General features: G+C 44.4%; 35 protein-coding genes and 1 tRNA gene. 26 read left to right on the top strand and 10 right to left on the bottom strand.

Going from position 1 to position 42,986, the window contains the following annotated elements; genetic code table 11:
- Window positions 1-226: type II toxin-antitoxin system prevent-host-death family antitoxin (locus A3729_RS17545; protein WP_068634125.1), on the top strand; the 226-nt coding region annotated here is incomplete at its 5' end.
- A complete protein-coding gene (locus A3729_RS17540) occupies window positions 227-655 on the top strand; it encodes a hypothetical protein (RefSeq protein ID WP_068634124.1) in 429 nt (142 codons plus the stop codon).
- Between the two features lie 323 nt (window positions 656-978).
- Here A3729_RS17540 and A3729_RS17535 read toward each other — a convergent pair whose 3' ends face one another.
- The gene (locus tag A3729_RS17535) at window positions 979-4,206 is read right to left on the bottom strand and encodes a toxin-antitoxin system YwqK family antitoxin (protein ID WP_068634123.1); all 3,228 of its coding nucleotides are present in this window, start codon (window positions 4,204-4,206) and stop codon (window positions 979-981) included.
- A 344-nt stretch (window positions 4,207-4,550) separates the two neighbouring features.
- Here A3729_RS17535 and A3729_RS17530 point away from each other — a divergent pair, with 344 nt between their 5' ends.
- The 6 genes from A3729_RS17530 to A3729_RS31750 all read left to right on the top strand — a co-directional run bounded on the left by A3729_RS17530 (window position 4,551) and on the right by A3729_RS31750 (window position 7,861).
- Window positions 4,551-4,796 carry a type II toxin-antitoxin system Phd/YefM family antitoxin gene (locus A3729_RS17530; RefSeq protein ID WP_068450878.1) on the top strand — a complete coding sequence of 82 codons (246 nt, stop codon included), beginning with the start codon at window positions 4,551-4,553 and terminating at the stop codon, window positions 4,794-4,796.
- Window position 4,797: 1 nt separating this feature from the next.
- The gene (locus A3729_RS17525) at window positions 4,798-5,220 is read left to right on the top strand and encodes a type II toxin-antitoxin system VapC family toxin (RefSeq protein WP_068633530.1); all 423 of its coding nucleotides are present in this window, start codon (window positions 4,798-4,800) and stop codon (window positions 5,218-5,220) included.
- A 17-nt stretch (window positions 5,221-5,237) separates the two neighbouring features.
- A complete protein-coding gene (locus tag A3729_RS17520) occupies window positions 5,238-5,450 on the top strand; it encodes a hypothetical protein (RefSeq protein ID WP_068450885.1) in 213 nt (70 codons plus the stop codon).
- A 147-nt stretch (window positions 5,451-5,597) separates the two neighbouring features.
- Window positions 5,598-6,842 carry a site-specific integrase gene (locus tag A3729_RS17515; protein WP_068465882.1) on the top strand — a complete coding sequence of 415 codons (1,245 nt, stop codon included), beginning with the start codon at window positions 5,598-5,600 and terminating at the stop codon, window positions 6,840-6,842.
- A gap of 164 nt (window positions 6,843-7,006) precedes the next feature.
- Window positions 7,007-7,603 carry a hypothetical protein gene (locus tag A3729_RS17510; RefSeq protein ID WP_068510218.1) on the top strand — a complete coding sequence of 199 codons (597 nt, stop codon included), beginning with the start codon at window positions 7,007-7,009 and terminating at the stop codon, window positions 7,601-7,603.
- 87 nt (window positions 7,604-7,690) lie between these two features.
- Complete coding sequence (locus A3729_RS31750) at window positions 7,691-7,861, top strand: DUF6435 family protein (protein WP_156490163.1); 171 nt, start codon at window positions 7,691-7,693, stop codon at window positions 7,859-7,861.
- A 59-nt stretch (window positions 7,862-7,920) separates the two neighbouring features.
- Here the strand turns inward: A3729_RS31750 and hemH are convergent, their stop codons facing one another.
- Window positions 7,921-9,003 carry a ferrochelatase gene (hemH, locus tag A3729_RS17505; protein ID WP_068516530.1) on the bottom strand — a complete coding sequence of 361 codons (1,083 nt, stop codon included), beginning with the start codon at window positions 9,001-9,003 and terminating at the stop codon, window positions 7,921-7,923.
- Window positions 9,004-9,138: 135 nt separating this feature from the next.
- Complete coding sequence (locus A3729_RS17500) at window positions 9,139-10,908, bottom strand: acyl-CoA dehydrogenase C-terminal domain-containing protein (protein ID WP_068516527.1); 1,770 nt, start codon at window positions 10,906-10,908, stop codon at window positions 9,139-9,141.
- A gap of 210 nt (window positions 10,909-11,118) precedes the next feature.
- Between A3729_RS17500 and A3729_RS17495 the strand changes: the two genes are divergently transcribed.
- The 12 genes from A3729_RS17495 to A3729_RS17445 all read left to right on the top strand — a co-directional run bounded on the left by A3729_RS17495 (window position 11,119) and on the right by A3729_RS17445 (window position 25,508).
- The gene (locus A3729_RS17495) at window positions 11,119-12,006 is read left to right on the top strand and encodes a TIGR01777 family oxidoreductase (RefSeq protein WP_068516525.1); all 888 of its coding nucleotides are present in this window, start codon (window positions 11,119-11,121) and stop codon (window positions 12,004-12,006) included.
- Window positions 12,007-12,099: 93 nt separating this feature from the next.
- On the top strand, window positions 12,100-13,119 hold the full coding sequence (locus A3729_RS17490) for a DUF523 and DUF1722 domain-containing protein (protein ID WP_082865023.1): 1,020 nt from the start codon (window positions 12,100-12,102) through the stop codon (window positions 13,117-13,119).
- Between the two features lie 194 nt (window positions 13,120-13,313).
- Window positions 13,314-13,490, top strand: a complete 177-nt coding sequence (locus A3729_RS31745) for a hypothetical protein (RefSeq protein WP_156490164.1) — start codon at window positions 13,314-13,316, stop codon at window positions 13,488-13,490.
- A 36-nt stretch (window positions 13,491-13,526) separates the two neighbouring features.
- Window positions 13,527-14,465: a GGDEF domain-containing protein gene (locus A3729_RS17485; protein WP_068516523.1), complete on the top strand. Its 939-nt coding sequence runs from the start codon at window positions 13,527-13,529 to the stop codon at window positions 14,463-14,465.
- Window positions 14,466-14,680: 215 nt separating this feature from the next.
- Entirely contained in the window at window positions 14,681-17,125 is a 2,445-nt protein-coding gene (locus tag A3729_RS17480; RefSeq protein ID WP_068516520.1) for a hypothetical protein, read from the top strand.
- A gap of 106 nt (window positions 17,126-17,231) precedes the next feature.
- A complete protein-coding gene (locus tag A3729_RS17475) occupies window positions 17,232-18,950 on the top strand; it encodes a hypothetical protein (protein ID WP_156490165.1) in 1,719 nt (572 codons plus the stop codon).
- Between the two features lie 44 nt (window positions 18,951-18,994).
- A complete protein-coding gene (locus A3729_RS17470) occupies window positions 18,995-19,789 on the top strand; it encodes a hypothetical protein (RefSeq protein WP_068516515.1) in 795 nt (264 codons plus the stop codon).
- 2 nt (window positions 19,790-19,791) lie between these two features.
- Complete coding sequence (locus tag A3729_RS17465; RefSeq protein WP_068516514.1) at window positions 19,792-20,601, top strand: hypothetical protein; 810 nt, start codon at window positions 19,792-19,794, stop codon at window positions 20,599-20,601.
- 60 nt (window positions 20,602-20,661) lie between these two features.
- Window positions 20,662-21,882, top strand: coding sequence for an iron-containing alcohol dehydrogenase (locus tag A3729_RS17460; RefSeq protein WP_068516511.1), 1,221 nt, complete (start codon window positions 20,662-20,664; stop codon window positions 21,880-21,882).
- Between the two features lie 278 nt (window positions 21,883-22,160).
- On the top strand, window positions 22,161-23,333 hold the full coding sequence (locus A3729_RS17455; protein WP_156490166.1) for a hypothetical protein: 1,173 nt from the start codon (window positions 22,161-22,163) through the stop codon (window positions 23,331-23,333).
- Between the two features lie 95 nt (window positions 23,334-23,428).
- On the top strand, window positions 23,429-24,610 hold the full coding sequence (locus tag A3729_RS17450) for a hypothetical protein (protein ID WP_068516507.1): 1,182 nt from the start codon (window positions 23,429-23,431) through the stop codon (window positions 24,608-24,610).
- A 235-nt stretch (window positions 24,611-24,845) separates the two neighbouring features.
- A complete protein-coding gene (locus A3729_RS17445) occupies window positions 24,846-25,508 on the top strand; it encodes a cupin domain-containing protein (protein ID WP_068516504.1) in 663 nt (220 codons plus the stop codon).
- Between the two features lie 41 nt (window positions 25,509-25,549).
- Here A3729_RS17445 and fghA read toward each other — a convergent pair whose 3' ends face one another.
- From fghA to A3729_RS17430, 3 genes are all read right to left on the bottom strand, one after another.
- On the bottom strand, window positions 25,550-26,401 hold the full coding sequence (gene fghA / locus A3729_RS17440) for an S-formylglutathione hydrolase (RefSeq protein WP_068516502.1): 852 nt from the start codon (window positions 26,399-26,401) through the stop codon (window positions 25,550-25,552).
- A 37-nt stretch (window positions 26,402-26,438) separates the two neighbouring features.
- Window positions 26,439-27,548 (bottom strand): S-(hydroxymethyl)glutathione dehydrogenase/class III alcohol dehydrogenase, encoded by a 1,110-nt coding sequence (locus A3729_RS17435; protein WP_197475897.1) that lies wholly within the window; start codon window positions 27,546-27,548, stop codon window positions 26,439-26,441.
- Window positions 27,549-28,087: 539 nt separating this feature from the next.
- A tRNA-Met gene (locus A3729_RS17430) sits at window positions 28,088-28,164 on the bottom strand.
- Between the two features lie 271 nt (window positions 28,165-28,435).
- On the opposite strand from A3729_RS17430, the gene A3729_RS17425 reads away from it, so the two are divergent.
- Window positions 28,436-29,554: a sensor domain-containing diguanylate cyclase gene (locus A3729_RS17425; RefSeq protein WP_068516496.1), complete on the top strand. Its 1,119-nt coding sequence runs from the start codon at window positions 28,436-28,438 to the stop codon at window positions 29,552-29,554.
- A gap of 20 nt (window positions 29,555-29,574) precedes the next feature.
- Here A3729_RS17425 and A3729_RS17420 read toward each other — a convergent pair whose 3' ends face one another.
- Complete coding sequence (locus tag A3729_RS17420) at window positions 29,575-30,609, bottom strand: AraC family transcriptional regulator (RefSeq protein ID WP_068516490.1); 1,035 nt, start codon at window positions 30,607-30,609, stop codon at window positions 29,575-29,577.
- Window positions 30,610-30,803: 194 nt separating this feature from the next.
- On the opposite strand from A3729_RS17420, the gene A3729_RS17415 reads away from it, so the two are divergent.
- The 4 genes from A3729_RS17415 (at window position 30,804) to A3729_RS17400 (ending at window position 36,100) form a co-directional block, all read left to right on the top strand.
- Complete coding sequence (locus A3729_RS17415) at window positions 30,804-32,423, top strand: FAD-binding oxidoreductase (protein ID WP_068516487.1); 1,620 nt, start codon at window positions 30,804-30,806, stop codon at window positions 32,421-32,423.
- 98 nt (window positions 32,424-32,521) lie between these two features.
- On the top strand, window positions 32,522-34,204 hold the full coding sequence (locus tag A3729_RS17410) for a glycerol-3-phosphate dehydrogenase/oxidase (protein WP_197470275.1): 1,683 nt from the start codon (window positions 32,522-32,524) through the stop codon (window positions 34,202-34,204).
- A complete protein-coding gene (locus A3729_RS17405) occupies window positions 34,204-35,763 on the top strand; it encodes an FGGY-family carbohydrate kinase (protein WP_068516483.1) in 1,560 nt (519 codons plus the stop codon). The genes A3729_RS17410 and A3729_RS17405 overlap by 1 nt, the downstream gene beginning before the upstream one ends.
- A 130-nt stretch (window positions 35,764-35,893) precedes the next feature.
- On the top strand, window positions 35,894-36,100 hold the full coding sequence (locus A3729_RS17400) for a hypothetical protein (protein ID WP_068516480.1): 207 nt from the start codon (window positions 35,894-35,896) through the stop codon (window positions 36,098-36,100).
- Window positions 36,101-36,151: 51 nt separating this feature from the next.
- Here the strand turns inward: A3729_RS17400 and A3729_RS17395 are convergent, their stop codons facing one another.
- Together A3729_RS17395 and A3729_RS17390 are read right to left on the bottom strand one after the other, a co-directional pair.
- On the bottom strand, window positions 36,152-38,860 hold the full coding sequence (locus A3729_RS17395) for a nitrate reductase (protein ID WP_068516476.1): 2,709 nt from the start codon (window positions 38,858-38,860) through the stop codon (window positions 36,152-36,154).
- 10 nt (window positions 38,861-38,870) lie between these two features.
- Window positions 38,871-40,124, bottom strand: coding sequence for an NAD(P)/FAD-dependent oxidoreductase (locus tag A3729_RS17390; protein WP_068516472.1), 1,254 nt, complete (start codon window positions 40,122-40,124; stop codon window positions 38,871-38,873).
- 230 nt (window positions 40,125-40,354) lie between these two features.
- Between A3729_RS17390 and A3729_RS17385 the strand changes: the two genes are divergently transcribed.
- Complete coding sequence (locus tag A3729_RS17385; RefSeq protein WP_068516468.1) at window positions 40,355-41,452, top strand: hypothetical protein; 1,098 nt, start codon at window positions 40,355-40,357, stop codon at window positions 41,450-41,452.
- Window positions 41,453-41,882: 430 nt separating this feature from the next.
- Here the strand turns inward: A3729_RS17385 and A3729_RS17380 are convergent, their stop codons facing one another.
- Window positions 41,883-42,863, bottom strand: coding sequence for a response regulator (locus tag A3729_RS17380; RefSeq protein WP_068516467.1), 981 nt, complete (start codon window positions 42,861-42,863; stop codon window positions 41,883-41,885).
- Window positions 42,864-42,986 lie beyond the last annotated feature (123 nt).

Genomic DNA, 42,986 nt, shown 5'->3' with positions numbered 1-42,986 from the left:
AAAGGAGTTCGGCCGATATCGAACCATTGCTCACCGAGAAGCAGTTTTAATCACTAACCATGGACGAGAAGATTTAGTTCTTTTATCTGCTGAAGAGTATCATCGACTTCAAGAGCTCGAAGAAAGAGCATTTCATATTTCCACTCTGACAGAAAATGAGCTATCCGATCTATCTGAAGCGGCTATTCCATCTGAAGCAAAGCTCTTCAATGATGAAATGAAATAAATGGCTGCAAAAATACCCGAAATAGGCCATGTCATTAAATATTCCTATCTTTGGTGGAATGAGCACCGAAAAGGAAAAAGTGAAGGTATGAAAGAACGGCCTTGTAGCGTCTTACTAAATCGTAAAAGCGAGCAAGGTCAAACTATCTTATTTGTTCTCCCCATCACTCATACCCCTCCCGTTGATCCAGAGTCCGGTATAGAAATACCTGCTGCAACCAAAAAGCGTTTGGGCTTAGATGCAGAACGATCTTGGATTATTACGACCGAATACAATAAATTTACTTGGCCAGGGTACGACATTCGAAAGCTGGATAATGGACTTTATAGCTATGGTGTCTTACCTGAAAAGCTAATCAAAGAAATCATGAAATCAGTTCAAACTCATGCCCGCAACAGAAAAGCAAGCGCTGTCAGCCGGGATGATTAGAATATGATCAAAAAGTTGGCCGCTATCGCAGCTTAGAGTGTATTACCCCTTATTGTTATGGTGCGTAATTATTTATCGGTACTCAGCAAGAAAAGCTTAGTATCGGGTGAGCCAGCCCCATAAACAGCAAAACCGCACAAGGCGGTTTTAATGCGAGACGAAAGTTAGTAAGGCCTTGTCTCTGTATAGCGCCGCCCCCAGAAGCCGTGTTTAGAGTATGAAAGCGAGTGTGATATGTCAACGATTCACACAATTCACGTTTATCGGCTTTCATGAGTAAGCAGTCATTGTTCTATTAGAAGTCCTTCTATTTTCAGAAAATATTAAGTGTCCCCGCTACATCCATAAGTATATCCTTCTTGATTTGAGTAACTATAGCCAAGGTAATCAATTGCCTCTGATAAAGGATTATCCCATCCACAATGGTAATCAATAGTTACAACATCTTTGGAGCTACGCTCCGTGTGTTTTTCAATATAGCCATTGGGGTAGTAGAGGGTTAACCTTTTCAAGTACTTTTCCTCTGTCCAGTCCTGTATTCTTTTTACAGTGCCATCTATATAGAACAGTTTCTGTATGCCTATCCTGCTTCCTTCCTCCCAATACTGTTGCGCACTGATTTCTCCTGATTGGAAATAGCCAGTCTCTTGGCCGTGTAATTTTCCTTCAGAATAATGAAAGAGGCGTTCAAGATCACCTGAGTAGTAATACGATCTCGCTTCTCCTTCGAATTTTCCATCAACATTGGTTTTAAAATCTTCTATTTGGCCATTAGCATAATATTTAATGTCCGGGCCATTTTTAACTCCAGCAACCCAAGTGGTTTCTGTTAGTAAAGTACCGCTTTCTATATATCGATAAGAAACACCATGTAACTCACCATCTACATATGGTTCCGAGCTTTCTTTTACACCATTTGAATAATAATTTTCTTGTAAGCCATGCTTCACACCATCAACGAAGTGGATGACAGTTTTTATATTTCCATTTTCCCAGTAATGTATCTGCTCCCCATCTTTTTCTCCATTTTTGTAGATATGCTCGAATAACAGGTTTCCATCTTCATCATAACTGAATAGTTTTCCATGTAGGCGATCATCGAGATAGTTTGATACTTCCTGCGCATTGCCATTTTCATAGAAGATAACAAAAGCACCTTGTCGGAGCCCATTAACATAATTAGCTTGATCACTTATTTGGCCACTTTCAAAGTACCCAATGTCCGAACCTTCCTTTAGTCCATTTTCGTAAGTCATCTCTGCCAAAAGATTCCCTGACTTATAATAAACTCTCAACTCTCCATCATTTCTGGAATCGGCTAATAACTCTCGCGGCTCATCAGGGTGTCTTACTGATAAAGCAAGATTGCTATCGAAAATGAACCCATCGTGTGCAACCTCTGTAACACGATCAACTTCCGTCAAGTATTCATACACAACAGCAATTCCTTGATCGATACCATTTATGAAAGATACCTCTAGCAACTTTTCCCCCGTATCTGAATCAAATCTCGTAAGCGCGTATTCAGACTCTCCACTGCCATCGTGCAACAGATTATTGCTACAGTGTGCTTCCCACTCACTGTCGTCTAATTCGTTTATGTAAGTCGAGTATCCATCCTCATCGAAACCTAAGTTTCTACAGTTAAGCCAAATTGGAAATATTTGTAAGTACACGTTTTCAACATGTTCGGCTCTGCCAGAGTCAATGCTTCGAAACTGCAATTGATGTTCTTTCCTGCCTTTTAGGTCAAGCTCGAATGTGATTGCACTATCATTACTAGTTTTCGGTCTAAACGTCCCTAAAACTTCTTCGTTAACTGTTCCCAAATCTCGAACTTGGACCGAGTGGCAAGGTACTTGTTCATCATTTCGTTCAGGGTGCGATCTACACTCAACCTCAAATTCGATAGTTGTCGAGCTATCTTCGCTGCCTAAATAATTCCACACGGTGCAGGTATTATTGTCTCCAGGTGTACAACTTCCAATATATGCCTCACCATTCACAGGGAGATCCAATGCTTGAAGTTTTGAGGTAGATAGATACGAACCATCAAACCTACCTGCGACCAGTGGCATCACTTGATTTGATGGATTTATGCCAATTGTAGATTCTTGGTAGTTTTCGAAACCTACCATGAATTTTTCGCTATATCCTTCAAACTGATTTGTAAACAAAGCAATACTCGAAACCGCATCAGCTTTTTTATAAGCTGTGTACAGCAGGGCAATAACTGGGTTGTAGGCAGCCAAAGCTGCTTTGAATATTTTTGATTTAATTGTAATTAAAGCGCATTCAGGGGCATCCTCGACGAGAATGTTAAGCATTAAACTTGTAATAGAACTCGCTCTGTCTTTATAAGATTCACCACTCAGCTGATCAAATAAAGTTCCCACATTACTCAATCCGGTAAAGAACTCCAAATCAAATGCTTTCCTTGTACAGCTCATACTCAAGCCGGTTGAGAGGTATATCATGGGTGCAGAATAGCTATAGGCAATAGAAGTGGCTAAAGCAACAGACTGCACCGCCTTAGCCTGCCCGCTCAGTTCTTCGCCCTTATCTTTACCAGGGCCATAAAAGTAAAGTTTTTCTTTAAGGTCAGACCCGTTTGTTTCGTATTCATTCTTTATAAAAGAAGATTTAGTATCTTTATGATCTAAAATATTGGAAGGATATAAAACATGAAATATCACATTAGAAAGATTTATATCATCACTTTCATTAGAAAGGTCTACGTTCTGGCTCTGAATCAGATTCGGATCATTTTCCGATTCAATAACTATTAGATACCTTTCTCCATAATTGTTTAATTTAAGCTTGTGAGATTCCAAGGTTTCGTCATACCCTTGTTTCTCGATTGTTATTTTCTCATCAGTATTTTCGTAATCTTCCCCCAGTCTATAGTTAGAAACGTCACCGTGTTTTTCAAAGAAATCTATACTCTGAGAGCTAATATTTCGATCAAGAGATGAGCGGTAAAGATGTGCAGTGGTTACTGTGGTTGATCTCAAGTCTTGTACTACCTTAACCAACCAATCTGCGATAAGGTCAGAAATCTCTTCATCTTCTGATAAAGACCAATCAGGATTGTCATTGATGTATTTTTCTACTTTCTTGGCTTCAACAGAATCAAGGCTGGCTTCCAGAGCCCCCTTAAAATCATCAGGCAGTTCTGGCATTAACGAAAGCAGCGCCTCTAAAGTTGTTCTTCCATTTAACTCTAGGTTTGTGGAATCGTTAGTAATTACAGATAGATAAACAGCATTCCCATCATCATCTAACAAGGATGCAATAGATGAATCTTGAATGTCCTCAGGCATCCTAAAATTTTCAACTGACTCAATATCGGTTAGGTCTAATTCACCAAAAGCGGGAGAAACAACAGTAGGTGTAACAACAGTGCTTGATTCTATTTTTAGAGAGGGTGTAAACACATCGCCTTTAGATATATCCGCATTGCTTTCCTGACCGTCGCCTCCACCGCCACCACAAGCAGATAGGCTCAGAACACAAAGTAAAGTCAAGAGTAGTTTAATAAAGGATGGCATGCCTAGCTCCAATTATTTATTGTTATTTCCCTAGAGAGAGTCTGTTTGTTACGCCTATTCTAATATGAGCACTTTATGAACAGCAATTAATTATTCAGCAATGAAACTCTTTTGGTTGGTGTTGGCCAGGGCCTGACTCTCCTGTCGAAGTTATTTCGAATCAGGGACTAAAAGAGCCTATTCAAGCGGCTCCACAAGGTCTGCTATCCGAACAAAGCCAATGGAAGCAGGTGCTATATCATATCGCTAAATCCAACCCAAATGTAGCAACATAGAAACAATTGTAGACGATCACTAAACGCATGTAGTAACATTTATACATAAGATTGTTTTGGAGGTGAGCTATGTCTACATTAACCAGTCGAGAGTTTAATCAAGATACAGGCCGAGCCAAGAAAGAGGCGCTGTCTGGACCTGTGTATATTACCGATCGAGGGAAACCGTCTCACGTACTCTTATCTTATGAAGAGTACAAAGCTATGACGGAGAAGAAGGCGACGATTGGTGAGCTGCTTTCTATGGATGGGGTAGAGGATATCGAATTTACTCCGGGCCAAGTCACCGACAAAGCTGCAGCAGCAGAGTTTTAGTATGTATTTATTAGACACTAATGTTGTCTCTGAACTCAGAAAAGTAAAAAGCGGTAAAGCTGATAGCAATGTAGAGGAATGGTCAGCCCAAGTTGAAGCTGAATTGCTTTATGTTTCATCAATCGTCATTCATGAAATAGAGCTCGGGATTCTACGGGCTGAAAGATCTGATGCTGCGAAAGGTAAGATTCTCCGGAAATGGATGAGCGACCACGTTTTGCCAACTTTTGAGGGACGTATATTACCAGTCGATAAGGAAGTCGTTTTGGTTAGCGCCAAGTATCATGTACCAGACCCAAAGCCATATAGAGATACGTTTATTGCTGCAACAGCCGCTGTTCAAGATATGACAATCGTAACGCGCAACGTATCAGATTTTAATCTGGACAACCTCAAAATATTCAACCCTTGGGAACAGAGTTAAACCTGGCGAGTATTTTTATGGCTGAATTATCACAAGAGGTATTACAGGAGTTTTCTGATCGAGTAGCAGAAATATGCGAGCAAATGGAGCTCGAGCCTGACCAAATGCTCGAAGCTATCGGCAGCACGTTCATTGGCGCTGTTATGAGCTTTGGAAAAACAAGCTATCAAGTAGAAATATCCGGAGTCGCAAGTGCCGCTGTGGAAACCATGTTTGGGGCATCCGACTAACTTAAGGTCTTGGAATAGGCTAAAGAAAGCCATGTAGATTGACTCGAATGCCTGATGATATATCCGATATTTGTGAATATCGGATATATTGAATATCAGAAAATCAAGGCTATGCTTAATCTAAAGCTCTTTGATAACGATTAAGAAATGAAGGACCCTAAGCGAAACCCGCCATCACCAATCATTGATAACCTAGAGTTTATTGGCAATCCATTTAAAGTCGCGCCGCAGAGCCCAAACTGGATAAGCTTTTCTGACGCTCAGCAAGATCTAGAGTTGTCATTGAAGTTTCTTTATAGCTATAACGGCAGTACAGCCACATTCAATAGCTATCGAAGAGAGCTCGAACGACTTTTACAATGGTCCTGGCAAATCGAAAAGACTTCAATTCTTGAGCTACAGCGTGAGCACATAGAAGAATTCATTAATTTCTGTATCAACCCACCTGAAGCTTGGATAGGTATAAAGAATGTCGCCAGGTTTAAAAAGTCGCCTGACGGGAGGATACCTAATAAAGACTGGCGCCCGTTTGTTGTTAACGTGTCAAAAGAAGAGTTCAAGCGAGGAAAAGAAGCAAATATTGGGGAATACTTTCCTTCTCAAGCTGCGATAAAAGCAACGTTTACAGCGATATCCTCATTTTATGACTATCTTCTGCAAGAGGGCGAAGTTTCATCTAATCCGGTCGCCTTAATACGACAAAAAAGTAAATTCATTAGCCGTGATCAACAAGCTCCAATTGTTCGCAGAATTAGTAATATTCAATGGGATTACGTCCTTGAAACGGCTGAGTTGCTAGCAGATCAAGATCCGGAAGAGCATGAACGCACACTGTTTATCATGAATGCGTTGTTTGCGATGTATCTCCGAATTTCAGAGCTAGTTGCCGATGAGCGCTCGACACCACTAATGTGCGACTTTGAGCGAGATCGAGACGGAAATTGGTGGTTTAAAGTTACAGGCAAAGGAAACAAAAACCGAAGAATTACAGTTTGCGATGACATGCTGAAATCTCTCAAGCGATATAGAGAGCATTTAAACCTAAGCCCGTTGCCTAGCATTAATGACAAGTCACCAATCTTGCCTAAATACAAGGGTTCTGGTGGCATTACTAGTACGCGTCATGTTCGCTTGATCGTTCAAAATTGTTTCGATGCTGCTCACAATAGAATGCTAAAAGATGGGCTCGAGCAGGATGCGGATGACCTTAGAATTGCTACAGTTCACTGGTTGAGACATACGGGAATTTCGGAAGACGTCAAACATCGTCCTCGCGAGCATGTACGAGATGACGCTGGTCACGCCAGCATGGCCACTACAGACAGATATATAGAGTCAGATCTACGTGAAAGACATGAATCCGGGCGCAATAAGCGAGTTAGAGAAATTTAATAATAGGTCCGGATAAAAAGATCTGTAATATTTCCTAGTAAAACAGATAGTTACAGCTCTAAATGTAAAATCTGCTCCCTATATTGTTGAGGAGCCTACCTTAGGTAAAATTTTATAAGTAGTTAGTTTCCTATTAGTCATTAGTAGCAAGGGTATTTGGTAGTATGAACTCACCTCTAGAGGTCTTACGTGAGCAGCGCCAGGCAGCTATCGCGAAGCAAGACCCAAGCGCAAAATATTGTTCTTTCGCGACGCTAGAGGAACACTGCCCATCCCAAGTTAGAATGCGAACACTCGTTGTGCGAGAGATATCTACTGAGTCTTGCCTATTATTTGTAAACCGCTTAGCGCAGAAGAACTTATCAAACTTAGCAGCTAACAAAGCTGAAGCGCTATTTTTTTATCCTTCTCTTATGTGTCAGTTCAGAATGCGTGGGAGTTTATCGTTATTGTCTGCCTCTCAATTAGAACCCCATTGGCATCATAAACCTCACGCATCAAAGCTTTTAGATCACTACTATGCTCGTTACCAAAATCAGAGTTCTGAATTAAATGATCGAAAAACCTTGGAACAGGCTTTATTGGAGTTAAAGAAAATATATCCAAACTCTGATGAAGTGCCCTTTACAAAAGACGCTTTAGGTTTGCTTATTACTGCTGATTACTTAGAAATTTGGCAGGCTCATGATAGTGGTGTGCATGAACGGTCTCTATTCACCAAACATGGTTCTATATGGATAGAGCAGCTGTTGGTTCCCTGAATAATGGTCTTTTGCCGGATGATTGCAATCTATTTCCCTTATACAGACGTATTTAATAAGTACCCTCTATAAATAGGAAATAGCGCAATGATCAATCTATTTAAGCAACACACAATGAAACGCTTGATTAAGGAATATGAAAGAAAGCTGACCTACGCTTTCGAGGCTCAAAGAATGGGTGATATGAGAGAGTATGCCAAGCGAACCCAGGATGCTGATTTGGTATATCAGCAAATAAAGGATCGGCAGCAGTCTTAAACTTGTGAACGCATCAGTGAAAAGACCTTCAGGCGCCATGCTAGAAGGTCTGTTTAGTATTACTGGTGTAAAGGACATCCTTTAAACCTGCGTTCACGTGCCTGATAATCCTGAGCCTTGACCTCCCATCCTTGAAGGTTGCTGTCGATTATCGATTCTAGTAAATCAATATGGCTCCTATCTGAGTTTAACGCAGGGATATACTGATAACTTTGTCCGCCGGCTTCTAGAAAATAATCTCGATTTTCCACGGCAATTTCCTCAAGCGTTTCTAAACAGTCTGATGAAAAACCAGGGCAAAATACTTGAACAGATGAGACGCCTTTATCGGGGAGTGATTTCAAGGTGTGGTCGGTATACGGTTTAAGCCACTCAGCTTTACCAAAACGCGACTGAAAGCTTGTGATAACTTTATCCGCATCAATATCCAGCGCTTCAGTTAATAGTCGAGAAGTGACTTGGCAATGACAGTAGTATGGGTCACCTAACTCTAAGTATCGTTTGGGGACACCATGAAAAGATAGCATGAGCTTGTCAGCCTGGCCGTTCTCAGACCAAAACTGTTTTATTTTATCGGCCATTGCTTTGATATACAGCGGATGGTCGTGATAAGAATTTATAAAGCGGAGTTCAGGCACCCAGCGACGCGCTGTTAGTTCTGTAGAGATCGCGTCAAAGGTGGAACCGGCAGTCGCACCTGAGTATTGAGGATACAAGGGAAGGATCACTAAGCGTCGAGCACCTTCTTCTAGCATTGAATTCATTACCTTGTCGATGGAAGGGTTGCCGTAACGCATCGCAAACTTGGTAACAAGCTTGTCACCCCATTTGGTTTCTAGCCTCTTGCTTAAGGCTTTTGCCTGCTCTTGTGTGTGCGAAAGCAATGGTGAACCATGCTCCGTCCAAACCGAGGCATAGGCTTTAGCCGACTTTTTTGGACGTATGCGTAAAATAATGCCGTGTAAAATTATCAGCCAGATAAGTCGCGGAATTTCTACAACTCGAGGGTCAGACAGAAACTGTCTGAGGTAAACTCGTAAAGCTTGTGGTGTTGGTCCGTCGGGAGTACCTAAGTTGGTAATTAACACACCTATTTTATCTTCTTGAGTGTGAGTGAAATCGTCTAGTCCTTTAAATTTCATAATACCTGTTCCTGTCAGTAATGCTTGTATCAACAAGATTGATTGTTTGTCGCGCTATGGCAAGGATACTTGTCTAGAAAACTGCATCATGCACTTAATTAATTGTGCATGATGCAGGAGTGTGGCTTGAGGTGACTAAAACTCTTCGACTGAAAAGTCCATGATGCTACTCTTTCCAGATTTTATGTCTGAAAGCAATGCCTCCATTTCTGGTGCGTATAAGCGGAAGAAGTGTTCAGCAGCTTTACGCTTGCCTTCTAGGAACGCTGCTGGGTATTGTTTGGCTGTTTCTGCTTGCTGCGTTTGAGCGGCCATTCTGGCCCATAATACAGCTAAGGTGGTTAGTGCAAATGTTCGTAGTAGCGTCGATGCCACCGCGCCTGCCTGTTCCGGATCTTGGCTTGCGTTCTGGCCTAACCAACTCAGTGCAGACTGCAAGGTAGATAGAAAACCTTCACAGTGCTTCAAGTGACTCTCGTTTGATACGATAGAAAGTAACGAACGCATCTCATTGAAGTAAGTTAGGGGGAGTTTCCCGCCTTTCATGGTTAGCTTACGGCCGACTAGGTCCATCGCTTGAATTCCGTTGGTGCCTTCATAGATGCGGGCAATACGGCCATCGCGGAGCAGTTGCTCAACAGGCCAATCCTGTGTGAAGCCAGAGCCACCCATAGATTGGAGGCCCGCATCGACGCAAGCATATCCTTCATCGGTCAGAAATGATTTGACGATGGGCGTGAGTAATTGAAACAAATCATCGGAGCGTTCCCGCACATTTGAATCGGCGTGGTGGTGACTTAGGTCAAAGTGAAGGCCGGCCAAGCTGGCCATTGCTCTAGACCCTTCTATCAAAACCTTTTGCTTTAAAAGCATGCGGCGCACGTCAGGGTGAACAATAATCGGGTCTGCCTTGCCTGACTTGTTTTGAGGCCCAGACAGGGAGCGACTTTGTAAGCGCTCCTTGGCGAACCCCAATGATACTTGGTAAGCCGTTTCTGCCAGCCCCAAACCTTGGATACCTACCATGATACGGGCAGCATTCATCATGGTGAACATGCACTTAAGACCTTGGTTTGCTTCTCCCACTAGCCAGCCTTTGGCATTTTCAAAGTTCATTACGCAAGTCGCTGATGCTTTGATTCCCATTTTGTGCTCAAGGCCTCCACAAAATGCTGGATTGCGCGACCCGTCTTCAAGCACTTTTGGGACGACAAATAATGAGATACCTTTGCTGCCTTCTGGGCTGCCAGGTATTTTAGCCAGCACTAAATGGATGATATTGTCGACAAGATCATGCTCTCCGCCGGTAATCCAGATTTTTGTTCCACTGATAGCGTAGCTGCCATCAGGGTTCTCTTCAGCTTTTGTGGTGATTAGGCCCAAGTCGGTTCCGCACTGAGGCTCGGTCAAGCACATGGTGCCAGTCCAAATGCCTTGTATAAGCTTTGGTAGGTAGGTTTGCTTTTGTGCTTCTGTACCGTGCTGCTGGAGTAAGTCTATCGCACCATGAGATAAACCTGGGTACATGCCAAACGATAGGTTCGTTGAACAGACCATTTCATCAACAACGTTTTTTAGTAAGTGTGGTAAGCCTTGCCCGCCAAACTCAGGCGCAGACGACAAACCACTCCATCCACCTTGTTGGTAGTGTTCGTAGGCTGCTTTGAAGCCATTTGGAGTTTTCACTGTTTTAGTGTCTGGATCGAATTGGCACTCTTCTCTGTCACCAGATGTATTGATAGGCAGTAACACGCCCTCGGCCAGTTTAGCAGCTTCTTCTATAACTGCTCTTTGCATTTCTTCTGTGGCTTCGGTGAACGCAGGACTTTCGGCTAGTTGGCCGGAGTTTAAGACATCAAACAAGACGAAATTAATATTATCCAATGGTGCTTTGTAATGACTCACAGTTAACCTCTTTATAAGTTCTTTGGTTCGACTCAGAGCCGAACAGTTTCGCGACAGCGAATAAATGATATTCAAGAAGGTTTACGTCGTTAAAAACAAATTGGATCAATATGAAAGAAAACTCTGAAGTGGATCCAAATTACAAACTATTGCGTAAGTGAGTTAATAAGAGATTGAAACCGGAACTGCCGGATCGTTGGGGAGATTAGTATGAAATTATTAGTAACGGGTGGAACGGGCTTGATAGGTCGCCGATTTATCGAACGGTATACTCACCACGACTATACCGTTTTGACCAGAGATTTTCGAAGTGCGCAGAAAAAACTACCTCAACACGTTTCCTTAATTGACAGTTTGGAAAACTTTACAAACCTAGATGGGTTTGACGGCGTTATAAATCTAGCCGGTGAGCCTATTATCGACCGTCGTTGGACAGCACAACAGAAACTCAGAATATGTGAAAGCCGATGGGCAATAACTCAGGCCTTGGTTGATCTCATTAACAAGGGAGATAACCCTCCAAATGTTTTTTTATCTGGATCGGCTGTCGGTATATACGGTGATCAGGGCGATACGAAGCTAGATGAGGCCTTTGGGCTTGGGCCCTCAGACTTTGCTTCAGAACTGTGCTTTCATTGGGAGCAGTTAGCGCAGATGGCAAACAAAAGAATTCGCTGCGCTACCTTGAGAACGGGTATTGTCTTAGACGGTTCGGGCGGCGCGCTATCAAAAATGATTTTGCCATTTAAGTTGTGCCTTGGAGGGCCGCTGGGAAACGGAAAGCAGTACATGCCCTGGATTCATAATGTTGACGTAACCAGAGCGCTTGAGTATTTATTAGTAAATCAGACGACGCGTGGCGCGGTCAATTTAGTCGCACCTGGTGCCGTAAGAAATAAAGAGTTTTCTATCGCGCTTGCTCGTACATTAAAGAGAATTGCAGTACTTCCTGTTCCGGCATTTATCTTGAAAACCATACTCGGTGAATCATCTATTTTATTGCTTGGAAGTCAGAATGTAGTCCCAAAGAAGCTTCTAGAAAGTGGCTTTCAATTTCAGTATCCTCAGTTAAAGCAAGCCTTGGATGAGATACTTTGACTTTAAATCATGTCATTATGATCTAGTTTTGTGCTTGTCGCGTATACCTTGTAGAACTGTTAAAAATGCATGGCATGTAAGAGGGTGATGGGTATGAAAAAGCATAATGTTATTGTCTCCGACAAGGCTGCTTCTAGCGACGCTATGAAAAGCCGAGGTGAGAAGTCAATTCAAGTAGGTTTGAGTGCCTGTTTGGCGGGTCATGAGGTGCGTTATAATGGCGGTCATACCCAATCTCGTTTATGCCTCAATGTACTTAGTAAGCACTTCGAATTTAAAACCTTCTGCCCAGAAGTTGCTGCTGGGTTTGGAACTCCCAGACCTACCATGAGGCTGACGGGCAACCCGGAATCGCCTCAATTAAATTTTAGCGACGACAATTCTAAAGACTTGACTGATCAGTTAGTGAGTGGTTTTGAGCACAAACTACCAGAAATGGGGAGTTTGGATGGTTATATCCTGATGAGAAACTCGCCTAGTTGCGGCATGGAAAGGGTGAAAGTCTATCAGCCTAATGGTCATGCTCATATGAAGCCAGGGATGGGCGTTTTTGCTCGTGCTTTAAGGGAAAAATATCCGCTAATGCCAATTGAAGAAGAAGGTCGTCTCAATGATGACGTCTTGTATGACAATTTTGTGATGCGCGTTTATGCGTATCATAACTTTCGTAAAGAAGTTTTGGATCAGCCTAGTGTTTTAAAACTAACCAAATTCCATGCGAGCTACAAATACTTATTGATGGCACATAATCAAAAGCAAGCGAAAGCGCTTGGCAGGTTGTTAGCGGGTGACAAGAGCTTAAGTATCGAAATGCTTGCAGGGCGTTATTTTGAGGGTTTTATGCAAACACTCTCTAAACCTGCCAATCGAAGAGGGCATACAAATGCCTTATTACATATTCTAGGGTACTTAAAAAGAAGCGTACCCTCAGTGTCACGCCAGCACATTGAGTCTTCTATTTTGAAGTACAAAGAAGGCATAACTCCTTTGGCAACGCCTTTAACCCTTCTGTCTCACTATTTGAGTCAGTTTGGCTCAGCTTATATAAATGAGCAGAGATACCTACAGCCTTACCCTGAAAACATTCACCCTATCCGTAAGTATTGTCACTAGTGTTTTTATAATGAAGAAATAGTCAATATAGCCTCTAAGTGATTTACCGTTTAGGGACTTGGCTAGTAATGCTTTATTGGCAAAACTTCCATGGAGTAACTATAGTTATCACTCAGGCTTATTTTGGTACAGCCTTAAATAATGCAGTTAACTGTGTTTGATATAATAAACTATAGTGAAAAGTTGGGCGACGATTGGGGAATACATCAGTTCAGGCGGCAAGAGGCTTTGGTTCATCCGAAGACTGGGTTGAAGAAAGTGCAGTTAATCTTTTGTATGCAAATGCAGTGGCGGCAACATTTGGGAGCTTAGCTGTTTTACTCCTTATTGCGTTTTCTGTGTCCGACTATATTGATTCGTTGATTCGTTGATTCGTTGATTCGTTGATTCTTGGCACTTGGGTTCTGATGGGCGTAGCTTTAGCCATTTTTAGAGCCTTAGCATTGGTTCTATTTAGGCTTAAGAGAGACAAGTTTGGTATACCTTTTTGGCAATACTCTTACCGCTTACTAAATTTATTGTCTGGAACTTTGATTGGCCTTGGCGCGGTCTGTTTCTTTCCCGTTCTTCCCGCTGAGTATCAAGTAATTATTCTGTCTGCAGTTGTAGGCTTGACCGCGGCAGCGCTAGCGACACATGCGGTTGATAACCCCGCATTTAACTTGTTTATGTTGCCTGCGTGTGGCTTGCCTGCGTTAGCATTTGTTTATTTTGATTACGAATCTCATTACGTCCTAAGTCTGTTATTAGCTTTCTTTATGCTTGTCATGATAAAGACGGGTCGTCAGACACGGGAAACGTTAATAGAAAATTTTAAGCTTACCTATACACTGCAATATCGAGCTAATCATGACCCCTTAGTAGGTCTTTTTAATAGGGGAGAGTTTGAAAGGCAGTACATGACCAGCACCCCCAATAGTCTTCACAGCATAGCGCTTATTTTTATTGATCTAGATAATTTCAAAAAACTAAATGATAGCTATGGTCATCAAAAAGGAGACCAAGCATTAACTGAATTTGCGGAAATAATTCGGGCTCAAACTCGCAAGGATGACGTTAGTGCGCGTCTTGGTGGAGATGAGTTCACAATATTATTGTTTGTTGATCAAATCGCTACGGCAAAAGCGATCGCGTTGAACATAATTGCTGACACGCAGAATATGGGTGTTAATGCTGAACTTGGTGACCTAAAAATCGGCTGTAGTGTCGGCTTAGCATTTACAAGTAATAATAACTTACCTTATTCGAAGCTGATGAGTGCAGCCGATAACGAGTGTTATAGAAGTAAACGCAATGGCAAAAATCAGTTAAGCGTTACTGATATAGATAAACCAACGCAGAGCTAGGTTAAGGGCCTTTCTGGAATCTACTTCTAGCTTGCAAGGTTTGTTAGATATTTCCTTATGTTACCGCAAAATATTAGAGTAATAGCTCTTTCCCTTTTGTCTAAATTTCCTGTAATGTGCCCTCGTTCCTATTACTACAGGCTAGGTTGTAAGTACTCATAAGTGGAAATAGCTTTTGCCTGTACTATGCTTTATGACAAAAAAGGATGAATGCTATGAGTAAAAAGTTCTGGGGTATTACAGCCTCTATTGTTGGTGCTGCGACGGTATTTCACTTCGCGACCTTACCACCAGCACCGCCGAGTGTGCCGCCTGTTCCAGAAAACATAGCTATTCCAGAGGTGCCCACCTTAACGCCTTACGACTTGCCAACGGGTAACGTTGAGGTTTCTGACGAACCCTATCGAGCGACTTTCCGAAGTGTCGGGATTCCAGACTTAATCGAAAACGATCTAACCACTGGTGTATACAAAGGTACCCCTTACTGGCTGGAAAGAGCTGAGTGGTTTAACGAGAACTATTACAATACTCTGGCAGCACGTAAAGTCTGGCCAGAAGGTAAATCGCCAGATACGCATGAGCGTGGTGACCCAGTAACATGGGCGATAGAGCCTATTGCTCAATATACTCCGCCTCCTTGTGATCAGCCTCAGCCAACCGGCTATGATGCTGAGGGTTGTCGTTATGTCAATGCACTGTTCAAAGATGTTGAAGCAGTTGACCCTGAAAAAGCTCAAGCAATGAGAGATCAAGCCCGTCGTGGCCGTGATGTTTGGTTTAAAGGTACCTTTGGTAATCAGGATGAGAACATCATTCACCAAGCACGACTAACCGGTAAAGAGGGTATGAACTACCCGTGGTTAGATACTCGCACTCGTCCTTATCGTTTCACCAAATGGGGCTTGATCAACGACCCGGATTGTAAGCAAGGTGATGCGTCTTCTAATTGGTATGATATCTGCCAAGACCCTCATTCATCGGGTGTGCTCGGATATCGTAAATACTATCAGGAGCCGATCAAGGATGAGTCTGGCAAAGTGGTTTACGATGCAAGAACTGCAGCCTACGAAGAAAATGAAATCAAAGAAAACAAACGCTTTGCTATCGGACACCCCTGTGTACAGTGTCACGTAGCGTTTGAACCGACAAACCCGCCTAAAGATCCAAATGAGCCTAAGTGGGAAAACCTGAGTGCAACAATTGGTAACCAACACACGCGCCAGCCTATGGCTTTTTTCCAAGGTGTGCCTGAAGACCATTTAGCGAACCAAGCAGTGATGGCAGGACGTTTAGGAACAATTGACACGTCGATTGTAGCGTCTGATTGGAGCCACAACCCGGGTACGCAAAACAATATTATGGACTTCCATAACAAGCGTGTCTTTGAGCATGAAATGAAAGACCCGGTCACGGGTGAAGTTTCAACAGCGCGCACTCGTCACGTACTGAAAGGCGGTGAAGATAGTGTCGGTGAACACCTAGCGCTGATTCGTGTTTATGTGAATATCGGTATGTGTACAGAAGAATGCTGGGTGCCTAACTTTCCGCATCCTGGGCAGCATTTCGGCCAAGGCAATAAGCAAAGCCCAATGCGTATTATGCAATGTGCAAACGAATGTGATGCGTGGAACTATGCCGATGCAAAAATGGATGACCTGGCTGCGTTCTTGATTACTGGCGGCCCGACCTATCTACTAGCATCTCAAGACCTGGATGGCAAAGCAGGTAAGGATTATATCGATTTGGATAAGGTTCCAGAAGGCCGCAAAGTTTTTGCTCGTGAGTGTGCAGGTTGCCACAGCTCGAAAATGGCACCAGAAAACGTACGTGCAGATAAGAATGCTTTGGCCAAGTTCTACGAAGGTCATGTATTTGGTTCGGAAGATTACTGGCAATTAGAGTTCACTGACGCAGAGCGCAATGATCCGGCCTTTATTGCGAAATTTATGCAGAAAGATGAGTCCGGTAAGTTACGTCCTAAGCAGTTCGCCGAGAAAGGTATCTTTGGTCAGGATTGGCTGTCAAACGATGAGTTAGTGCCTTTCGATATCATTGGTACAAACTATTGTCGAGCCATTCATGACAATCATAATGAAGGCCACATCTTTGAAGAGTTCTCATCTGAGACCTACAAGAATAAGCCTTCACCGGGCAGTATTCCTAAGGTGCTTAACCCTGTCGCGCCAATCGTCGGTGGTATGCAGATTGGCGAGAAGAAGATTGAAGGTGGCCCAGGGTACTTGAGAAACTTCTCTCTATTATCGGCTTGGGCAACGGCTCCATTCCTACATAACAATGCGATTGGTGAAGTGACTTTCCTTGAAGACGGTTCACCTGACTACACGGTTAAAGGACGTATCGAACAATTCGAAATGGCCTTCGATGAGTTGATGAAGTCTGACGATCCGCTGGCAGAGAACAGTCGCCCGCAGAAGATCACTAAGTTACAGCATGACCTGAATATTACCTTAAGCGGTCAGCCAGATGGCATTGTCCATTTCCCTAAAGGCACGCCTGCTGCGCATGTACTTTCGTCTAATCCACATGATGCAGTATTCTTGAAGTGCGGTGATTTTGTTGAGAACAAAGGCCACCAGTTTGGTATAGATCTACCTGCAGAAGAAAAACTAGCCCTACGTGAATTCTTGAAACTCATGTAACGTTTGGTACTCATGTTTGTCATGAAAAACGAATGGGGAGGCCTAATTGCTTGAGCTGAGGCAGCTTTGTTATCACAAGGGCTGCTTTAGCTGGGCAATGTTAATAATGAATCTATCTAGAGCAATAAGTGCGTTAGTCCTGTTGTGTATGCTCGCTATTGGCATTACATATTGGTCTATCAATCACGCTGATAATCCGTCTATTTCTGAACTCACTCAATCTCTTGATGGTGTAGAAGAGTCGTCTCTGCATAGTCAGCTGATACCTGATACAGACCTCCCTCCTGAGGGAACCCGTTCTTTGTTCGACCATATAATCGCGCAGAATGATGGCTTGCCTTACCCTTTTACTGAAATGATCAAGCTCTTGCAGAGCCAGCACCCTGAAGGTGAAGCGCCGCTGTCATTGCTGATTCCTGATGGCCGTTCACTGCTAAAAGGCCAAGCTGATCATCATTTACCTCGAATACTGATTGCGCCAGACTTTCAGGAAGAAAACACCCCAGCGGGTTTGGGTATGAATACCCAAGGCCAGCTTTTTGTTGCGCTAGTCGAAGGGGCAAATGAAATAGAGGTGCTTAGCTACAATGAAGGCGCAGGGCGGTTTGAGTTTCAGCTGGTGCAAAATTATTGTGAAGGGTGTGTGCCAAGAATTGTCTATACTCGTCGAGCGATCTGCCTGACCTGCCACCAAGGGGGCGGGCCTATTTTCTCGCAGCGCCCTTGGCAAGAAACCAATGGACAGTTAAGTGTTGCTAAACGTATACAGGCGGCCAGAGGTAACGAGCCTTATTGGGGGGTAGACATTGAACAACCGCTGGCTACGCCTGAGCGTTTTGATGAACTCACTGATGTTGGAAATTTTCATGTAGCTAGCCAGCGCGTATGGCTAGATGCTTGTGGAGTCGAAGGCAATGAGTGTCGACGTGCACTATTGTCACTCGCTCTACGTTACGCAGATCAGCCAGGCTTGTTTGATTCAATGAGTAAAGAGGTGAATACCTTACTCAAGCTCTGGGCGAATACTTATCCCGAGACGGGCATTAAGGTGCCACAATCCGACTTGGCTAATCGAGACCCAAGTGGTGAGTCAAACACCTTTACCGAGTGGCTATACGCAACCCTTACTCCTGATATTAGCTTTGGTGACGGCGCCAAAGACAATGAAGATCTCAATGCGTTTGAAAAGCTACCACCTCTGCCACCAAGGCAGGACCCATTAACGAAGCGGGAGCCAAAACAAACGCTAAGTAAATCGGATATCGATGGTGTCTATGGTATCGCCAGTTTCTTCACTGACTCAGATTTGAAAACACTCAACGCTCACTATAGCTACAAGATAGACGCCATCTTGCAAAGAGTTTCTGACTTACCGGTTGAATTCTTTGAAGCAAAGCCTTTTTCTCGGGTGGCAACTATGAAGGCTTTATTAGCTAAGGATCTTCAGTATTGTTGTTTAGATACATCTGACATGTCTTTGCCACGAGTGAGTAGCGCGCCTAAGTTAGAGATAAACGAATATCAAGAACTTAAGTTGTTTGAGCAGTATTGCTTCACTTGTCATCGAGGTAACCCTGCTAAGCGCCTTGATTTTATGTCAGGTGATAACGAGCAAATTGTGCTTGATAAGATCAAAGATAAAGCAGAAATTCGAGACGTTCTGGACTGGGAGCGTTATCAGAATACTGATAAGGAAAGTACCTTAATGCCGCCAAGAGATTCTGTGCAGTATAAAATGCTTGTCGAGGCTTTGAGTGACGAAGGGAAAGAGGGTGATGAATTACAGCTGATGCGAGACACGGTGCCAAGCTTGTTTAGCTTTTAATCTATACTAATCACTATCGTGGAATAATCGAGAGAATATTATCAATGCACATACTTCAAGTAGCGATGTTGAAAAAGGCCATACAGCTATCGCTCGCCTTGGTTTTGATATTGAATGCCGCAAACATTTACGCGATGCCTGCCTTTGCGCGTCAATACAAGCAGCACTATGGCTATACGCCATCTTGTCACGCTTGCCACAAAGAAGGTGGCGGTACACCTTTAAACTTTTACGGACAGGCCTTTGAAGATCAGGGAAAAAACAAAGCCGCCTTAAGACTGATCGCCGAGCTGGACAGTGATAAAGATGGTATCGCTAACGGTGTTGAAGCGGTCAAAAAATCTAACCCGGGTAATCCGAATTCGCTGCCTTCTAAACCGGGAAATTGGCTTGATTTATCCAGTATTATTCCAAAAGAAGTGCAAACGTTATTTCCTAAGGCTGAAGCTTGGAAACCGCTTGATGCCACCTTAACTGAGAAAGACCTTAAGCGGGCTGAGGCCATGGGTGTAAGGCTTAGCGGTGAAGACGAGAACACGATATACATCCCTGTCGCAAATCGTCGTCCGATAGGGACCAGTCTCATCTTTCCTGTGATATATAAGAATGAAACCTTCTTCTTATTGATGTCGACAGATCGTCACTTGAATATTAGCCAAGTTAAAGCTTTAGAGTCACAGGAACTTCCTTTCGAATTAGGGGCGGAGCTATTTCAAGGTTTTAAGGGCTCAGCACTTCACTCAATACCTAAGCGCGATGGTGATGGGCTGGCGACTGCGATAAACAGTGCAGTTAAACGTGCCGGTGCCTTGGTTTATATTCGCTTGAAGGGGGCTTAAGCATGCAAGGCTTGATAGCTAATAGTTTGTTCAGCATCTTGTTAACCTTAACGGCTTCATTCAGGGCACCCTTCTTAGCACTGTTTACGGTTTGTTTCCTGAGCTTGGGGGCGAGTCCTGCTTTGGCAGAAAATGCAGAATTTGATTTCTTCAGTGATGCGCCTATCGCTGAAGAGGAATTGGTCATTGTGCCACCCGAAAAAACAGCATGGGAAGACATTGGAGCGCCTATCGCGCTTGTGGTCTTTTTCTTCTTTTCTTGCTTCTTAATCAACTGGTTTTTCCCATTCAAGCAAACGGGTATGGAGTTTGATCTTCACAACCTGCCTATCGCGGCGCAGCGGGGTATTGGTGTAGCGGTCATACTTTATGGCATAGCCTTGGTGTTTGGCGCGATGGAGGCGCATTACCAAGTCCACTTGCATGGTGACGCACCCAGCTATTTTCAGCAAATGGGTGAAGGCAAGCTGATTGCTTTCACGCATGCCCACCTATTTGGCTTCACAACCAGCTTCTTTATCATCGGTATACCTTTCTCTATGCACTTCAGTCGCCTTAAGGTCTATCAATGGATATTTCCGGTTGGGTTGATTGCCTCGTTAACAGACATCATCTCCTGGTGGGGAATGAAGTATATCTCCGGTAACTTCGAGTACATTACCTGGGCCTGTGGTCTCATCTTTAGTGTGTGCTTTATGTGGATGCTTATCGGCCTGGTAAGAGTGCTATTCTTCCCGAAAGTAAAATGGTTCCCTGATTTTATCAACGAAGATAATCAGCGCCGTTTTAAGGAAGAGCATCCTCCTGAATAGAATCAATTTGCTCACAAGCTATTATCATTATGCAATGCAGTCGAATAAGGACTTAACGCTATGAACGACTTTTTTGGAAAGCTATTAAACTATGTTTGGATGTTTTGTCTAAAACTCACAGCCAGCCTACCGTTGATTAAAGAACCTAAGTTATTCGAGGGAGAAAACTCTTCACTTGATTTGATCGATTACATGGCGAGCCAGAAGCATAAAAGCGTACTGATTGTAACGGGTGCTGGGCTAATTCGAAGAGGGCAGGTGCAGCCGATTATTGATCGTTTTGCCGAACTTAATATTAGTGTGACTATTTTTGACCGTGTAGAACCCGACCCGACGTTCAGTATCACGAATGAAGCATTGAATCTGCTAAATGAAAACAATTGCCAAAGCGTGCTAGCGATCGGCGGTGGTTCTGCGATGGACCTTGCTAAAGTCATTGCCTTGAGTGCTTCCAATAAGAAAAAACCAGAAAAACTTACCGGTTATTTCAAAGCACTTAAGAAACCTTTGCCGTTTTACGCTATCCCAACAACAGCTGGCACAGGCTCAGAAGTGACGGTTATATCCGTCATATCTGATAATCAGACTAAAAGTAAAAGCTTCGTTATTGACCCTCGTACAGCCAGCTTAGCCACCGCACTTGATCCAGTATTTATGATTACGATACCGCCTGCGTTGACGGCAGCGACAGGAATGGACGCCTTAACCCATGCTATTGAAGCGTATGTCGGAAGAAATGGTAGTGCTTACACAGACGAGCAAGCCCTCGCAGCTATTCGTTTAATATTCAAAAACCTGCCTATTGCTTTTAAGGATGGAAGTAATATTGAGGCACGAAGTGCGCTGGCATTAGCTTCTTACAAAGCAGGACTAGCGTTTACGAAAGCATCACTGGGCTACGTACATGCTATTTCTCATCAATTGGGTGCGAAGTATGGTGTTGCCCACGGCTTGGGTAATGCAATTGTATTACCGCATGTGATTCAATATTCAGCGCCTTCAATTGAAGTCAAGCTGGCAACGATTGCACAAGAAGTTGGCATCGTGCAACAAGGAGACGACACAAAACAATCAGCAAAGAGAGTGGTAGAGTATCTTTTTGCGTTTAATAAAGCGGTCGATATCCCGGAAACGATTGCTGAGCTTCAAGAAGAAGACTTTCCTTCCATCGTTAAAGATGCCATGAGCGAAGCCTATTTCAATTATCCTGTTCCCAAATTTATGCCAGAACAAGATTGCAATACACTCTTACAGCAACTATTACCAAATACTGTAGCTTGAGGGTGAATTTTTTAGTCCACTTAGACTTGATCCTGACGCTTACTGCTTCGGTCTTTGCATTTGTCATTACTGCATAGACTTTCTTTAAGGAGCCGCAATGAAGAGTCAGGATTGGGTGGGGTGCCAATAGCAATACCGACATATGGGGTATAACCTAGTTCTCATAAATCACTAATACCCCCCAAATGGGCGGGTTAATAAAATACATACTCGCCGTATTATTTTTCCTATTCGTTCTATGACTCACAAAGTAATTAAATACTCCAGGCGGATGGATAGTGAAAATAATAAGATCTCGTAATGCTAAGATGATTGCTGGCGTCTCTGTACTCGCTGGAGTTGGCTTTGTCGCTCTTCAAAGTGAACCAGTACAGGAAACGTCAAAGCTTGGCACCCCCAAGAAAATTCAGGAAATAACCATTGGTGTTGAAGCTCAGTCTTTGGCAGAGACTGCGAACATGTCTCCCGATGACGCGCCTTTAGCTATTGAAGACAGGAATGATCCTTTTGAGGGGCGAGAGGTCAAATATCGCTTCCAGCAAATAGCGTCTCATTTTGCTCAGGAGATTAAATACCCTACTTTTTCGCGCCCGATTCATCAGCAACAGGACTTGGTTGAGTATTTACCCAATCGGGCCGTACAGTCTAGTCGACCGATCAATCTTGATGACGTTGATGGAGAGATACAAGAGGTAGGGCCTCGTATTGCTCTCAAGACCTCTAAGTTTAACTATTACCCTGGCGAACCTGTTGTCGCCGTCGCAGATGTGACAGGCATACAAGCTCGTAACTCTGTGCATGTCACGGGGCTAGTTCGAGTTGGTGGACAGATTGTCGCGAAAAACCAAGGTGTTATTCGCTCAGATGACGGTTCTAATCATGCTCACCAGCAATACAGCTTGCATTTTGATGACCTCAGCAATATTCCTGTGAGCGATCAGGGAGACATGGATGTTGTTGCCGAGTTTACGATTGATGGAAATACCTATGCGATTACCTCATTAATAAGGTACCCCAAGACGGTTGCGTCTATAGAGGGGCTTGGTGAGGTCGAGGTTGAAGGAGAATACCTCAAGATTCCAATGCAGGTGACGACCTCTGCTCCCGGCTTGCATGCCATTAAAGCAAATCTTTATGCTGCTGATTTAGGCACACCTCTTGTGCACCTGAATACGGTTGAAGAGCTCAACTCAGAGAGCGGTGTGCTCTTACTGAAAGCACACATCGCAGCACTTAAAAATATGGGCCATGAAGGGCCTTATGAACTCAGGGATCTTTCGTTTACCAGGGGGGCGTCTGCACCAAAATATACCGTGGAGCAAGGGCTGGTCGGCGCGTCTACATATCCTGTTGCCGGTTTCTCTTTTAGCGAATATGACGACGTTCCATACATCGACGAGAGCGCGCAATCACGTTTGGATTTCTTAAATCAACTAGGGAGTACTCACTAAGGCTAGCAACTTTCTGTAGCAGACAAGCTCTTAAATCACTACTCAACACATAATTAAGCTCTTAAAAATAAAGATAAAAGGACAGGAGAATTATCATGAAGATACTCAAGTATATCGTCGCTTTATGCATGGCGGCGTCTAGCCTTTCTAGCTTCGCAGGTCAAATTGCGGGTAAGAATATTTTACTCATCCAAGGGTATTGGCCCACGCATATTGCCGCTGATCCAGGTGACAACGGTAAGGAAGATGGCTATCGATATTGGGGGACGTCTGAACTATACAACGGCGGTAACGGTATTGTTCGGCATGGAGATGGATCGATCAATCAGACGGCAGACCCACATGCTAGAATTCTTTACTATGATTCAGGTAAACACCTAACTGGACCAGGTAATAATGGTGAGCTTGTTGCCAATCAGTTGCAAGAAATCTTCGCAGACACACCTAACTTTTGTGTTGATGGTTGTGTGTTGGTATTGCACTCAACGGGCGATATCGTAATGCGTTATGTTATGGATCCTCAAAATGCTTCACTGTTGGGTGATTATGCCAATAACTTAAACATTGACGCGGTCATCGCCATGGCGGGTGCCGGTGGTGGTACTGACCTGGCGAACATAGGTGTTGACCTGTTTAATGGTATCAACTACGGCTCTACTATTGCTAATGCTATTTCCGATTGGATTGGTGCAGATATTACATTGCCCAGCACGCGAATTGGTATGACGTATGAATTGCAGCCTGAAATTGCTCGAGGCTTAGCCGCGTCTGGTACGTCTAATTCGATCCCTAACTTGCGTATTGCAGGTACGGGTGATGAGCTTTTTGGTCTCGTTACGCACCCGCTGATTACAGGCGGCGATGACAGTGTTGTACCTCTGCATAGTGCATGTGGCTCTAACAGGGAAGAGTCCATTGATTCATGTGTGTCTGATCTAGCTGTAGATGGACGTGTGAAGTATGTCTCGAAGCACCCGTCTGGTTACTACGATTATTACTACCCCATCATTATGAGTGAGAACACACCTCACAATAATATGCCGCAATCCATTAATATCTGGTCTTTCCAAAACCTATTGGTACTTCCATGGTTTGTTGACGGTCACCCAATGACCTTCGCATTGAGCAATGCAAATCAATACGAAAACAGTGGTAATGCCTCAATCGATGTGGATGTAGAGTATCACCATCACTGGTCATGGTTTAAGAAATATCGGTATATCACCAATGCTTCAAGAAAAAGTATGTCTGAAGTGATACTGGACTCATTTGAGTAGTAGAGTCTGAAATACTTAGTCATGTAAAAAACTAGCATAAGGCTGAATAGAAAATCCGATGATGGCAACATTGTCGGATTTTTTTATGGGCTTTCGTTAAGGCTTAATCAATATTTTTGTGGCCCAGGCTTTAAGGCAATGCGTATATACCTGTTTGTTACCGTTAATAATAAAAAAGGTGTCAGGTCTTTTTTTTCACTGTATTGTTAATGCTCACAAGGTATGAGTATTAACAATGTTAAATATGGATTTTTCGGAAAAGCTGGCTCTCGATACAGCGAAAATGGAATGGGATAAAAGCCCTGCTGCCGGTGTTTGGCGTAAACCTTTGGAGCGAGAAGCTAAGGAATCGGGGCATACCACGAGCATTGTAATGTATGAGCCTGGCTCGTCTTTCTCTGAGCACTTTCACCCAATGGGTGAAGAGATTTTTGTATTGGAGGGCGTATTCTCAGATGAAACAGGAGACTTTGGCGCTGGAACCTATATACGTAATCCGCCTGGAAGCAACCATGCCCCGTTTAGTAAGCAAGGCTGTGTTATCTTGGTCAAGCTGAACCAGTTTTCACTCGAGGATAAAGAACAGGTACGCATCGATACTACTTCTACCTCTTGGCTGCCAGGAATCGGCAGGCTGCAGGTTATGCCTTTGCACGATTTTGAGCATGAGCATGTCGCACTGGTGAAGTGGCCGAGTAATGAGCGTTTTCAGTCTCACCGTCATTTTGGAGGGGAGGAAATTTTTGTCCTATCGGGAAAGTTTTGTGATGAGCATGGCATCTATCCTAAAGGAAGCTGGATACGTAGCCCTCACATGAGTCAGCATCACCCCTTCGTTGAAGAGGAGACGGTCATTTTGGTGAAAACTGGGCACTTACCCGTGCCAATTAACCCTTAGATAATTAAGAGGCGAAAGTATCTCTACACACTAAAACGCTTTTAGTCAGCTCTGCTTAAGTGAGCAAAGTGGAATCTTAGGTGATCTTCTATGAAGCTTTGAATAAAAAAGTAACTATGGTCGTAGCCTTTTTGCATTCTGAGTTCTAGATTCGCGCCGACAGATTTGGCGGATTCTACAAGATTTTCGGGTTTTAGTTGTTCCAGCAGAAAATTATCCTCATCACCTTGATCCACTAATATCGGTAACGCACATCCATGTTCTTTTAACAGCTCGCAACTATCGTATTGTTTCCATGTATTCTGATCCGTGCCAAGGTAAGCGAGAAATGCTTTTTGTCCCCATGGGCAATTGATTGGATTGCTAATAGGGCTGAAGGCAGAGACTGACCGATAAGCTTCTTGATTCTTCAGGGCAATAGTTAAAGCGCCATGCCCGCCCATACTATGCCCGAAAATAGATTTTACACTGGAGGCAGGGAAGTGGCGTTCAACAAGTTTCGGTAGTTCTGTTGCGATGTAATCGTACATTCGATAGTGGGAAGACCAGGGTGGTTGTGTAGCATTTAGATAGAAGCCAGCCCCTAAGCCTAGGTCATAAGAGCCTTCGGGGTCATCGGCAACATCTTCACCACGAGGGCTTGTGTCGGGTGCGATGATAATGAGTCCGAGTTCTTCTGCCAGACGAAAAACACCCGCTTTATGCATGAAGTTTTCATCTGTGCAGGTGAGGCCGGATAACCAGTACATTGCAGGGAGAGGGCTTCCAGTTGATGCCTTTGAAGGTATAAATACCGAAAACCGCATATCACAACCCAAAACATCCGATGTATGTGTGAACTGCTGATAGCAGCCACCAAAGACTCTTGCTTGATTTATTTGTTTTAGTGTCATGTAGCGGTCGCTTAATATTGTTATCTAATAAAATGTCTTAGTAATGAATGACGCTGCGAATACTCTTGCCTTCATGCATGAGATCAAAGGCATTATTAATCTCTTCGAGCGGCATAGTATGCGTAATGAATTCCTGTAAACCGAACTCTCCAGCCAAATACTGTTCAACGATACCTGGCAGTTCAGATCGACCTTTTACGCCGCCAAAGGCAGTTCCGCGCCAAACTCGTCCGGTGACTAACTGAAAGGGTCTTGTTGAAATCTCTTGACCTGCACCCGCAACGCCGATGATCACGGATTCTCCCCAGCCTTTATGGCAGCACTCTAGTGCCTGTCGCATGACATTAACGTTACCAATGCACTCAAATGAATAATCCACGCCTCCATCGGTCATTTCAACAATGACCTCTTGAATAGGCTTGTCAAAATTCTGAGGATTAATACAATCGCTTGCACCTAACTGCTTGGCGAGTTCAAACTTACTTTCGTTGATATCGATGCCGATAATACGACTAGCGCCTGCCATACGGGCACCGATAATAGCGGATAAACCAATACCGCCCAAGCCAAAGATGGCAACGGTATCACCTTGCTGTACTTTAGCTGTGTTCAAGACAGCACCCATTCCTGTTGTTACACCACAACCTAGCAGGCAGACTTCTTCAAGGGGAGCATCTTTGTTTACTTTCGCCAAGGAAATCTCTGGTAAAACGGTATACTCAGAAAAAGTGGAACAGCCCATATAGTGATAGATTGGTTCACCATTCTTATAAAAACGAGTAGTGCCGTCTGGCATCAACCCTTTACCTTGGGTTTCCCGTACGGCCTGGCATAAGTTTGTTTTCCCCGACATGCAAAATTTACATTCACCACACTCAGCTGTGTAAAGCGGGATTACGTGGTCGCCGACTTCGACGCTTGTAACGCCTTCACCGACCATTTCGACAATACCACCACCTTCATGACCAAGGATTGATGGGAAAATTCCCTCTGGGTCTTCACCTGACAAGGTGAAGGCATCAGTATGACAGACCCCGGTTGCAACGATCTTTACCAAGACCTCGCCCGCTTTCGGGTACATAACATCGACTTCTTCGATCTTCAGGGGTGTGTTAGGGCCCCAAGCAACGGCGGCTTTAGATTTAATAAACTGGTCAGTCACAAGGTTTCTCCGGGGGGAAAGATGAAATTCACAATCAGATTAGCTACAAGCCTATATCGGCCGAAGCGTGTTCCAATCTTGACATATTCCTAAACTTTTTCCAGCGCTTTTGTTTTAGGTTGGTGGCTTAATGATCCGCACCAGTTAAAGCGGACGCCCTGTTAAGGTGATCATTGTGGCGACTTCTTTCGCAAGGCAAATGCTCGTTTTAATGTACCTTGGTTAAACCCCTCAATACTCAACTTTTGCAAATATGTTAAGAAATAGATCTGAGACCTTTTTTGTTGATTTGCACCCAAAACTGACCCATTAAACCCAAATATTTGCATCGAATTTTGACCCACGTATAAACCTATCCCTGCTTCAACAAAGGCAGGAGAAAAAGGAGTGATAGACGTGGCTCTATTGAATCAACGGGGTCAGACTCGATTGAACTTCTGTTAAAGAAAATGATTTAGTTATGGATGCTACTTTCTACAAGCGAAAAAAAAGACCAGTTAGATAACTAACTAGTCTTTTTAATGTGGTAGCGGGGGCCGGATTTGAACCGACGACCTTCGGGTTATGAGCCCGACGAGCTACCAGGCTGCTCCACCCCGCATCAATCTCGTCTTGATCAAGGTTTGTTGCCTCAATCAATGTGCGCGTATACTATCCATCGATGTGCTTCCCGTCAAGCCTAATTCCATCTTATTTAATAAAAACGGATTTTTATGTGTTAATTAATGCGGGTGGCGGGTGAATTCACTGTCTGGTGATGATCTGAGTCCAATTGCCGCGATAAAATTGCGTTATGCTTCTACAGAGGAAGCGATTTAAACTACAATATACAGATGTCTTAGTTATACCTATCCCAAGCCGGAGATTCTTGGATGCCCTCAGTTGATGACCTCGTTGCGACCGCGAGGCGTAACGAAATAATCGCTCGTAACCTCTTCGATATAGAAGTTGCGATTATGAACATTACTCGTTGTTCGGACTTCTTTATGGCGCTGGTGTCGCTGGTGCAGGAAAAGTTCGAAATCGAGCATGTGTGGACGGTTTTGACGGAAACGCCTTCTAACGCTCATCTGATTGATACTTTGCGCGAAGCTGAGCGTAAAGCTGATAAAGAAGCGCCTGTCATTCTGCGCACAGTGAGTATGGTGGATTTTCTAGGAGCGACTCAGAGTGTCCGAGAGCCAATTTTGGTTAGTCGTGACATCAAGCGCTATCACTCGCTCATGCCTATTGAAGTGAAACGCAATGCCGAGCCTCACGGTGTTCGTTCGCTGGCTGTATTGCCTATTGTGATTGATAGCAAGGTTGTAGGGGCTTTGATGCTGGGTTCAAACTCCGCCGAGCGCTATAGCCCGAGCAAAGATAGCTTCTTTCTGAAGCAGTTGTCTGTAAAAGTCTCTTTCTCGCTAGCGGGTGTATGGGCAAGAGAAAGGATTAGCTTTTTGGCAACGCGAGATCCGCTTACTTTATTACGTAATCGTAGAGAGTTAGAGGAAACGCTTGATCAAGAGTTAAGTCGTCATGCGCGCCAGAAAGAAGATTTGGCGGTCATGTTTATCGATTGTGATGATTTCAAGATAGTCAACGATACCTGCGGTCATGACTGTGGTGATAGTTATCTCAAGCATGTTGCACATCATCTGAATGAGTTAACACGAAAGAGTGATTTGGCATTCCGCTTTGCTGGTGATGAGTTTGTCGTGTTGCTGCCTCATCAGCGCCAAGAAGGCGCTGATATTATTGCAGGGCGTATTCGCGAGCATCTCTTGAATACGCCTCTCAGAGTCGAGGATAAGGTAATTCCTGTTGTGATTAGTTATGGCGTGATTTCGACAGAATCAATGGATCGAGTCGACTCTAAAATGATGCTTAAAATAGCCGATGAGCGGCTTTATGAAATGAAGCGTCAGAAACCTTCCAAACGAGTAAGTGTTCCTGAAACCCAGGATAATGTCGTGGTTGCCAAGGCTGGCCTGGTGAGTACCGACTAATACTCGCCAAGCTGTCGGTTTTATAGGCTTTTCAATTGCGAACTTTCTGTTCGGTACTGCCCTGGTGTCATACCGGTCCAACTTTTAAAGCTGCGATGAAATGAGCGCCCGTCAGAAAAGCCCAGGTTATAAGCAATATCTTGAATTCCTATTTCGGAGCTTTTCAGAAGTTCGGTCGCTAAGTCTAGTCTGACTTCATTTAACAGCGTTTGATAAGAACTGTCTTCAGCGACGAGTTTTCTCTGCAGTGTTCGTTCGGTCATGTTTAGTTCATTCGCAATGAGTTCTTTTCTTGCGCTGCCTAGATTCAATTGGTGTCGAATGAGTGCTTTGACTTTATCAGCAAAGTTCTCACTAGCCAGGCTAAGGTGAGTCATTTGCTCACTAGCATGAGATTCAAGAGTTTTGAGTAGCAGGTTATCGGGTTGGCGAAGTGAAATAGACAGTAGGTCTTTATTTAGCACAATACCGTTGTGCTGAGCCTCAAACTCAACGGGTGCATTGAAGAAGCGGGTATATTCTTCTTGGAGCTTTGCAGAAGGAGCGGGGCGCCCGATTAGTATCTTTTCAGCAGAGGCATTTTGGTTTGCTAACCAGCGTGCAAAGTTTGTCCACGAAGCCAACACGTTATCGATCATATGAGGCCTGACAATCGGGTCGTCGTAAATACAGTGCCAGCACTGCAAGATGCTGTTCCCTAAATCTTTAAAGCTGGTTGTTCCCATATCCCCGACAAGTCTTTCATAGGGCTGTATTTTATCCATGGCTTCACCGATGGTGGCGCAACTCATAGTGATATAGCCAAGCACACTATAGGAGCCTGGCTGAACAAATTGGCTGGTATGAAGCCCGAGCAAGGGGTCATTAGCGCGTTCGATAAGATGTTTAATAAGAGATTGGAACTGGGTTCCAATAATACGCCCATTTGCACTGGCCAGAACATTCGGGTCGATCCCTGAGTCGAGAATGACTTGATGAGTATCGATTTGTTTGCTCTGAGCATATTGTAAATATTGCTGTACGGCAGGAATGGAAGCAAAGCCCAGGTGTTTCATAATTTACTCTTCTCGCAGGAAGTTTGAGAGCACAAAAAGTGTCACTGACTGAATTTGATGATCATAATGTCTGAAATTGTCAGTGAAATTATAGTTTATTCCGTTATTATTTCGAGCTATGTCTTTCTAGAGTGTTGTCCGCTGTTAAGATGCTGGGCACTTTAAACTAAATTTGAATATATATAGGTGAACGCATGCGTCGTTGGAATGGTTGGGGAGATGAAGCAAACAAAATGGATTTGCCACCTACGGGTGAGCAATTTCTTAGTGATCTAGTGGGTGCTTCCAGCCCTTTAGCGGATGCACAGCTGAGTGAAGTTTTGGCTCAAGTTCCAGAAAGTCGTTTACCTGAGCATATATTGATTGATAAAGACCCGGAACAGCGTCTTCGTCATTCTCGCGGTCAAAGTCTGCCTGACTGGCTTGCCATGAGAAGTGGCCGCTTTGAATTCTTCCCCGACGGCGTTGCTTTTCCAGAAACTAAAGATCAGGTCGCTGAGTTGGTCGAGTTTTGTTATGAACATGACATTATCCTGATTCCCTATGGTGGTGGAACCAGCGTCGCGGGGCATATTAACCCTTTTGAATCTGATGAACCGATACTAACTTTATCGCTAGGTCGAATGACTCGCTTGATAGATTTGGATGAGGAGAGTCAGATTGCTACCTTTGGTGCCGGTACACCTGGGCCTTTAGTTGAATCTCAGCTTCGTTCTAGAGGCTATACCTTGGGGCACTTTCCCCAGAGCTTTGAGCTGTCGACCATTGGTGGTTGGGTAGCGAGCCGTTCTAGTGGACAGCAGTCTCTGCGTTATGGACGCATCGAACAAATGTTTGCTGGTGGTAGTGTCGAAACACCTAAGGGGCGTATGGATATTCAAACCATTCCTGCCTCGGCAGGCGGCCCGGATGTAAGAGAGATCTTTATGGGCTCGGAAGGGAGGATGGGCGTAATCTCTGAAGTTAAGGTACGAGTGACACCTTTAGCAGAGCAAGAAGACTTTTACGTTATTTTCTTCCCTTCGTGGACGCAAGCAAAGGAAGCAGCTCGTTATATGGTTCAGAGTAAGGTTCAACTATCGATGCTGCGCTTAAGTAATGCCGTTGAAACCACGACCCAACTTGCTTTGGCTGGTCACCCTGGCCAGATATCAATGCTTGAAAAGTATCTGAGCTTTAAAGGTGCTGCTGAAGGCAAGTGCATGATGACCTTGGGTATAACGGGGCTGCCTGAGCAGTGCCGCCCTGCCCACAAACTAATGAAGAGCATGATTCGTCGTTATCATGGCGTGTACACCGGTAACTTTTTGGGTAAGAAGTGGGCTGATAAACGCTTTAAGATGCCTTACCTACGCGAAGCTCTTTGGGAAAAGGGCTATGTGGTTGATACCCTTGAAACGGCAACCGACTGGGATAATGTAGATAATCTACTTAATAAAATTGAAGACAATTTACGCAATAGTCTTAGCGCTGAAAATGAAAAGGTCCATGTCTTTACCCATCTTTCACACTTCTACGGCCAGGGTTGCAGTATTTATACGACTTATGTGTATCGAGCCGGTGAGAGCTGCGAGCAAGCTTTAGAGCGTTGGAAGCATATGAAATCTTCTACCTCCGAGATTATCGTCAACAATCGCGGTGCAATCAGTCATCAGCACGGAGTTGGTAAAGATCATGCTCCTTTCCTTCCAAAAGAGAAGGGCGAGTTAGGAATGCACCTCATTAAAACTGCTTTTGCAGCCATGGATGAGAAGGGCTTATTGAACCCGGGAACCCTGATAGAAGATGACAGAGTAAAAAGCCTGTTCGACTAGCTTTTTTGCAAGCTCGGCTCAATTTACGGTCCAAAAAAATTATAACTTTTCAAACTCTCGGCGTGACAGCTGCGATATGACGACGACGGAGGTAAGCCGTGTCACAAGATAAACAATATGCATCCTCTATTGCTTATTGGGCGCCAGGTGGCCGAGCGTTAGCCTTAGATGTGCTGCGCTCTGGAAAGGCTTGGGACTTGGTGATTGTTGGTGGCGGGATTACCGGTGCCGGAATCTATCGCGAGGCTGTCGCGCAGGGTTTGAAAACCCTCTTGATAGAGCAAAAAGACTTTGCCTGGGGGACTTCATCACGTTCATCAAAAATGGTTCATGGCGGACTGCGGTATCTGGGAAGTGGACAATTTTCCTTAGCTAATGACTCGGTCAAAGAGCGTCAGAACTTGATGGATGAGTTGCCCGGTTTAGTTGAGCCTTTGCCATTTATTATGGGGCATTACAAAGGTGTTTTTCCCGGGCCTTGGGTGTTTAACAAACTTTTGGCTATTTACGACTACATGGCAGGGAAGCGCTATCGGCAGTTTTTCAAACGAGGCATATTAGACTTTTTAGTCCCGGGCTTGCTTACCAAAAAGTTAAAAGGCGTCACTCAATTTGCTGACGCTTCTACCGATGATGCTCGTTTGGTTTTACGTGTATTGGAAGAGGGCAATCGCGACGGCGGTGTTGCGATCAATTATCTGCGAGCAGAGCAAGTAAGCAAGGACGAAAATGACAGAGTCACGGGCGTCTTGCTGAAAGACCAACTGAGTGCTGAACAGTTTGAGTTGCAGGCAAATGTTGTCATCAATGCTGCCGGGGTATGGACAGATGAACTTCGACAACAGCTCGGTGAAAACAAAGTAATAAGGCCTCTGCGTGGCAGCCATTTAGTTTTGCCTCAGTGGCGCTTGCCAGTGGCGTATTCTGTGAGTTTTTTTCACCCGAAAGATAAGCGGCCAGTGTTTGCTTTCCCCTGGGAAGGTGTGACGGTTGTCGGGACAACGGACCTTGATCACAAGCAAAGTAGTCGAGACGAGTCCAGCATAAGCGCTGGCGAAGTAGCGTATCTGTTAGCTGCTGTGAATCAGCAATTCCCAAATAGTTTGATTTCTGAAAGCGATGTTATAGCGACGTACTCGGGTGTTCGCCCTGTTGTCAGTAAACATTCTAGCAAGCAAGAAGCTGACTTGAGTAAACCGGCAAAGCCTTCTGATGAAAAGCGTGAACATGTTGTCTGGGATAATCGAGGCATGGTGAGCGTTGCAGGAGGTAAGCTGACGACTTATCGTTTAATCGCCTTGGATGTGCTTCAAACGGCGGCGAGATATTTAAATCGGAAACCTGAAGACTTTAAGTCGAGTACACACTTTCCTGAGACTGACCATGTAATGGCTTCAGCTCATATCAATGCACCTCAGATTCGTAGGCTAAAAGGACGCTATGGCTTTGGCGCAGAACGTATCGTTGAGCTGGTAGATAGGAAACCTGAGTTAGCAGACAAAGTCTTGACTAGTGATACCATATTCGCTGAGCTTGTTTATGCCTGTGAAACTCAACTAGTCGTGCATTTAGACGATCTAATGCTGCGCCGCACTCGTTTAGGACTTGTTCTTCCTAAAGGTGGTGAGGCCGTGCTTACTCGCGTCAAGGCTCATTGTTTGGAAGCTTTAGGCTGGGATGAGCCTCGTTGGGATCAGGAGGCGAGCAGGTATCAGCGTATTATTAGTGCTCATTATTCTCTTCCTGTCGAAGAAGCCAAAAAAGAAGAGCGGGTGGTGTGATGAGCGAGCAGTATATCTTCACCATTGATAACGGTACTCAAAGTGTTCGGGCCATAATATTTGATACCCAAGGTAATTTGATCGCTAAGGGCAAACAAGAGCTCGAGCCTTACTTCTCTAGCCAGCCGGGCTGGGCTGAACAAGATCCAGAGTATTACTGGTCTTCATTAAAAAAAGCTTGCGATAAACTATGGGCTGCAGCTGATATTGATCGTTCCAGGATTATTGCAGCAACGGTCACCACGCAGCGCGGTACGGTCGTTAATGTTGATGAGCAGGGAAGGCCTGTGAGGCCAGCCATTGTCTGGCTAGACCAGCGTAGGGCAGAGGTAAAAGGGGATGTGCCCGGTTTTTGGAAGTGGTTGTTTAAAATCGCCGGGGTTGAAGATGTTGTACATCGATTTCGAGAGAAATCGCAGGCATTATGGATTTCCCAGAGCCAGCCTGAAATATGGCGCAAGACACATAAGTTTCTGCTGTTATCAGGCTATTTGAGCTTTAAGCTAACGGGAGAATTTAAAGACTCTGTTGGTGCCCAGGTTGGTTACATTCCCTTTGATTATAAGAAGTTAAAGTGGGCTGCTGAATCAGACTGGCGTTTTAAGATTTTGCCTTCTTTGTGCAAAGACATGTTACCTGAGCTGGTAGATCCTGGGGAATCATTAGGTGCTTTGACCAAAGAGGCAGCAACTCATTTGGGGCTAGATGAAGGCTTACCTATCATTGCCTCGGCGTCTGATAAAGCCTGCGAGATTATCGGCTCTGGCGGCAACCGGCCTGATATCGCTTGTATGAGCTATGGCACGACAGCGACAATCAATACAACTAACTCTAAACATATTGGACCGATTAAATACATGCCGGCTTATCCGGCTGCAATTCCAAAGTACTTTTCATCCGAGATTATGATTTATCGCGGTTTTTGGATGGTGAGTTGGTTCAAAAAAGAGTTTGGCCTACGAGAGCAAAAGATAGCCGAAGAGAGAGGCATAGAACCTGAACAGTTATTTGATGAACTGGTGAACCAGGTTCCGGCGGGCTCGATGGGGCTTATGTTGCAACCATACTGGTCACCGGGTGTGCGCGACCCTGGGCCGGAGGCAAAAGGCGGTATTATCGGGTTTGGTGATGTGCATACTCGCTCCCATATCTATCGCGCTATTCTGGAAGGTTTGGCTTACGGCTTAAAGGAAGGCATGCAGCGTCTGGAAAAGCGAAACGGGCTTAAGGTGAAAACCTTGCGTGTCTCGGGGGGCGGCTCTCAAAGTGATGCCGCGATGCAATTAACTGCTGATGTCTTTGGTATGCCTGCAGAAAGACCTCACACCTATGAAACCTCTGGCTTAGGGGCTGCCATTGATGTTGCTGTTGGTTTAGGCGTTTATGCAAGCTTCGATGAAGCCATTGAGAATATGGCGCGTGTTGGCAAGGTGTTTCAGCCAAACCCTGAACGAGTTAAGTTGTATGCTCGTTTGTATAAAGAAGTTTATTTGAAGATGTATCCCCAGCTGCAACCACTTTATAAGACAATTCGCGATATTACAGGTTACCCTGAGTAGTTTGGGATCTGTATTTCAATAGTAGACAGTATAAAAATGAAAGAGTAGACTCATATTTCTGGTTAAAAAAAGATCAGTGTTGTTCTTATTCCGTTGTAAAAATTTAAAAATAAAAAGCAGGGATTAATGAATGAAAAAATATACTCGAAATACCATTTTATACTCAGCGCTCACCGTTTCGTTTGTTGCAAGCTATTGGATTGTTCGGCAAGACGCCCAGCAACTCGACCCTTTAGTTTCAGATGTGCCCTTGATCGAAATTAATGAGCAAGCCTCGGAAGGCTTTAACACCCCTCGTCAGCCGAGTACCGTACTCGTTAGCCGCTACGACCCTTAGGAGGAATAAGCCTCGTACTTAGCTTGTACGAGGCTTATTGTCAGCTTGCCCTTAAGTAAATAGCGCTTTTATCTCAGGTACGCAAGAGCCACAATTGGTGCCAGCTTTACAGACTTTTCCAACTTCCTGTGGGCTTGTTAGTTGGTGTTCCTTTATTGCCGTTTGAATGGTTTTTTTCCCGACATTAAAGCAGGCGCATATGATTTTACCGACATCCGGCGTACCTATGGGTGGTTTGCCTGTTAATAAAGCCATGCGGCTTTCTGTATCTAAGGTTTCAGGGTGCTTATCGGTATGACTAAATAATGAGGCGATCCAGCTTCGCTCGGGTAGTTGGTAGTTCGAACCTACGATGAGCACAGCTTGAAGTATGCCTTCATTAAAGCAGGCGGTTCGAAATAATCCTTGATGCTCATCTTGATAGGTTTGCCACTCTAGCTCTCCTGAGTGGATTCTGATTTGACTGGACAGATGGGTTTGCCAGTGCTTGATTTGCCGCCTTCCTGCAAGTTCGTAATGGAAGTAGCCATCGCCTTTGATGAGTACGGTGTAGTCAATGCCATCAAGAATTAAAGGGTGACGTGAAATAACAAAACCGTGCCAGTTGGTTTGGTAAGCTTTGATGCTAACCGGCGTGTGCTTGCTTTCGGGTTGGAAGGATATTGGATCAATCTCTGGGTTAACGACTACTCCAACGCGCCCCTGGCTGCTGAATTGAGAGGTCCAGTGCATGGGGACAAATAGCTCTCCCTGCGGAAGGCGTTTAGTGACCTCCACTCGTGCAAGCATGCTTCCCCAATGACTTTCTATTTCAGCTATATCGCCCTGACTTAAACCGAACTTATGAGCGTCTTCAGGAGTGATCTCGACATAGGGCTCCGGCTTATGCTGGTTTAGCCTCGCTGATAAGGCAGTGCGGGTCATGCTATGCCATTGGTCTCGAACCCGTCCGGTATTCAAAGCAAGGGGCCAGGCCTCTGACAATGAGTTAACAGGTGGGCGATGTCTGAGTGCTATGAGTTTGGCTTTGCCGGAGGCGGTAAAGAAACCTCCTTCAGAAAAAAATCGTTTTACACCATTCGGGTGAGTGTTGTTTACGGGCCATTGCACAGGTTCTAGCGAGTCGTATTGTTCGTCACTAAGCTCTGCCAAGCCAGAGATATCGAAATCTCTAGGCCGTTGTTCAGCCGTATTTTTAAAGCCTGTTAGTGCTGCATGTTCCCGAAAAATATCGGCAGCAGATTTAAAATTAAATGCTTCGTGGTAGCCCATGGCTTTGGCTACTTGGCAGATAATCCACCAGTCGGGCTTGGCTTCACCTGCTGGTGGTAGCAGCGCTCGTTGGCGCGAAATTCGTCGTTCGGAATTGGTGACAGTACCGTCTTTTTCGCTCCAGCCCAAAGCGGGCAGTTTGACTTCGGCTCGATCTAAGGTATCCGCATGAGCGACACAGTCAGACACAACGACGAAGTCACATTGTTCAATGGCTTTCCTTACTTTTTCTGCATTGGGAAGGCTGGCGACCGGGTTGGTTGCCATGACCCATAGGGCTTTGATCTTTCCTGATGCGACGGCGTCGAAGAGCTCAATCGCTGGCATGCCTGGTGTATTGGCAAGGTTTGGGGTATTCCAGAACTCACTAAGTAGGCTTGTGTCCTGTTCATTAAACTCTAGGTGAGCCGCGAGTTGGTTTGCTAGACCGCCAACTTCACGCCCCCCCATTGCATTGGGTTGCCCCGTTAATGAGAAGGGGCCGCTGCCAGGTTTTCCAATGCGCCCTGTTGCTAGGTGACAGTTGAGAATGGCGTTAACTTTGTCAGTGCCGGACGAAGACTGATTGACCCCTTGGCTATATAGGCTCAATGTTTCTTGTGTATCACGAAACCATTCGAAAAAAGTCTTGATGATGTGGGGGGCAACATTACACTTCTCGGCGACAGTTGAAATATTGAAGGCATCTTGCTGCGCAGCCAAAATACATTGATCAAAGCCTTCAGTATATCGTTCGAGGTAGTCATTATCGATTACTCCCTCTTGATATAAGAAGGCGAGTAAGCCGTTAAACAAGGCGACATCACTACCCATTTTCACTGGAATATGCAGGTCGGCAATATCGCAGCTATCGGTCTTTCGAGGGTCAATAACGACGAGCTTCATGTCCGGGTTTGTTTCTTTGGCTTTTTTGATGCGTTGGAACAGTACCGGGTGGCACCATGCTGCGTTAGAGCCTATCAGAACAACTAGCTTAGAGAGTTCAAAATCTTCATAGCAGTTGGGAACCGTGTCGCTGCCGAAGGCGCGCTTATGGCCAACGACGGAGGAAGACATGCATAGACGGCTGTTAGTGTCGATATTGGCGCTGCCAATAAACCCTTTCATCAGCTTATTAGCGACGTAATAATCTTCGGTTAAGAGCTGGCCAGAAGCATAAAACGCAACGGACTCGGGGCCATATTGATCGATAGTTTCTTTAAATCGGGTAGCGACATGATTGATAGTCTGATCCCAGCTGGCCGTTTTCCCTTTGATAATGGGCTTCAATAGCCTGCTAGATAGATCTAGGGTTTCACCTAGTGCCGAGCCTTTTGAGCAGAGACGGCCAAAGTTAGCTGGGTGGTGCGGGTCGCCTTGTATTGTCACGTCCCTGTTATCAGCGTGTGTTGTTGCAATAATGCCGCAGCCTACACCACAGTAGGCGCAGGTGGTCTTTATTTCCTGCGGTTTTGTGCTTGTCTCTGTTGAGTTGATCATTTGAGTCATCTTGATGTTCCTAACCCGCTAAATCTAAGGTGGTAGTTTGCTTGGCGGTTTGAAAGTAGCCTTGGCCGAATATCAAAAACTCTCTCATGTCTTCGATATTGCAGCGCTGTTCAAGTAAGCTTTGATACCATGAGCCGTCTTTGGTATCGCCATATAGAACAACGCCTATGATGTGCCTATCTTTGATAACAAGCTTTTTATATACCTTGGCAGAAGGATCAGAAAAACGGATTTCCTCGCTTTCTTCATCACCTAAGAAATTACCGAGTGAGAATAAGTTAATACCGGTTACTTTTAATTTGGTCGCACTGGGGAGAGTCTTGTATTCCGCAACACCGTGGCCACTGAGGTGATTAGCACATACTCTGGCTTGCTCGAACAAAGGTGCTACCAGGCCAAAAGTGTCGCCTCTATGCTGAATGCACTCCCCCACAGCATAGATGCTAGGGTCGTACGTTTGTAATGTATCGCTGACAACAATGCCTTTTTCACAATGTAAGCCCGCTTTCTCAGCCAGTTCAAAATTTGGCCTGACGCCAATCGCCATAACAAATAAGTCGCAGTCGAGCTCACTTCCATCGGCAAAGCGAACGGCTCTAACATGCCCTGAATCATCTGCAAGAAGCTCTTCTGTCTCGGCCGGCATTTTAAACTTAACGTTTCGGCTTGTGAGTTCCTGCTGGAGTAAGTGACCGGCTGTCGCATCGAGCTGTCTGTTAAGGAGCACTTCCTTGCTATGAATAACGGTAACGTGCATGCCTCGCTGCGCAAGGCCGTTGGCTGCTTCAAGACCTAGTAGCCCGCCGCCTAAGACCACTGCATTCTTTTTTGTCTCGCTATAGGCAAGCATCTTATTGACATCATATATATCGCGAAAGGCGATCACACCTTCGAGTTTGCTTCCTGGAATAGGAAGAATAAAGGGTTTAGAGCCTGTTGCTATCAGTAGTCTGTCATAACGTGCTTGAGTGCCATCACGTGCTGTGACGCAACGTTTGCTTCTATCGATATCAATAACCAGCTTATCTGCTCCGGAATACAGGGTTATATTATGGTCGTGATACCATTGCCGGTCATGAATAATGATATCTTCAATGGACTTTTCTCCACAGAGTACGGGGGATAGCATGATTCGGTTGTAGTTGCCGTAGGGCTCAGCACCAAAGACCGTAATATCAAACTTTTCAGGAGAGGCGCTGACTAACTCTTCTACAGCTTTCATTCCAGCCATGCCGTTTCCGATTACCACAAGCTGCTGCTTCATCTCTAATCTCCGTACTGCCGTGTTATGAATGCTATAATCAATACATTGCTAATTTTTGCAAGTTATCGCAGCAATTTATATACCATTGGAGGTATGATTCTAACTCAACATGGTTAAGTACGCTGCAAGTCTCTTTAATAAGGCACTTAAGATTGACTTAGCTTAAGTTCATATACGGTTCACGGATGGATTAGTTTTGCACTATTTTGGTTCAACGTGTGGGTTGTTTGATGCGCCAAGGTCGATATAAAAATAATTATAGAATGTTTCATCGTTTGCTTGTTTTTATCTGTGTGTTGTTATCGTGGCGCATTTCTTATGTCGATGCTAATGAACTCAAAAAGACCGACATCGCCTTGCCAGCTTCCTATGAGGGTGACTCAAGCGCTCAAGATGAGATAGCAGAGGGCTCCCCTTACTTCGATAATTCGACTATCTCCTGGATTGAAACAAAACGCAGAGCATTGGCCGGAGATATCGTTGCTTTAGGCGCATATATTGATGGTTTGATGGGTGATCTAGAAGCCATTTCAGATCACAATCAAAGTTATGTAAAACTTTATTTGGGCTTAGGTGAGTCGAAATACTATGGGACAGAAGCGCTTCATAGATTGCGTTTTAGTTTAGATTTACCCATAACAAAAAGACGTTTTCGTTTTATTTTGGAAAGTGAAGATGAAGAAGCAGAAAACTCCGTGGATCAGGAGAGTACTAGGTCCTCCTTGAGTGAAGAGTCCGGTGAGGATGGCATTAATGCAAGTTTTAGGCTTTTATTTGATGCACGCCATTGGGATCGCCTTTCCTTTGACTGGGGGCTTAAAGCAAATTTGGACCCCGATATATTTTCAAGGGCTCGAGGAATTCGTAGCTGGAGTTTGTCAGAAAAGTGGTCATTAACTTTCTCTCCAGAGTTGTTTTGGTATGAAAGCCGGGGGGCAGGAGCCCGATCATCTTTCGATTTTGATCGCTTGGTTGGTGACTTTTATCTGCTTCGTCTACAGTCTTCCGTTGTTTGGTATGAAAGGTACGGACACAGGCGATACGTTCAAAACCTTGCTTTTTTCCATGACATCAATCAGCGGCGAGCGCTGGAATACTCGTTTGGATTTTCTGCCGATGAACGACAGCATCATACCGTTGTATCAGAGTATTTTGCGCAAATTCGCTATCGACGTAATTTGTATAAAGGCTGGTTTTTCTATCAGTTGAATATTGGCACAACATTTCCTAGGGAATATGAATATAAAACTAACCCTTTTATCGGTATCAGGTTTGAAATTTTGTTATCTGATGACCTGGAGAAAGTGCTAAGAACACGCCTTTACTAAAGCGGACAGACACAAAAAAAGGCTAAGTTCATAAAAACTTAGCCCTAAATTGCTTGAAGATAAGCAAAACGAAAATGATGAAGAACTTGTAAATAGCTTTGGATAATAGCAGCCCGAAAAAACAGCGGAGGTACAACAAAACCCTCCGCTAACGGGGGATACTACTCAAATCCACGAAAATAATTCTAGGTTATAAGAGGCCGTAACAATATAGTTTTTGAGTAAGGTCTTGTAAGGGATTGTGTTGCTATTGTGAGGTGCTGTGATGTGATGTACTAGCCTGCTAGCGAGCCTATAGACGGCTCGGTCTACAGGCTTTGGCAGTCTACTTATATTGAATAAATAACGAAAACGGCAGGCGGAGGGTTTCACCCCTAGCATGATCAACCCCTTGCCGTGCTATCCCATTTTGGAGTATTAATCGGGCTATTTACAGTATGCTAGTGTTCGGCTCATTCTTCCAGCGAGAGATTACAATCGTGTCTGTTTCAATTGCCTGGCGCATTTGCTGTTGGCAGCCTTCTTCTATGTCACTTACGCGCGGCACTGAGGCACTATCATCAACTGTACAAATACATGATGCGATTTTGACTGACACATAACCGGAAGCTGTGCGGAAAGATTTTAGATTTATACCATCATGAATGCGGCGATAAGAACTGATAGAGCAATGATCTATGTTGCCAAAGTTAGCGATGATCGCGTATTGATGTTCTGCAACGCGGCAAAGAACATCTAAGGGGCGAATTAGGCTTCTTAAGCGGCGCGTTATACCTAGTGCGACTTCTTCACAGGTCATGTGGTTGTGCTGCTTTTTGATGACAGGCCAGTTTTTGATATCAATTAGCATGTAACTAATTGCGCCACCACGAGACTCGGTGTGCCTCAGAAAGTTTGCTAAAGTCTCTTGCGCGAGACGTTTATTACCAATACCTGTTTCAATATCGACAATATTCTTTTCTTCGAGGTGTTTATTGTTTTCAATGAGCAAATGATTTGCAGACAGTAAAGTATTCTGTCGCTCTGACATTCTGTCTGCGGCATACACGCGAGGAAGAAGTTGCTTAGACATTTCTGACTTGAAGATGAAGTCGTCGATACCTTTGTCGAAGGCTTCATTTAGAGCGCTGCTACCTTCTTTCGCTGTCAAGAGTATTACATAAGTAAAGTGGTTGTTTTGCTCATCTAACTGCCGGACTTGAGCTGTTAACTCTAAGCCATCAATTTCTGGCATTAACCAATCTGCAATGAGTACACTAGCTTGGCGCTTGTCTAGCATCGCTAGGGCTGTGTTGGCATCGTTGGCGATGCGGACGTCTCTATAGCCTGCTTTGCCAAGCGTTTTGGCTATGATTGTGCTGCTGAATTTTGTGTCATCCACTACTAGAATGGAAAGATCGAGATTGGGCATGAGTCCAGGTCCTTATCCGAGTCTCTGATTCTTCAATACGATATACAAATCCGTTTACTATTTCGGCTATCGCGTGTAGCGCTAAGCGCTTATGGTCAGCGTGCTTAGTTGCTACAAAATTCT

It is taken from the genome of Oleiphilus sp. HI0043 (assembly GCF_001634935.1).
The sequence above is the reverse complement of the archived record's forward strand: the minus strand, read 5'-3'. Positions and strand labels throughout refer to the sequence as shown.

Bases quoted from the DNA above. Each gene is read 5' to 3' on its own strand.
- A3729_RS17475 (WP_156490165.1), top strand. From the start codon at position 17,232: ATGAATCTATCTAGAGCAATAAGTGCGTTAGTCCTGTTGTGTATGCTC.
- A3729_RS17400 (WP_068516480.1), top strand. From the start codon at position 35,894: ATGAAAAAATATACTCGAAATACCATTTTATACTCAGCGCTCACCGTT.
- A3729_RS17490 (WP_082865023.1), top strand. From the start codon at position 12,100: ATGAAAAAGCATAATGTTATTGTCTCCGACAAGGCTGCTTCTAGCGAC.
- A3729_RS17515 (WP_068465882.1), top strand. From the start codon at position 5,598: ATGAAGGACCCTAAGCGAAACCCGCCATCACCAATCATTGATAACCTA.
- A3729_RS17520 (WP_068450885.1), top strand. From the start codon at position 5,238: ATGGCTGAATTATCACAAGAGGTATTACAGGAGTTTTCTGATCGAGTA.
- A3729_RS17465 (WP_068516514.1), top strand. From the start codon at position 19,792: ATGCAAGGCTTGATAGCTAATAGTTTGTTCAGCATCTTGTTAACCTTA.
- A3729_RS17415 (WP_068516487.1), top strand. From the start codon at position 30,804: ATGCGTCGTTGGAATGGTTGGGGAGATGAAGCAAACAAAATGGATTTG.
- A3729_RS17535 (WP_068634123.1), bottom strand. From the start codon at position 4,206: ATGCCATCCTTTATTAAACTACTCTTGACTTTACTTTGTGTTCTGAGC.
- A3729_RS17480 (WP_068516520.1), top strand. From the start codon at position 14,681: ATGAGTAAAAAGTTCTGGGGTATTACAGCCTCTATTGTTGGTGCTGCG.
- A3729_RS17385 (WP_068516468.1), top strand. From the start codon at position 40,355: ATGCGCCAAGGTCGATATAAAAATAATTATAGAATGTTTCATCGTTTG.
- fghA (WP_068516502.1), bottom strand. From the start codon at position 26,401: ATGACACTAAAACAAATAAATCAAGCAAGAGTCTTTGGTGGCTGCTAT.
- A3729_RS17525 (WP_068633530.1), top strand. From the start codon at position 4,798: ATGTATTTATTAGACACTAATGTTGTCTCTGAACTCAGAAAAGTAAAA.
- A3729_RS17425 (WP_068516496.1), top strand. From the start codon at position 28,436: ATGCCCTCAGTTGATGACCTCGTTGCGACCGCGAGGCGTAACGAAATA.
- A3729_RS17540 (WP_068634124.1), top strand. From the start codon at position 227: ATGGCTGCAAAAATACCCGAAATAGGCCATGTCATTAAATATTCCTAT.
- A3729_RS17395 (WP_068516476.1), bottom strand. From the start codon at position 38,860: ATGACTCAAATGATCAACTCAACAGAGACAAGCACAAAACCGCAGGAA.
- A3729_RS17445 (WP_068516504.1), top strand. From the start codon at position 24,846: ATGTTAAATATGGATTTTTCGGAAAAGCTGGCTCTCGATACAGCGAAA.
- A3729_RS17390 (WP_068516472.1), bottom strand. From the start codon at position 40,124: ATGAAGCAGCAGCTTGTGGTAATCGGAAACGGCATGGCTGGAATGAAA.
- A3729_RS31750 (WP_156490163.1), top strand. From the start codon at position 7,691: ATGATCAATCTATTTAAGCAACACACAATGAAACGCTTGATTAAGGAA.
- hemH (WP_068516530.1), bottom strand. From the start codon at position 9,003: ATGAAATTTAAAGGACTAGACGATTTCACTCACACTCAAGAAGATAAA.
- A3729_RS17405 (WP_068516483.1), top strand. From the start codon at position 34,204: ATGAGCGAGCAGTATATCTTCACCATTGATAACGGTACTCAAAGTGTT.
- A3729_RS17485 (WP_068516523.1), top strand. From the start codon at position 13,527: ATGGGCGTAGCTTTAGCCATTTTTAGAGCCTTAGCATTGGTTCTATTT.
- A3729_RS17470 (WP_068516515.1), top strand. From the start codon at position 18,995: ATGCACATACTTCAAGTAGCGATGTTGAAAAAGGCCATACAGCTATCG.
- A3729_RS17450 (WP_068516507.1), top strand. From the start codon at position 23,429: ATGAAGATACTCAAGTATATCGTCGCTTTATGCATGGCGGCGTCTAGC.
- A3729_RS17380 (WP_068516467.1), bottom strand. From the start codon at position 42,863: ATGCCCAATCTCGATCTTTCCATTCTAGTAGTGGATGACACAAAATTC.
- A3729_RS17460 (WP_068516511.1), top strand. From the start codon at position 20,662: ATGAACGACTTTTTTGGAAAGCTATTAAACTATGTTTGGATGTTTTGT.
- A3729_RS17510 (WP_068510218.1), top strand. From the start codon at position 7,007: ATGAACTCACCTCTAGAGGTCTTACGTGAGCAGCGCCAGGCAGCTATC.
- A3729_RS17495 (WP_068516525.1), top strand. From the start codon at position 11,119: ATGAAATTATTAGTAACGGGTGGAACGGGCTTGATAGGTCGCCGATTT.
- A3729_RS17530 (WP_068450878.1), top strand. From the start codon at position 4,551: ATGTCTACATTAACCAGTCGAGAGTTTAATCAAGATACAGGCCGAGCC.
- A3729_RS17420 (WP_068516490.1), bottom strand. From the start codon at position 30,609: ATGAAACACCTGGGCTTTGCTTCCATTCCTGCCGTACAGCAATATTTA.